51 protein-coding genes, 3 pseudogenes and 1 riboswitch (2 of these 55 only partly in view) are annotated in these 56,348 nt (G+C 62.1%); of the genes and pseudogenes, 20 read left to right on the top strand and 34 right to left on the bottom strand.

The genetic code is table 11. The annotated features are described in order from the left end of the window. The 6 genes and pseudogenes from MUN79_RS03695 to metH form a co-directional block, all read right to left on the bottom strand. A protein-coding gene (locus MUN79_RS03695; protein WP_244676445.1) for an N-acetylmuramoyl-L-alanine amidase crosses the window boundary here: on the bottom strand, window positions 1-1,423 show its 5' portion. It extends 104 nt beyond the left edge of the window; only the first 1,423 of its 1,527 coding nucleotides appear in the window; it begins with the start codon at window positions 1,421-1,423; its stop codon lies beyond the left edge, outside the window. A 57-nt stretch (window positions 1,424-1,480) separates the two neighbouring features. Continuing rightward, a complete protein-coding gene (locus MUN79_RS03690; RefSeq protein ID WP_244676444.1) occupies window positions 1,481-2,014 on the bottom strand; it encodes a hypothetical protein in 534 nt (177 codons plus the stop codon). Between the two features lie 53 nt (window positions 2,015-2,067). Continuing rightward, a complete protein-coding gene (locus MUN79_RS03685) occupies window positions 2,068-2,556 on the bottom strand; it encodes an energy transducer TonB (RefSeq protein WP_244676443.1) in 489 nt (162 codons plus the stop codon). 308 nt (window positions 2,557-2,864) lie between these two features. Then, entirely contained in the window at window positions 2,865-3,416 is a 552-nt protein-coding gene (locus MUN79_RS03680) for a tetratricopeptide repeat protein (protein WP_244676442.1), read from the bottom strand. Window positions 3,417-3,477: 61 nt separating this feature from the next. Further along, window positions 3,478-4,434: a methylenetetrahydrofolate reductase [NAD(P)H] gene (gene metF / locus MUN79_RS03675; RefSeq protein WP_244676441.1), complete on the bottom strand. Its 957-nt coding sequence runs from the start codon at window positions 4,432-4,434 to the stop codon at window positions 3,478-3,480. Between the two features lie 193 nt (window positions 4,435-4,627). Continuing rightward, window positions 4,628-8,346 (bottom strand): annotated as a pseudogene (gene metH / locus MUN79_RS03670) (methionine synthase). 71 nt (window positions 8,347-8,417) lie between these two features. Continuing rightward, a riboswitch (SAM riboswitch) is annotated at window positions 8,418-8,527 on the bottom strand. A 117-nt stretch (window positions 8,528-8,644) separates the two neighbouring features. Here metH and MUN79_RS03665 point away from each other — a divergent pair. Further along, window positions 8,645-10,378, top strand: a complete 1,734-nt coding sequence (locus tag MUN79_RS03665) for a PA14 domain-containing protein (protein ID WP_244676440.1) — start codon at window positions 8,645-8,647, stop codon at window positions 10,376-10,378. A gap of 57 nt (window positions 10,379-10,435) precedes the next feature. Here MUN79_RS03665 and MUN79_RS03660 read toward each other — a convergent pair whose 3' ends face one another. Beyond that, on the bottom strand, window positions 10,436-10,777 hold the full coding sequence (locus tag MUN79_RS03660) for a hypothetical protein (RefSeq protein ID WP_244676439.1): 342 nt from the start codon (window positions 10,775-10,777) through the stop codon (window positions 10,436-10,438). Between the two features lie 182 nt (window positions 10,778-10,959). Between MUN79_RS03660 and MUN79_RS03655 the strand changes: the two genes are divergently transcribed. Continuing rightward, window positions 10,960-12,078 carry an alkene reductase gene (locus MUN79_RS03655; RefSeq protein ID WP_244676438.1) on the top strand — a complete coding sequence of 373 codons (1,119 nt, stop codon included), beginning with the start codon at window positions 10,960-10,962 and terminating at the stop codon, window positions 12,076-12,078. A gap of 81 nt (window positions 12,079-12,159) precedes the next feature. Here MUN79_RS03655 and MUN79_RS03650 read toward each other — a convergent pair whose 3' ends face one another. Beyond that, the gene (locus tag MUN79_RS03650; RefSeq protein WP_244676437.1) at window positions 12,160-13,449 is read right to left on the bottom strand and encodes a hypothetical protein; all 1,290 of its coding nucleotides are present in this window, start codon (window positions 13,447-13,449) and stop codon (window positions 12,160-12,162) included. Then, window positions 13,446-13,850 carry a hypothetical protein gene (locus tag MUN79_RS03645; RefSeq protein WP_244676436.1) on the bottom strand — a complete coding sequence of 135 codons (405 nt, stop codon included), beginning with the start codon at window positions 13,848-13,850 and terminating at the stop codon, window positions 13,446-13,448. The genes MUN79_RS03650 and MUN79_RS03645 overlap by 4 nt, the downstream gene beginning before the upstream one ends. Window positions 13,851-14,113: 263 nt before the next feature. On the opposite strand from MUN79_RS03645, the gene MUN79_RS03640 reads away from it, so the two are divergent. After that, complete coding sequence (locus MUN79_RS03640; RefSeq protein WP_244676435.1) at window positions 14,114-14,953, top strand: SDR family oxidoreductase; 840 nt, start codon at window positions 14,114-14,116, stop codon at window positions 14,951-14,953. A gap of 112 nt (window positions 14,954-15,065) precedes the next feature. On the opposite strand, the gene MUN79_RS03635 is transcribed toward MUN79_RS03640, so the two are convergent. Continuing rightward, the gene (locus MUN79_RS03635) at window positions 15,066-19,055 is read right to left on the bottom strand and encodes a T9SS type A sorting domain-containing protein (RefSeq protein WP_244676434.1); all 3,990 of its coding nucleotides are present in this window, start codon (window positions 19,053-19,055) and stop codon (window positions 15,066-15,068) included. Window positions 19,056-19,318: 263 nt separating this feature from the next. Between MUN79_RS03635 and MUN79_RS03630 the strand changes: the two genes are divergently transcribed. The 4 genes from MUN79_RS03630 to MUN79_RS03615 all read left to right on the top strand — a co-directional run bounded on the left by MUN79_RS03630 (window position 19,319) and on the right by MUN79_RS03615 (window position 23,333). Next, the gene (locus MUN79_RS03630; protein WP_244676433.1) at window positions 19,319-19,693 is read left to right on the top strand and encodes a hypothetical protein; all 375 of its coding nucleotides are present in this window, start codon (window positions 19,319-19,321) and stop codon (window positions 19,691-19,693) included. Further along, complete coding sequence (locus MUN79_RS03625; protein ID WP_244676432.1) at window positions 19,636-19,935, top strand: gluconate 2-dehydrogenase subunit 3 family protein; 300 nt, start codon at window positions 19,636-19,638, stop codon at window positions 19,933-19,935. The genes MUN79_RS03630 and MUN79_RS03625 overlap by 58 nt, the downstream gene beginning before the upstream one ends. A gap of 108 nt (window positions 19,936-20,043) precedes the next feature. Then, window positions 20,044-21,720 carry a GMC family oxidoreductase gene (locus MUN79_RS03620; RefSeq protein WP_244676431.1) on the top strand — a complete coding sequence of 559 codons (1,677 nt, stop codon included), beginning with the start codon at window positions 20,044-20,046 and terminating at the stop codon, window positions 21,718-21,720. A 275-nt stretch (window positions 21,721-21,995) separates the two neighbouring features. Further along, window positions 21,996-23,333, top strand: a complete 1,338-nt coding sequence (locus tag MUN79_RS03615; protein ID WP_244676430.1) for a family 1 glycosylhydrolase — start codon at window positions 21,996-21,998, stop codon at window positions 23,331-23,333. A gap of 268 nt (window positions 23,334-23,601) precedes the next feature. On the opposite strand, the gene MUN79_RS03610 is transcribed toward MUN79_RS03615, so the two are convergent. From MUN79_RS03610 to MUN79_RS03590, 5 genes are all read right to left on the bottom strand, one after another. Continuing rightward, window positions 23,602-25,113 (bottom strand): catalase, encoded by a 1,512-nt coding sequence (locus MUN79_RS03610; RefSeq protein WP_244676429.1) that lies wholly within the window; start codon window positions 25,111-25,113, stop codon window positions 23,602-23,604. A gap of 201 nt (window positions 25,114-25,314) precedes the next feature. Continuing rightward, a complete protein-coding gene (locus MUN79_RS03605) occupies window positions 25,315-26,253 on the bottom strand; it encodes an SdiA-regulated domain-containing protein (protein WP_244676428.1) in 939 nt (312 codons plus the stop codon). 49 nt (window positions 26,254-26,302) lie between these two features. Further along, the gene (locus MUN79_RS03600) at window positions 26,303-26,572 is read right to left on the bottom strand and encodes a hypothetical protein (RefSeq protein ID WP_244676427.1); all 270 of its coding nucleotides are present in this window, start codon (window positions 26,570-26,572) and stop codon (window positions 26,303-26,305) included. 119 nt (window positions 26,573-26,691) lie between these two features. Next, a complete protein-coding gene (locus MUN79_RS03595) occupies window positions 26,692-28,104 on the bottom strand; it encodes an ATP-binding protein (protein ID WP_244676426.1) in 1,413 nt (470 codons plus the stop codon). A gap of 190 nt (window positions 28,105-28,294) precedes the next feature. Beyond that, window positions 28,295-28,972 (bottom strand): response regulator transcription factor, encoded by a 678-nt coding sequence (locus MUN79_RS03590; protein WP_244676425.1) that lies wholly within the window; start codon window positions 28,970-28,972, stop codon window positions 28,295-28,297. 108 nt (window positions 28,973-29,080) lie between these two features. Here MUN79_RS03590 and MUN79_RS03585 point away from each other — a divergent pair, with 108 nt between their 5' ends. The 5 genes from MUN79_RS03585 (at window position 29,081) to MUN79_RS03565 (ending at window position 34,221) form a co-directional block, all read left to right on the top strand. After that, the gene (locus MUN79_RS03585) at window positions 29,081-30,013 is read left to right on the top strand and encodes a hydrogen peroxide-inducible genes activator (protein WP_244676424.1); all 933 of its coding nucleotides are present in this window, start codon (window positions 29,081-29,083) and stop codon (window positions 30,011-30,013) included. Between the two features lie 62 nt (window positions 30,014-30,075). Then, window positions 30,076-30,855 carry an alpha/beta fold hydrolase gene (locus MUN79_RS03580; protein ID WP_244676423.1) on the top strand — a complete coding sequence of 260 codons (780 nt, stop codon included), beginning with the start codon at window positions 30,076-30,078 and terminating at the stop codon, window positions 30,853-30,855. 405 nt (window positions 30,856-31,260) lie between these two features. Next, complete coding sequence (locus MUN79_RS03575) at window positions 31,261-31,635, top strand: early set domain-containing protein (RefSeq protein WP_244676422.1); 375 nt, start codon at window positions 31,261-31,263, stop codon at window positions 31,633-31,635. Next, a complete protein-coding gene (gene pulA, locus MUN79_RS03570) occupies window positions 31,593-33,269 on the top strand; it encodes a type I pullulanase (protein ID WP_244676421.1) in 1,677 nt (558 codons plus the stop codon). Before MUN79_RS03575 ends, pulA begins: the two co-directional genes overlap by 43 nt. A 100-nt stretch (window positions 33,270-33,369) precedes the next feature. Beyond that, window positions 33,370-34,221: an MIP/aquaporin family protein gene (locus MUN79_RS03565; protein ID WP_244676420.1), complete on the top strand. Its 852-nt coding sequence runs from the start codon at window positions 33,370-33,372 to the stop codon at window positions 34,219-34,221. Between the two features lie 233 nt (window positions 34,222-34,454). Here MUN79_RS03565 and MUN79_RS03560 read toward each other — a convergent pair whose 3' ends face one another. The 5 genes from MUN79_RS03560 to MUN79_RS03540 form a co-directional block, all read right to left on the bottom strand. Continuing rightward, window positions 34,455-35,039, bottom strand: a complete 585-nt coding sequence (locus MUN79_RS03560; protein WP_244676419.1) for a hypothetical protein — start codon at window positions 35,037-35,039, stop codon at window positions 34,455-34,457. Window positions 35,040-35,092: 53 nt separating this feature from the next. Next, on the bottom strand, window positions 35,093-36,790 hold the full coding sequence (locus MUN79_RS03555) for a patatin-like phospholipase family protein (protein ID WP_244676418.1): 1,698 nt from the start codon (window positions 36,788-36,790) through the stop codon (window positions 35,093-35,095). Between the two features lie 436 nt (window positions 36,791-37,226). Continuing rightward, a complete protein-coding gene (locus tag MUN79_RS03550; protein ID WP_244676417.1) occupies window positions 37,227-38,372 on the bottom strand; it encodes an SDR family oxidoreductase in 1,146 nt (381 codons plus the stop codon). Between the two features lie 96 nt (window positions 38,373-38,468). Next, window positions 38,469-38,726, bottom strand: a complete 258-nt coding sequence (locus tag MUN79_RS03545; protein WP_244676416.1) for a hypothetical protein — start codon at window positions 38,724-38,726, stop codon at window positions 38,469-38,471. 19 nt (window positions 38,727-38,745) lie between these two features. Then, entirely contained in the window at window positions 38,746-38,961 is a 216-nt protein-coding gene (locus tag MUN79_RS03540) for a hypothetical protein (RefSeq protein ID WP_244676415.1), read from the bottom strand. A gap of 280 nt (window positions 38,962-39,241) precedes the next feature. Between MUN79_RS03540 and MUN79_RS03535 the strand changes: the two genes are divergently transcribed. From MUN79_RS03535 to MUN79_RS03510, 6 genes are all read left to right on the top strand, one after another. Further along, window positions 39,242-40,090 (top strand): helix-turn-helix domain-containing protein, encoded by an 849-nt coding sequence (locus MUN79_RS03535; protein ID WP_244676414.1) that lies wholly within the window; start codon window positions 39,242-39,244, stop codon window positions 40,088-40,090. 127 nt (window positions 40,091-40,217) lie between these two features. After that, window positions 40,218-40,955 carry an SDR family oxidoreductase gene (locus MUN79_RS03530; protein WP_244676413.1) on the top strand — a complete coding sequence of 246 codons (738 nt, stop codon included), beginning with the start codon at window positions 40,218-40,220 and terminating at the stop codon, window positions 40,953-40,955. A 109-nt stretch (window positions 40,956-41,064) separates the two neighbouring features. Next, window positions 41,065-41,202 carry a hypothetical protein gene (locus MUN79_RS03525; RefSeq protein ID WP_244676412.1) on the top strand — a complete coding sequence of 46 codons (138 nt, stop codon included), beginning with the start codon at window positions 41,065-41,067 and terminating at the stop codon, window positions 41,200-41,202. A gap of 8 nt (window positions 41,203-41,210) precedes the next feature. Then, window positions 41,211-41,936 (top strand): aldo/keto reductase, encoded by a 726-nt coding sequence (locus MUN79_RS03520; protein WP_244676411.1) that lies wholly within the window; start codon window positions 41,211-41,213, stop codon window positions 41,934-41,936. Between the two features lie 165 nt (window positions 41,937-42,101). Beyond that, window positions 42,102-42,995, top strand: a complete 894-nt coding sequence (locus MUN79_RS03515; RefSeq protein WP_244676410.1) for a helix-turn-helix domain-containing protein — start codon at window positions 42,102-42,104, stop codon at window positions 42,993-42,995. A gap of 76 nt (window positions 42,996-43,071) precedes the next feature. Continuing rightward, window positions 43,072-43,815, top strand: a complete 744-nt coding sequence (locus MUN79_RS03510) for an SDR family oxidoreductase (protein ID WP_244676409.1) — start codon at window positions 43,072-43,074, stop codon at window positions 43,813-43,815. Window positions 43,816-43,894: 79 nt separating this feature from the next. Here the strand turns inward: MUN79_RS03510 and MUN79_RS03505 are convergent, their stop codons facing one another. The 12 genes and pseudogenes from MUN79_RS03505 to MUN79_RS03450 all read right to left on the bottom strand — a co-directional run bounded on the left by MUN79_RS03505 (window position 43,895) and on the right by MUN79_RS03450 (window position 51,119). Next, window positions 43,895-44,461, bottom strand: a complete 567-nt coding sequence (locus MUN79_RS03505) for a hypothetical protein (RefSeq protein ID WP_244676408.1) — start codon at window positions 44,459-44,461, stop codon at window positions 43,895-43,897. Between the two features lie 8 nt (window positions 44,462-44,469). Beyond that, window positions 44,470-44,664 carry a hypothetical protein gene (locus MUN79_RS03500; RefSeq protein WP_244676407.1) on the bottom strand — a complete coding sequence of 65 codons (195 nt, stop codon included), beginning with the start codon at window positions 44,662-44,664 and terminating at the stop codon, window positions 44,470-44,472. Then, the gene (locus tag MUN79_RS03495; protein ID WP_244676406.1) at window positions 44,640-45,797 is read right to left on the bottom strand and encodes a sensor histidine kinase; all 1,158 of its coding nucleotides are present in this window, start codon (window positions 45,795-45,797) and stop codon (window positions 44,640-44,642) included. The genes MUN79_RS03500 and MUN79_RS03495 overlap by 25 nt, the downstream gene beginning before the upstream one ends. A gap of 5 nt (window positions 45,798-45,802) precedes the next feature. Continuing rightward, window positions 45,803-46,342 (bottom strand): response regulator transcription factor, encoded by a 540-nt coding sequence (locus tag MUN79_RS03490; protein WP_244678271.1) that lies wholly within the window; start codon window positions 46,340-46,342, stop codon window positions 45,803-45,805. Then, window positions 46,342-46,497 (bottom strand): response regulator, encoded by a 156-nt coding sequence (locus tag MUN79_RS03485; protein ID WP_244676405.1) that lies wholly within the window; start codon window positions 46,495-46,497, stop codon window positions 46,342-46,344. The genes MUN79_RS03490 and MUN79_RS03485 overlap by 1 nt, the downstream gene beginning before the upstream one ends. 74 nt (window positions 46,498-46,571) lie before the next feature. Continuing rightward, window positions 46,572-46,832, bottom strand: coding sequence for an OB-fold nucleic acid binding domain-containing protein (locus tag MUN79_RS03480; protein WP_244676404.1), 261 nt, complete (start codon window positions 46,830-46,832; stop codon window positions 46,572-46,574). A 5-nt stretch (window positions 46,833-46,837) separates the two neighbouring features. Further along, the gene (locus tag MUN79_RS03475; protein ID WP_244676403.1) at window positions 46,838-47,317 is read right to left on the bottom strand and encodes a hypothetical protein; all 480 of its coding nucleotides are present in this window, start codon (window positions 47,315-47,317) and stop codon (window positions 46,838-46,840) included. A gap of 125 nt (window positions 47,318-47,442) precedes the next feature. Then, window positions 47,443-47,813: pseudogene (locus tag MUN79_RS03470) on the bottom strand (DMT family protein). A gap of 90 nt (window positions 47,814-47,903) precedes the next feature. Further along, window positions 47,904-48,281, bottom strand: coding sequence for a hypothetical protein (locus MUN79_RS03465; protein WP_244676402.1), 378 nt, complete (start codon window positions 48,279-48,281; stop codon window positions 47,904-47,906). 228 nt (window positions 48,282-48,509) lie between these two features. After that, window positions 48,510-49,076 (bottom strand): hypothetical protein, encoded by a 567-nt coding sequence (locus MUN79_RS03460; protein WP_244676401.1) that lies wholly within the window; start codon window positions 49,074-49,076, stop codon window positions 48,510-48,512. A gap of 212 nt (window positions 49,077-49,288) precedes the next feature. Beyond that, window positions 49,289-50,275, bottom strand: coding sequence for a hypothetical protein (locus MUN79_RS03455; protein ID WP_244676400.1), 987 nt, complete (start codon window positions 50,273-50,275; stop codon window positions 49,289-49,291). 19 nt (window positions 50,276-50,294) lie between these two features. Next, window positions 50,295-51,119: an ArnT family glycosyltransferase gene (locus MUN79_RS03450; protein WP_244676399.1), complete on the bottom strand. Its 825-nt coding sequence runs from the start codon at window positions 51,117-51,119 to the stop codon at window positions 50,295-50,297. Between the two features lie 250 nt (window positions 51,120-51,369). Between MUN79_RS03450 and MUN79_RS03445 the strand changes: the two are divergent. Both MUN79_RS03445 and MUN79_RS03440 read left to right on the top strand, forming a co-directional pair. Beyond that, a pseudogene (locus tag MUN79_RS03445) lies at window positions 51,370-52,404 on the top strand (NAD-dependent epimerase/dehydratase family protein); the annotation flags it as partial. Window positions 52,405-52,484: 80 nt separating this feature from the next. Next, the gene (locus MUN79_RS03440) at window positions 52,485-53,027 is read left to right on the top strand and encodes a hypothetical protein (RefSeq protein WP_244676398.1); all 543 of its coding nucleotides are present in this window, start codon (window positions 52,485-52,487) and stop codon (window positions 53,025-53,027) included. 76 nt (window positions 53,028-53,103) lie between these two features. Here MUN79_RS03440 and MUN79_RS03435 read toward each other — a convergent pair whose 3' ends face one another. Both MUN79_RS03435 and MUN79_RS03430 read right to left on the bottom strand, forming a co-directional pair. Beyond that, entirely contained in the window at window positions 53,104-55,944 is a 2,841-nt protein-coding gene (locus MUN79_RS03435) for a S9 family peptidase (RefSeq protein WP_244676397.1), read from the bottom strand. A gap of 98 nt (window positions 55,945-56,042) precedes the next feature. Continuing rightward, window positions 56,043-56,348, bottom strand: partial view of a zinc dependent phospholipase C family protein gene (locus MUN79_RS03430; protein WP_244676396.1) — the 3' portion only. 672 nt of this gene lie beyond the right edge of the window; the window shows 306 of its 978 coding nt (coding positions 673-978); its start codon lies beyond the right edge, outside the window; it ends in the stop codon at window positions 56,043-56,045.

The following is a 56,348-nucleotide window of genomic DNA, read 5'->3' as shown; positions in this document are numbered from 1 at the left end:
GCTGAAAAGCGGGGTCCACGAGGCGCTTTTCGTCGTCGGGGTTCGACACAAAGGCCGTTTCAATCAAGGCGTTGGGGTACTCGGTAGGGCCATTCAGGTTGAAGTTGAAGCTGCCCACGTTGCCGAAGCCCTTGAGCCCGGTTTTGAGCACCTCATTGTAAATGGCCAGGGCCAGCGGCCGGTAGGCCACGTAGCGGTAGTACGTGCTGGTGCCCTGCACGGCCGCGCTGCCCGAGGAATTAACGTGGATGCTGAGCAGCAAATCGGGGTTGAGTTGGCGCATGCGCAGCACCCGGGAGCCGTTTTCCACCGACACATCGGCCTCCCGGGTCATCAGCACTTTGGCGCCGGCTTTTTCCAACTCCAGGCGCAGCTTCTGGGCAATGGCCAAAGTCAGCACTTTCTCCTGATTGCCGCTGGGCGAAGTGGCGCCCACATTGCTGCCGCCGTGGCCCGCGTCGAGGCCGATGGTCAGCCCCTTGAGCGTGAGCTTGGCCGGTGGCCGCTTCACCCGGATGCGCAGCGTGGTGCCGCGGTACTCAATGCCGTAACCCCAGGCCTGGGCGTGCTGCAAGGGCAGTACCAGCCGAAACACGTCGGGCTGGGGCTGCTCGTAGTACACGTCGCCCAGCTCCCGGATGCCGCCGCGCTGGGTTATCCAGTTGGTATTGGAAGTAGCCCCGAAAATATCCACCACGAGGCGGGTCGGGTTGGTCAGCAGTTGGGAGCGGTAGGGCAGGCGGGTTTCCAGCGGCACCTGCACGTAGTCGTAGAGCGAGTCGCCGGATACGCTGCAGGAGCCCGTGAGCGAGGCGGGCACGAAGCCACCGGGCGGCAGCAGGCGTACCACATCCTGGGGCACCCAGGCCTGCTGGTTTTCGGCCAGGCGCACCCGGTACTGGTTGCCTACCATACCTGTGAGGTGCAGCACCACGGCCGAGTCGAGGTAGCCGAACTTAGCTCCGCCGAGCCGGTCTTCGCCCAGGCCGTAGTTGAGGTAGGCCAAAGCGCCTTTGGTCAGGGCTAGCTGGGGCGTATTCGGGCTTAAAAACCGCACTTTGGTTCGGCTGAAAGCCGCCGCCAGTGCCACCGTGTCGTTGCGCATGACCTGAAACAGAATGGGCCGGTTCTGGAGCGTGTCGCCGGGCTGCACCACGTACGTGCCCTGGTAAATTCCGCGTTGGCCTTTCACGAGGGAAGGAGCCAACTCCGTCATGGGCAGGTTCTTGAAAAAAGTCACGCGCTGGCCGGGCCGACCTTTGAGCCGCACCTGCAGCCGGTCGCCGGGGCCGAGCCACTGGTTGACGGCCGGCACGGTTTCGGCGGTTTCAATCAGGGCCTGAGCTGGGGCCGGGCTCCAGCTGCCGAGCAGCAACAGCACAAGCAGCCAGAGGCGGCCGGGGCCGGAAAAGAAGCTAGTCATACAAAAACGCAAAAAAGCCCCGCCGAAACGGGGCTTTTACGGGCAAATACGGCGGCGTTAGTTTTTAACGGCCTGTCCAATGTCTTTCACGTCCCGGCTGGTTTCCAGGGCCGTAAACTCGGCTTGCAGGGCGCGAATGTGCACCTCGTCGCGGCCCTTTACGTCCAGCCGGATAGCCTTGAGCTGCTCGTTCAGGCGCTTGTAGATGCTGGTGGCGTAGTCCCAGTCGCGCTGGCTCCACTGGCGGCGCTGGGCGCGCGTCTGGCGGAGCAGCTGCACGTAGGCCGGCTCAATGGTAGCGGGAGTCAGGCTTTCAACGTCGGAATAAGACCCCAGCAACTGTTGGGTAAACGTTGCCGTGGCCGCCGCGTCAAGCGGCTGCCGATTACGAATCCGGGCGGCCGAGTCGTAGCGGGCCGCGCGCCGACCCGCGTTGCGGAGCTTGTCGGCGGCGCGGTCGGCCAGCGTATCCAGCTTACGGGCTTCGTCGCGCACGATTTCCTGCCGCTCGCGCGGGGTCGTGTCGCAGGCGGAAAGCGTCAGCAGGCCCAGCAGGGCCGCAGTCAGAGAAGAGTGGCGGAATGGTATCATGCAGTACTGTACGTAACCGGCGCGCGCAGGATTAGCGGCCGGCTACGGTCGAGCTACTGCGCTACCGTCTGCAGCTTAAAGGTGAAGGGCAGCTCATACACCACGGGTACCGCCCGGCTGCCCTTGCGAGCCGGAATCCACTGGTTGGGAATGGTGCGGCACACGCGCATAGCTTCCTCGTCGCAGCCACCGCCCACGCTCATCAGCACCTTGTGGTTGGAGGCCCTGCCCAGGGTGTCAATAGCAAAGGAAATCAAGACTTTACCCTGCAGCTTGCGGTCCTGCGCTACCGGCGGGTAGACAATCTTGGTGGTGTACGTCGCCAGGATTGGGTCGCCGCCGATAAACAGCGGGGGCTGATCCACGCGGCTGCGCGTCCACTGCCCGGGCTGCAGCTCCACGTCGTAGGGAACATCTTCGATGGGGCGGAAAAAAACCAGCTTATTGGTCGTGTGGTCGTACTTCTGCACAATCACCTGCCGACCGTCGCGGGTGTAGGCGTAGTATTCCCAAACGCCTACTTTATTTCCTTTTTCAACCATTCCGCTTTCAAACTCAGTTTTGCGGAGACGTTGGGACCAGCCCACTGTCGGCAATGCACAGGCCAACAGTACAACGAGTACAGTTTTTTTCATAGACGGGTGGGAAATGCTTCAACAAAACTAGCAGCAGCCAACCGGGGGGACTCGGTTTATACTGAATGCTTGAATAGTCCTATTGAAAGCTAGTTGTTACAGTAGGGTAAAATGAGTCGGAAAGTGGTAGGCAGGTTGTTAATCAAAGTAAAGAAGCCAAAAAGGCAACTATTCCGCTCTTTTTGAAAAAGGCGGAAGCTCAGTAAAGTTAAAAATTAATATAGAGTTGCGCAAGAATAAGTTGGCCTATAAATCCTCCTCGAGCTGGTCGCGCAGGTCGTGCAGTCGAGCTTGCAGGCCCGGCAGGTTAGGGCATAGTGCTTCCACGCGCCGCAAGGCCCGCAAAGCGGCCCGGTAGTCGCCCAGGGTTTGCAGAATCGTGGCCCAGCCCGACAGGGCCCCAAAGTGCCGGGGCTCCCGCTGCAGGGTTTGGGCAATATCGAGCAGGGAAGCCCGGTACTCGCCCGCAGGAAATAGGCCGTGGCGCGCTTGTTCCAGGCCTCGGCAAACTCGGGCTGCTCCTCGATAATAGCGGTGAATACCCGAATGGCGGCCGTATAGTCGCCGGCGGCCAGGGCCCGCAGGCCCGCTTCCAACTCCTTGTCCAGGCGCTGGTCGCCGGTCATCAACCACAGCTGCCAGATGCCGTTTTGCAGGGCCTCAATTTCGGTGGGCGTGGTGGCGTGGCGCAGTCGGGCAAACAGGTCGTCGAGGGAGTCCAAAGGCGAAATGGTGAAATGGTGAAGTGGTGAGTTGTCGTTCAACATACGCACAGCGGCGCAACTAGAACAGCAAACTCCCCATTTCACAAGTTCACCATTTCACCACTTAAAACAGAGCCGAGGCCACCCGCCGGATAGATTCCGACTTGCCCATGGAGTAGTAGTGCAGGCAGGGCACGCCGTGGGCCATGAGCTCCTTGCTTTGGTTGATGCACCACTCGATGCCGATTTGGCGGGCCGCTTCGTTGTCGGCGGCGTGGTGTACGGCCTCAGCCAGCTCCTCCGGGATGTTGAGGTAGAAGGAGCGGGGCAGCATCGTGAGCTGGCTCTTGGTCGTCAGGGGCTTGAGGCCGGGGATGATGGGCACCGTGATACCCGCCGCCCGACACTTCTTCTCGAAGTTGAAGTACTGCTCGTTGTCGAAAAACATCTGGGTCACGATGTAGTCGGCGCCGCGGTCCACTTTGTGCTTGAGGTAGCGCAGGTCGGCCCCGTAGTTGGGAGCCTCAAAGTGCTTTTCGGGGTAGCCGGCCGTGCCGATGCAGAAGTTGGTAGCCCAGGTGTCGTCCTGCTCCTCGTCAAGGTATTCGCCCTTGTTGAGGTTGGAAACCTGCCCAATCAGGTCGCAGGCGTAGGCGTGGCCGTCGGGTTCGGGCTTAAAGTGGCCTTCGCTCTTGATTGGGTCGCCGCGCAGGGCCAGCACGTTGTCGATGCCCAAGAAGTGCAGGTCAATCAGCGCGTTTTCGGTTTCCTCCTTCGAGAAGCCCCCGCAGATGAGGTGGGGCACGGTGTCCACGTCGAAGCGGTTTTTGATGGCCGCGCAGATGCCCACGGTACCGGGCCGGCGGCGCACGGTTTTCTTTTCCAGTAGGCCGTTGGGGTGCTGCCGGTACACATACTCCTCCCGGTGGTAGGTCACGTCGATAAACGGCGGCTTGAACTCCAGCAGGGGCTCAATGTTGGAAAACAGCGTCTGAATATTCTCGCCCTTGCGGGGCGGCAGCACTTCGAAGGAAAACAGCGTTTTGCCGTCGGCGCGGGACAGGTGTTCGGTTACTTTCATAGTGAGCTTCAGCTAGTGGCTGAAGAGGCGTTGTCATGGTAATGGCGGCTCGTTTTCCTGAAGGGAAGACAGAACGAAGTCGTTGCCTTGCTGAGCTTGTCGAAGCATTTCTACTGCGGGAATAACTAAATACTGTGGCGGTAGAGATGCTTCGACAAGCTCAGCATGACGTTCTTTTTTATCTAGTTAGCCCTTACAAAGCCGTGACGGGCACGGCGGTATTATCGTAGTTCAGGTTGGGTGACAACCACCGTTCCAGCTCGGCTACCGGCATGTGTTTGCGCTGAGCAATGTCCTCCACCTGGTCTCGCCCGATTTTGCCCAGACCGAAGTAGCGGGAGTCGGGGTGGGCGTAATACAAGCCACTGACGGAGGAAGCAGGGTACATGGCTAGGTTTTCGGTGAGCTTAATGCCGGTTTGCTGGTCGGCGTCGAGCAGGCTGAATAGGGTGATTTTCTCAGTGTGGTCGGGGCAGCCGGGGTAGCCGGGGCAGGCCGCACGCCGCGGTATTTCTCCTGAATCAGCTCTTCCTTGGTCAGCTTCTCATCGGCCGAGTAGCCCCAGAACTCCTCCCGCACCCGCTGGTGCAGGCGCTCGGCAAAGGCCTCGGCCAGGCGGTCGGCCAGGGCCTTGATCATGATGCTGGAATAGTCGTCGTGGTCGGCCTCAAACTGCTCAATCAGCTTTTCAATGCCCAAACCGGCCGTGACGGCAAAGCCGCCGATGTAATCCTGCCGGCCGGAGTCTTTGGGCGCCAGAAAGTCGGAGAAGGCCAGGTTGGGAATGCCGGGACCTTTCTCGCCTTGCTGGCGCAGGGTAAAGAACTCGGTGAGCAGCTCCTGCCGGTCCTCGTTGGCATATACCTCAATGGTGTCGGAGCCGACTGTGTTGGCGGGCCAGAAGCCCACCACGGCCCGGGCCGTGAGCAGGTTTTCGTTGATGACTTTTTGCAGCAGCACTTGGGCATCGGCGAAGAGCTTGGTAGCAGCTTCTCCTAGATTTTCGTCCTCCAGAATGCGCGGGTAGCGGCCCTTTAGCTCCCAGGTGTGGAAGAAGGGCGTCCAGTCGATGTACTCGGCCAGCTCGGCCAGCGGGTAATTGTCGAGGACTTTGGTACCCAGGAAGGTCGGCTTGGTAATGGGGGCCGCGTCCCAGTCGGCCTGGAAGCCGTTGGCCCGGGCCGCCTCGATGGGCAGGTAGTTTTTCTCGCGCTGCCGGCTGGCGTAGTCATTACGCAGGGTCGTGTACTCGTCGTGCACGGCGCGGGCGTAGGTTTCGTGGCTGGAGCCGAGCAGGCTGGCGGCCACGCCCACCGAGCGGGACGCGTCGTGTACGTGCACCACGGGGCCGGAGTAGTTGGGCGCAATCTTGACGGCCGCGTGCAGGCGGGAGGTGGTAGCGCCGCCGATGAGCAGCGGGGTCTTGAGGCCGCGCTTTTCCATTTCCTGGGCCACGTACACCATTTCATCCAGGGAAGGCGTAATCAGGCCGCTGAGGCCGATAACGTCGACCTCCTGCTTCACGGCTTCGTCCAGAATCTTTTCCAGGGGCACCATCACGCCCAGGTCCACGATGTCGAAGTTGTTGCAGGCCAAGACTACGCCCACGATGTTCTTGCCGATGTCGTGCACGTCGCCTTTCACGGTGGCCAGCAGGATTTTACCCGCCGTTTGCCGCTCTGAACCCTGCTTATCGGCCAGCAGGTAGGGCTCCAGGTAGGCCACGGCCTTCTTCATCACCCGGGCTGATTTTACCACCTGGGGCAAGAACATTTTGCCGGCCCCAAACAGGTCACCCACCACGTTCATGCCGGCCATCAGCGGGCCTTCAATAACTTCCAGCGGGCGGCCCACCTGCTGGCGTACCTCCTCGGTGTCCTGGTCGATAAACTCGGTAATGCCTTTCACCAAAGCGTGTTGCAGCCGCTCGGCTACCGGCAGGCTGCGCCAGGCATCGGCCACTACTTCGGCCTTGTCTTTCTGTTTTACCGTGTCGGCAAAGTCGACGAGGCGCTCGGTGGCGTCGGGGCGGCGGTTGAGCAGCACGTCTTCCACCAGCTCCAGCAAGTCTTTCGGAATCTCGTCGTAGACGCCCAGCTGGCTGGGGTTGACGATGCCCATATCCAGACCGGCCCGGATGGCGTGGTAAAGGAAGGCCGAGTGCATGGCCTCGCGCACCACGTCGTTGCCGCGGAAGCTGAAGCTGATGTTCGACACGCCCCCGGAAGTCAGGGCGCCGGGCAGGTTCTGCTTGATCCAACGAATGGCCTCGATGAAGTCCAGCGCGTAATTGCGGTGTTCCTCCATGCCGGTGCCCACGGTCAGGATGTTGGGGTCGAAAATGATGTCCTGGGCCGGGAAACCGACTTCGTTGACCAGAATATCGTAGCTGCGCTTACAGATTTCGATGCGCTTCTCGAAGGAGTCGGCCTGGCCGTTTTCGTCGAAGGCCATGACCACCATGGCCGCCCCGTAGGCGCGCACGGTGCGGGCCCGCTCCTTAAATACTTCCTCGCCTTCCTTGAGCGAAATCGAGTTGACGATGCTCTTGCCCTGCACGCACTTGAGGCCGGCTTCGAGCACGCTCCACTTCGAGGAGTCAATCATGACCGGCACCCGGGAAATGTCGGGCTCGGAGGCAATCAGGTTCAGGAACGTCGTCATGGCCTGCTCCGAGTCGAGCATGCCTTCGTCCATGTTCACGTCGAGGACCTGGGCGCCGCCTTCCACCTGGTCGCGGGCCACTTGCAGGGCCTGCTCGTAGGCGCCGGTGCGGATGAGGCGGGCAAAGGCGCGGGAGCCGGTCACGTTGCACCGCTCGCCCACGTTCACAAACAGCGAATCGGGGTAGATGCCGAAGGGCTCCAGACCGGCCAGGCGGGTGGCCTTGGGCACCTGGGGCAGCTTGCGGGGCTGGTATTTCTCGGCCAGCTTGGCCAGCTCGGCAATGTGCTGGGGCGTGGTGCCGCAGCAGCCGCCGGCCACCGTGACAATGCCGTCCTTAAGGTAGTTTTCCACCACGGCCGCAAATTCCTGGGCCGACTCGTCGTAGCCGCCGAAGGCATTGGGCAGGCCCGCGTTGGGGTAGGCCGAGATATGCACGTCGGCAATGCGGCTCAGCTCTTTCACGTACACCTGCAGCTGGTCGGCGCCCAGGGCGCAGTTCAGGCCCACGCTCAGCAAGGGCAAGTGGCTGATAGAGTTCCAGAAAGCCTCCACCGTCTGGCCCGACAGCGTCCGGCCCGAAGCGTCGGTGATGGTGCCCGAAATCATGACGGGCACGACCTTGCCGCCCTCGTCGAAGAACTTCTGCACCGCATACAGGGCCGCTTTGGCGTTGAGCGTGTCGAAGATGGTTTCAATCAGCAGCGTATCGGAGCCGCCTTCCACCAGCCCGCGCACCTGCTCCAAGTAGGCAGTAGCCAGCTCGTCGAAGGTTACGGCGCGGAAACCGGGCCGGTTCACGTCGGGCGACAACGAAGCCGTGCGGTTGGTGGGCCCAATGGCGCCGGCCACGAAGCGGGGCTTGTCGGGGTTCTGCGCCGTAAATTCGTCGGCTACTTCCTTGGCTATGCGCGCCGACTCGAAGTTGAGCTCATACACGATATGCTCCAGCCCGTAGTCGGCCTGGGCAATGGTGGTGCCGCTGAACGTGTTGGTTTCCACCATGTCGGCCCCGGCGGCGAAGTAGTCGGCGTGAATACCCCGGATGATGTCGGGACGGGTCAGGCTAAGCAAGTCATTGTTGCCGCGCAGAGGCTTGGGGTGGTCCGCAAAGCGGGTCCCGCGGAAGTCGGCCTCGTCCAGCGTGTGGCGCTGAATCATGGTGCCCATGGCGCCATCGAGCACGAGGATGCGCTGCTGCAGAATGTCGTAAAGCGGGGAATCGGGGCGAGACGTCGTCGGTTGCATATCGGCTCTTCTAAGGAAACTAGCGGCGAAAAAGTGCCTATCCAGAAAGAGCCGCGTGGGGGCGCGTCCTGCACTTATCTTCTCCCGGAGCCGGAGCTACGGAATGGGAGTTGGCACCTTGTTTTATTTCAGGTTGCCAAGACGTCGTCGGGCCCAGTCCCTCGGTCTTTCTGGATAAGTAACAAAGCGAAGATAAGGCAGGAAATTCCGGAATCCAATTTTACCCGGCCCTCCAGCGTTGCCTAAGAGCCTTACCTGCCTTTATTGGGGTCATAATCCTGCTTTATCTACCGTTGCTATGCGTCTACCTCTACTGAGCCGAGTTTTCGCTGCCCTTCTACTGCTGCTGCCCGGCCGGGCCCTGCCTGCCCAGACTCCAGCCCGCCCCACCGAGCACGGCCTGCGCGGGCAGTATTACGAGGGCAAGAACTTCGAAAAGCTGGTACTGACCCGCACCGATGCTGCCATTGACTTCGACTGGAGCCGGCGGCAAAACGGCCCCGGCCAGCCCGTCAGATACGCTGTGTCGCCCGGCCCGGGCGTGCCCGGAACGTGGTTTTCGGTGCGCTGGACGGGCTTTTTGTATGCCCCCAAAACGGGCGTGTACACGTTTCAAATGGCTACCGACGACGGTATGCGCGTCTGGATTGGGGGCCGGCCGCTATTAAACTCCTGGGCCGACCAGCCCACCAAGCGCGACAGTGCCACTATGAAGCTTACGGCCGGCCGCTACTACTCCGTGCGGGTCGAGTATTACCAGGTAGAGCGCGTCACAAAGGCCTTGCTGGCCTGGCGGCTGCCGGGCTCTACGGCGGAGCCGAAGCCGATTCCAACCAGCAACTTGTACCTGACCCTGCCCGTTACGGCCCAGCCTTTTGTAACCCCGAAAGCAGCGGCAGCCGGTGGTACCATTCATATTGTATCGGCCCCGCCGGGCAAAAAAGCTGCTCCGACAACCTCTACGGCCGTTAAGCCCAGCCGGGGCGTGACCGTGGCCGGCAAGGTGCCCGGTGGCATCGGGCTGCAGGCTACCTACTATGCCGGCTCGGTGCGGGGCGCGGCGGTGCATAGTCGGGTGGAGCCGGTGGTAAACGTGACCTGGCGCGGCGCAGCCCCCGCCCCCGGCGCACCCGGCGCGGGCTTCTCGGTGCGCTGGACGGGCTATGTCTACGCCCCCGAATCAGGAATCTACGTGCTGCATACCGAGTGGGACGACGCTACCGACGTGCGCTTTGCCGGCGACGACGTGCTAACCATGGAAAAGTACGAGCCGGAATACTTCGGCTCCCGCAAGCCCCCGATTCCGGTGGACATGGTCTACCAGTTGGAGGCGGGGTATTTTTACCGGATTGACCTGGCCTACAAGAATGTGCAGGGCGTTTCGCGGGCGGTTTTGTCGTGGGCGCGGCCCGCGGCGCTGGGCCACCCCACCACGCTGGAAGCCGCTTTTGCCGCCAGGGACCGGACTGGTACGACGGTAATTCCCAAGCAGTTTCTGTATCCGGAGCTGCCCCGGCCGCTGCCGGAGCCTGTGGTGGTAGCCCTTAAGCCCACGAAAGTGCCAGCAGCCGGGCCTAAGCCAAGGGTGGCCGCAGCCCGGCCGGCCCGGTCGGTAGTGGCGGTTCCCAAGCCGGTGGTAGTTCGGGTAGCGGAGCCGGTCGTAGAGCTGCCCGACCTGAGCGCCTTGAGCAAAGGAGCGGCCGTGACCTTGTCCAACCTGTATTTCACCCAGAGCACGGCCACGCTGCTGCCTACTTCCCGCCCGGCGCTGAATGCCCTGGCCAAAAAGCTTCGTGAGCAGCCCGGGTTGCAGCTCGAAATAGCCGGCCATACCGACAACGTGGGCGAGCCGGCCAAAAACCTGCGTCTCTCCGAGCAACGGGCCCAGGTGGTGCGGCGCTACCTCGTGCAACAGGGCATCGATTCGGTGCGGCTCACGGCCCGGGGCTACGGCGGCACCCGCCCCGTGGCCGACAACCGCGACCCGCAGCAACGGCCCCGCAACCGGCGCGTGGAAATCGTGGTCCGGTAGGCAGCTTTTTGTTGCTCAGATGTTGAAAATCACCTAGACGGTATGCGGGTAGAAAATCTACCGGGCTGCTTTGGGCTGCTCGGCGAGCTGAAAGCCGCTGGCCGTCTTCTCTACCTTATAGGAGCGGTTGGCGCATTTCAGATAGGTAGTTTGCCCTGTCAGCGGCACGCGGCTGTTTGGGGTCAGAAAGGCGCCTCTGCGGTAAGTCACAAAAAGCGTGTCCCCGACTTGCTGGTGCCTGACAATCTTAATTGGCAGGGGCGAGCTGAGGGAAGAAAGCATGATTTGCCCGTCTTCCTGTTGGTAGATCAAGGCAGAATCCTCCGTTGAGGGCGAAATCTTGGAGGACAGGCAGCTGGTCAGAGCCAACGCGCAGAGGGCGGACAAGTACATTTTCATCTGCTCCAACTTAGGCAAATGCCTGGTAGAAGCCTAGCTCGGTTCTATTTGCGGCGTCCGGTTCCGGCGGCTCCACGAAAATGGCTAGTGGAAAACATTTGTGTAGCTACATGGGTTTGGAAGCGTCAACCGGCCGGCCACTGTTGCCAGCCCACTTATCCCGACGTTATTCCTCTTAGATCATGAGCCAAGCTTCCAACCTGTTTACGCCCTTCCAAATGGGCGCGCTGACCTTGCCCAACCGCCTGGTAATGGCGCCCATGACCCGCAGCCGGGCCAACAACGAAGGCAACGTGCCCACCGAATCGACGGTGAAATACTACGAGCAGCGCGCCTCGGCGGGCCTGATTATCAGTGAAGGCTCCCAGGTTTCGCCCCAGGGCGTGGGCTACGTCTTCACGCCTGGTATCTACTCCGAAGCCCAGGTAGCGGGCTGGCGCAACGTAACCGACGCGGTGCACGCCGCCGGCGGCCGGATTTTCATCCAGCTCTGGCACGTAGGCCGCATTTCCCACCCCGATTTCCATAATGGTGAGCTGCCCGTGGCTCCGTCGGCCGTGCAGCCCACCGGCGTGCAGGCCTACACTATCAACGGCATGCAGGAAATTCCCGCGCCCCGGGCCCTGGAAACAGCCGAGGTGAAAGCCGTAGTGGAGGACTTCCGCAAGGCTGCTGCCAACGCCAAAGCTGCCGGCTTCGACGGCGTGGAAATCCACGGCGCCAACGGTTATCTGGTCGACCAGTTTATTCAGGACGGCTCCAACCAGCGCACCGACGAGTACGGCAGCAGCGTCGAAAACCGGGCCCGCTTTGCCCTGGAAGTAGTGCAGGCCGCTGCCGAGGTTTTCGGTGCCGACCGGGTGGGCATCCGCTTGTCGCCCACCGGCACCATGGGCGGCATTAACGACGCGGACCGGGTGAAAACCTTCAGCTACGTGGCCGAGCAACTCAACAAGCTGGGTTTGGCTTACCTGCACGTCATTGAGGCCCTGCCCGGCCACCCCATGGCCCCGCAGCCCGGCCAGGAGTTGGTAGCAGCCCACCTGCGCAAAATCTTCACCGGCCCCTTCATCCTGAACGGCGGCTACACCCAGGAAACGGCCGAGGCGGCACTGGCTAACAACGAGGCCGACCTAATTGCCTTCGGCGTGCCCTTCATTGCCAACCCCGACCTGGTGGAGCGTTTCGAGCAGGGTGCGGCCCTGAACATGCCCGACCAGGCCACCTTCTATGGCGGCGACGACAAAGGCTACATCGATTATCCGGCCCTGGCCGAAGCTCCGGCGGGTCTGGCCCAGTAGCCTTCCCGAATAGCATGCATTTCGCAAAAAGCCCGCCTGCACCACGCAGGCGGGCTTTTTTTGTGGCTTCAAGACCAACTGCTAGTAGTCCGTAGGCCGGATTTCCAGAGTCAGAATCTGGGCGCCCAGGGTGGGCAGGCCCAGCTGCGGCCGGGCCCGGTGCCGCCGCAGAAACTCGACCACGGCCGGGCTGGGCGCGGTTGCAGAGTTCAGGTCGAACAGCATGAGCACGGGCCGGCTAGTACGCAGCGGCCGGTGGGCCAGCAGCGAATCGGCGTCCAGAATGATGTGGCCAGCCAGACGGGCCGCTATTTCCACGCGCTTGTTGTAGTAGTTGCGCCCAAACAGCACCGGCTGCCCAGCTCCGGCGGTGTGCAGCAGCGAATCGAGCCGGCGCACGTCCTCGGGTTGGCCGGGCACCTTGTCAATCGAAAAAGCGGGCTGCTGCCACACTAGCTGGGCCGTGCGCCGGTCGCGGGTGACGAGCGACAACAGCAGCGAACCTCCCAACAGCCCCAAACCCAACACGCGCAAGGCCACCGGAAGCCGGGGCGGCCGGGCCAGCACGAGCACCAGCACCAGAGCCGAAATGCTCAGGAAAGCCGGCAGGAAATACCGTGTGTCGGCCACGTAGGTCCAGTAAGCACCCGGAAACCAGCCCACTAGCGCGGCGGGGTAGCGCAGGGAAAACGCCACCAGCAAACCCGTGCACAGCAGTGCCGTACCCAGCGCCAGCCCATGAAACAGCAGGCGGCGCGTGGGCCACCACCGGCCCCGGTGCCGGGCGGCCCGCCACTCCCGCCCCAGCCCGACCAACAGCAGCCCGGCTACCAGACCAGAAACCAACACCACGGCCACCGCCCGAACCAGCTGGCCCCGCGGAATCCGGCTGAAGTCCAGCTCGTTGGAAAAAAAGCTGTGGTAGAAAACCGGGTCGAACAGCCGCAGGTGGTGCCAGTAGAGGCCTAGAGTAGCCCGGGAGCTGGGTTCGGTGGCCAGCTGGGTGTAAAACTGCGTGAGGTAGTAGGCGTCGCCGGCCACCCGGGCCTGGTAGAACACCAGGCTGCTCACCAGCAGCGTAAGCAGCAGTAGGGCTGCCAGAGCCGGTCGGCGCAGCACGGGCCGCCACCGCCAACCGAACAAGAGCAAGGTCAGCGGCAGAAAAAATGCCAGCGGGTAGTAGGCAAACCGCATCAGGCAGGCCGCAAAGCCCAGCCCGCTCATGGCCAGAGCCGCCCCGTACCCCGCTGCCTGCCGCCGGGCCGCCGCCGGGCGGGTAAGTAAATGGAACAGCAGCGCCAGGCCGCCGGAGTAAAAAGCCAGGGCCAGCAAATCGGTGCCGAACAGCAAATGAAATGGGGCGTTGCTCAAGCCCAGAACAGGAAAAAGGCGGCCGGCGCCCAGGGTACCAGGCTGTTACGCAAGGGCTTAAGCAAATGCCACCACGCCAGCAGCAACCCCAGCAGTCCGGCCCAGTGCATAATCTGGGTAGCCAGCAGCACACTCGGCGAAAGGCGGAGCAGCAGGGCCATCAGCCAGGCGTAGCCGGGCGGCCATAGGTTCAGGGGCTCGAAAATGGGTTGGGCCAGGTCCTGCCAGTTGACGCGGGCCAAGCTTACCCCGCGGCCCCGCAGCAGATTCACGGCGCTTTCCGTTTGGGTCTGCATGTCGCGGGTAAGCTGGGGCATGGCCAGCTCGTGGGCCCAGCGCAACAGCACGGCCAGGCCAAAGGCGAGGCGGTTGAGAAACGACCAGGAAGCTTTCTGGGTCATGGTCAGGCCAAGGAAAAGGAGAAAGGCCGGGTAAACAGGCCCGCCGCTAGCCCGGCAAAAGTATCCGGATTCGCCGGGGCCTGCAACCGGGCAGGTTTGGGGCGGGGCCGCAACTCGACCATTCGGCTGGTTATACGTACGCTTTACCTCCAACCTCTTATGCTACGCTCTATGCCCGCCAAAAAAGCATCGACCACCACCAAAGCTCCCGCCCCGAAGAAAACTGCTGCCCCAAGCCCGAGAAGCGGCCCACGGCCAAGGATATGAAGGCCGAGAAGCTGCCGTATCCGGCCAAGCAGGCCGATATGAAAATGCAGCCCGACACGGACTTTGCTAACTACAAAGCCGCCGGTAAGCTCGACGGGAAAATTGCCCTTATTACCGGGGCCGACTCCGGCATTGGGCGGGCCGTGGCTATTGCCTTTGCTCTGGAAGGCGCCGATGTGGCCGTGCTCTACAACGAAAACGACGGGGACGCCGAGGAAACCAAGCGGCAGGTGGAAAAGCGCCAGCGCCGCTGCATCCTGCTCAAGCTCGACGTGCGCGACCCGGAGCAGTGCCGGCAGGCCGTGCGCCGCACCCGTGCCGAGCTGGGCGGCCTCAATATTCTGGTCAACAACGCCGCCTTCCAGCTGGCCCAGGAGAAGTTTGAGGACATTCCCGAGGAGCAGATTCGCCGCACCTTCGATACCAACATCCTGGGTTACATCTGGATGGCCCAGTCGGCGCTGCCCCACCTGCAGGCTGGCGACTGTATCATCAACACCGGCAGCATCGTGGGTCTGACCGGCAACCCACTGCTGGTGGACTATACGGCTTCCAAATCGGCCATTCACGCTTTTACCAAGAGCCTGGCCACCCACCTGGGTGAGCGGAATATCCGGGTCAACTGCGTGGTGCCCGGCCCGGTCTGGACGCCCAACATTCCGGCCACCATGCCGGCCGAGGAAATCGAGAAGTTCGGTTACGAAGTAGCCCTGCAGCGTCCCGGTCAGCCCGAGGAAATAGCGCCGGCCTACGTACTGCTGGCTTCACAAGACGGCTCCTTTATGACCGGCAGCCTCGTGCACGTCACCGGTGGCAAGCTTTCCAGCGACCAGTAAAACCCACTGCCAGAACCTCATTCCGGATGCAGTTAGCCTGAGCCGTGACGAAAAAAAGAAAGCGCCGCCTCCAGCCTGGAAGCGGCGCTTTCTTTTTAAAGCTTACCGGCAGTTACTCTACCACGATGCGGCGGCCGGTGGTCTGACCTTCGGTGGTGAGGCGCAGCAGGTAAATACCCTGGGCCAGGCCCTGCAAGTTGAGTGGATGCTGGGTAGCGGGAGCCTGGTGGCGCACCTGCTGGCGTAGCACGGAGCGGCCCAGGGCGTCGAGCAGCTCGGCCGAAATCGTGCGGGCGGGGCCTTCCACCCGCAGCGTCACTTCGCCGTGAGCGGGGTTAGGAAAACACGAAATGCTCAGGTCGCGCAGGGCCGCTACGGTGGCGTCGGGGCCCACGATGGTGAGGCGCACGGTGGTAGCCGGGCTCACGCAGGCATTCAGGGAGTCAACTACATAGTAAGTATAGGTGCCCAGCGTGGTGCGGCCCGTGGCGTAGCTAGGGCCGGCAAACAGCCGCTGGGTTAGGGCGGCATCGGCGTACCATACGGCCGTGCCCCCGGGGGCCGTGGTAGCCGTCAGGTTCGGAATGGTCTGGTTTTGCACGCCAAACTTGCTGGGTGCCGTGGGAGCCACGCGGGCCGTAGCCGTAAACTCGTCGGCGCCGATATCGGGCGTGCTGGCGTTGCGCGGGTCGTTGTCGATATCCACTGCTACCCCGGCTACGGGCCGGGCTTTGCCGTCGAGGTTGCAGTTGGCATCCGTCACTAGGCGCAGGTCGTTGGCTGTCGTCAGGCGGAACACCGGGTTGGCCAGCAGGCTGCCGGCGTCCTGGGCCGTGGCCGAGCGTAAGGCCGCCAGCGTGGTGTGCTCCGTGCCGTTGAGGTAAGCCAGCTTGGCCGTGGCGCCCTGCACCGAGTAGGCGTTGTTGTCAATCAGGGTGAACGGTGAGGCGGTGCCGGCCGAATACAGGGCGTAGGTTTTGCCGCCGCTGGGCGTGGCCGTCTGCTGGTTGACCAGGATGTTGTTGACCAGGGTCACGTCGCTCACGCCCGTGGCAATGGTTACGGCCCCGGTGATGGGCGTGCTGCCCTCGGCCACGTTGCCGGTAAGGCGAATCGTGTTGAAGCCCAGCTTGTAACCGCCGCCCGAAGCCAGGTATACCCCCTGGGGCGTGAAGGCCACGCCGTCGTCGCCGGAGCTCAGAATGCCCGATATCATGTTGTTTGCCAACACGATATTGGCCGCCGCGCCCGTAGCCGAAAGCCGGATGCCGTAAGCCCCGTAGCTGTCGGAAGCGCCGGTACCGGTGTGCACGATGTCCCGAATCTGGTTGGAGGCAATGACGCCATCGGCCGACGTGGTGCCCACCACGATGCCGGCCACCGCAGGACTCGTAGCCCGCGTGACGCCGGCAATAGTATTGCCATTGAGCACAAAGCCCTGCGTAGCCGTTATGACAATACCGCTGGTACCAATCTTGTCGGCGGCCGTGCTGCTGCCGATGGTGTTGTTGGCCGCCGTGAAGTTCACGCAGCTGGCCTGGGCCTGAATGCCGGTGCCGGTACGGGTGATGGTGCAACCGCGCACGGTGCCATTGGTAGCCCCGCTGAAGGCCACCCCATAGGCCGTAGCCGAGCTGCTGCCCTGAATGCTGAGTCCGCGCAGCGTTACGTCGCGGCCCGTCACGAAGATGCCCCCGCTGCTGGAAGTCGTGCCGGCGTTGGTCAGCGCAAGGCTGCCGCTGTTGGCGCCGCCGGTGCTTCCTTCAATAGTTACGTTGCTGGCATCCACGATGAAGAGCGGAGTGGAGGTGTTGGCCGTCAGCGTCACGGCGCGGTTTGGGGCCGGGCGGATGGTAACCGAATTGGTAGCGCTGCTGCCGGTGTTGGCGCTCAACGTCAACGGGTAGGTTTCGGTGGGGTAAGCAGCATCCTGCAGCACCAACGTCAAAGCCCCGCCCAGCTCATTGGAGTTCAAATCGGCCACGGCCGCCGTCAGCGTGGCATAATCGGCGGTGGCGGCGGTTCCCACGGTTTTGATGCCGCTGAGCAGGCCGAGCACCTTGTAGACGCTGGGCTTGGTGGGGGCGCTGGTAATGCTGGCCACCGAGGTAGCGGCAAAACCGGCCCCGGGCGTGGCACTCACGTTGGGCGTGGCCGCCAGGTCCTGGGCCGTTACGAAGTACTGAATTGAGTCGCCGACTACGGGGGCGCTGCGCAGCTTGGCCACGTCGAGCAGGAAGATGTAGCTGACGGAGGCCGCGGAGGCCGGGGCTACCCATTTCCAGCCGTTGCCGGTGGCGTCATTGGGCTCGGTAAAGACGTTGGCATCGGTTTTCTTCTTGTAGTAGAGCCGCGGAATCAGGGCTCCCGTAGCCACGCCGCTCGGGTCGGAAATTGTCACGGTCAGGCTGCGGTTGCCGGTGCTGGCCGTGTTGGGCAGGCGCTGGTAGGCAATGCTGGGGCCCGATACATCGACGCCCTGGAACGTGCCTTCGTCGGCGCCCAGGTCGGGTGTAGCCACGGTGCGGGCGGCGTTGTCGATATCCGTGGGCACGGGCAGGGGAGAACTGGCCAGGCTCATGCCGCTGCTTTCCGCCTGCGTGGCCGCGCCGGCCTGCAGGTGCGGGTCGGTGAGCGGGTTCACGAAAGGTACGTTCTCGGTCACGGCGCTCTGGTCAGCTGGGGCGGCGCGCTGCTTGTACTGGGCCAGGGTCTGGTCGACGGCGGGCGTGGTGGCTACACCGTAGAAAATCGGCTTTTCGGCCGAAGGCGTACCGGCGTACAACAGGTTGTTGTTGGAAGCCGCGGCCAGGTTGGTCAGCACAGCCGTGCTCTTAAAGAAGGCCGCGGCCACCCCGCCTCCGCCGCTGGGCAAGGTTATCAGGTTGACAAAGATGTTGTTGCGCAAGTCAACCGAGGGGCTGCCCGAAATATAGAAAGCCCCGCTTTTGTTGGTGGCCGCAGTAGGCGCGCCGGTCAGCACCACTGTGTTGTGGTAGCAGTAGTTGGTGGTGCCGCCCCGAAAGCTCAATGCCCGCACCGAGGTGCCGGCCGTGCTGGCCAGGGCCCGGATGTCGTAGACGAAGTTGTTGTAGACGTTGTTGGTGGTGCCGGCCGTAATGTCCATGCCCGAGGCAAAGCCCGTGGCGCCGGTGGCGGCAATGTCGTAGGTGTAGTTGCGGTAGATGCTGTGCAACGTGCCGCTGTTCACGTAGATGCCCTGGGCCGCGCCCGAGCTGTTGGTGGCCGTCAGGGCGTGCACGCGGTTGTCGGCAATATCGACGGTGTTGCCGGTGCCCGTCGAGTAGATGCCGTAGACCGAGCTGGTGCCCGTTAGGCCCGCCACCTCCGTGCCCGACACCTTGGCCCCGGTCTGGCTGCGCAGATAGATGCCGTACACAATGCCCGTGGGCAGATTGGCGGCCCCGGCCCCGATGGTCAGCACCCGGCTGGCGGCCCCACCCACCAGCATCCCGATTTCGTTGCCGTTGTCGTAGTTGGTGCTGCCCGCGTCGAAGTTGTAGCCGTAGAAGCAGTCCTGGATGGTGTTCGAGAGAAACCGGTTCAGGTTGTTGTTGCCGTCCTGCAAGAACACCCCGGAGGTTTTGGTGGGGTTGGCCCGGTTCAGGTCCACGGTGCTGTTGAGCACCAGGTTATTGGTAGCGCCGTTTTTCAGCCAGAAGCCGTATTCCAGCTGCTGGGCCGCCGTGGTGTTGGCCGCCGCGTCCGTCACGTCGATGCCGTTGATGGTCACAAAGTCGGCCCCGTCTAGCGTGAGGCCGGCGTCGGTGGTGCCGCTGCCCGTGCCCTGCAGCCGGGGGTTGGCGCCGGTGCCTTCTTTGAGGAAGATGATGCGGCCCGTGGCCGAGCCGCTGACGGTAATAGCCGGAGCAATTTCGGGGAAGACGACTCCGCTTTTCACCTCAAACAGCACCCCGTCGGCACCTACGCCGGCGGCGTTCAGGGTGGTAATGGCGGCGGTGAAGGTGGAGTAGTTATTGGGACCCGTACCGGCCGGGTCAATGGTTTTGGTGCCGCTCAGCTGAGCGGCGGCCGGGTGGGCCAGCCCCAGGGCCAGCAGTGAGTAAAAAAGGTGCTTCATACGCAATAGGGGAGGTGCAACAGGTAGGAGTAATTCCTGTTCAAGGTAGACAAAACCCGGCTCAATGTTGCATCTACGCTATATAGGCCAGCCTCGGCTCCGACGGCTGCGTAGGGGTAAATCAGCTGGGCCCGCTTCGGGTAACGTGCTGATTATTTTAGAAATGCGCGGGACAAAACCCGGCCGGCCTGGTTTATCAGGCACGTTGAAGCTCAACGGCCATAACCTTCCACGTGCTTAGCTCGTCAGTAACGTAATCTTTTATGGCTTCCCTTCCCGATATGGCCTCCTCTCCTTACCCCGCGGGTTCCGTGCGCGCCTTGCTGGCCACCGACCTCGTAACCGAAGCCACCCGCACGGCCCTGCAGGCCCGCCTCGACGCGCCCGACTACAAGCCCCAATTCTTTGACGCCGACACCTACGAGCTGTTGCGCTGCATAGCCGCCCGCCTGCTGCCGCAACCCGACCGGGAAGCGCCCATCGAGCTGGCTTCCATCATCGACCAGCGCCTGCTGGCCGGGCATTCCGACGGCTGGCGCTACGACGTGCTGCCCCCGACCGTGAAGCCTACCGCCTGGGTTTGGGCGGTATCCGGGAAAGTGCCCGGGTTATGTTCGGGGCCCCGTTTGAGCAGCTGACCGGCTTGCAGCAGGATGCCGTACTGCAAGCCGTGCAAAACGAAACCGCGCCGGGCCCGATCTGGGATACGCTGTCGGCCAACCGCTTCTTCGAGGAGCTGCTGGCCGAAATGACCGAAAACTACTACGCCCATCCCCTGGCCCATGAAGAAATCGGCTATGCTGGCATGGCCGACGTGCCCGGCTGGTCGAAAATTGGCCTCAACGAGAAAGAAGACCGGGAACCGGAAGAGGTAAGCTAGTGAGATGGTGAACTGGTGAGTTGTCGTGCTGACCGCACTACCTACACCATTCAAACGGCACCATTCGAACAGAAAACTCACTATTTCACCACCTCACCATTTCACCTTATGCCCGACGAAGAAACCCTGGAAGAAGGCGTGCTGAACCCGGTGAAGCCGGAAATTCAGGACCCGCTGCTGCAAAGCCTGCTGGCCGATACGCCGCTGGTCGAAACGCCCATCGTGCCCGAGCCGGCGCCCCTTGAAATTCCGCTGCCCGCCCAAACCGTGGACTGCATCGTCATCGGGACCGGGGCCGGCGGGGCGCCGCTGCTGGCCCGCCTGGCCATGGCCGGCCTGAAGGTGGTGGCCCTGGAGGCCGGTCCCTGGCACGACCCAAAAAAGGACTTTGCCACCGACGAAAAAGCCCAGGAGTTTCTATTCTGGAACGATGAGCGGCTTTCGGCCGGCCACGACCCGGTAGCCTTCGGCAAAAACAACTCCGGCACCGGCGTCGGCGGCTCCACGCTGCACTACACGGCCTATACCCCGCGCCCCCAGCCCGAAGATCTGCACCTGCACCGCGACTTCGGCGTGGGTCAGGACTGGCCGTTTGGGTACGAGGAACTGGAGCCGTATTTCGAGGAACTGGAGCAGTTTTTAGGCATTTCGGGCCCCACGCCCTATCCCTGGGGCCCGGCCCGGCGCAAGGGCTACCCGCTGGCTCCGCTGCCGCTCAATGGGGCCGCCCAACTCATGCAGCGCGGCTGCGAAGCGTTGGGCATCCAAACGTCGCCGGCGGCCAATGCGGCGTTGTCGGCGCGCTACTACCAGGAGGGTGTGGGCTGGCGCGAGGCCTGTACCAACCGCGGCTTCTGTCAGGCTGGTTGCAGCACCGGAGCCAAGGCCAGCATGGACGTAACCTTTCTGCCCCTGGCTGCCGCCCACGGCGCCGACATCCGGCCCAATTGCTACGTCACCGAGATTGAGCGGGACAGCACGGGCAAAATCACCGGGGTTATCTACCAGCAAAACGGGCAAGAGCAGCGCCTGCGCTGCCGCCACCTGTTCTTGTGCGCCGGGGCCGTCGAAACGCCGCGGCTCTTGCTGCTCAATGAGCTGGCCCTGAGCAGCGGGCACGTGGGGCGCAACTTCATGGCCCACCCCGGCGTGCAGGTGTTCGGCACGTTTGCTGAGGAAGTCCGGCCCTTCAAAGGCATTCCCGGCTCGTTGATTTCCCAGGATACCTTCCGGCCCAAAGACGCGGATTTTGCCGGTGGATACTTGTTGCAAAGCATTGGCATTATGCCAGTTACTTTTGCCGGGCAAGTGGCCCGGGGCCGCAAGCTGTGGGGGGGGGCGCTGCGGCAGTATATGCAGCAGTACAACCACATTGCCGGCATCAACATCCTGGGCGACTGTCTGCCCCACGCCGACAACTTTCTGGAGCTGGCCGAGGAAAAGGACGCCCGTGGCCTGCCCAAGCCCCGGCTGCACTTCACCAACCACGACAATGAAATCCGGATGAGTGCCCACGCCGAAAAGCTGATGCGGCAGATCTGGGAAGCGGCCGGCGCCACCGATATCTGGGCCTTTCCCCGCTCGGCCCACGTCATCGGCACGGCCCGCATGGGCCTCTCGGGCGACGACGCGGTGGTAGACGCCAACGGCAAGGCTTTCGACGTGCCCAACCTCTACATCTGCGACAACTCGGTGTTTCCCAGTGCCCTGAGTGTCAATCCGGCCCTGACCATCATGGCCCTGGCCCTGCGCACCGCCGATAAATTCCTGGAAAACCAGAAGTAGGCCGAACATTAATTCCCCTTCTGCCTTTAAACTAAAGAGTGCCCGAGCCGGGGTAGTTCAGTTGTTGTTTGGCAGAATGTCCTACTGCCGAACGTCATGTCGACCATTCTGCGCTTCAAGCAGAGAAGAGACATCTCGCGTGCTGATGTTGCCAATCTAATCAGGTTACCGCTGCACGCGAGATTCCTCGGCCAGCTCGGAATGACGTGCGACTGGACTGATAAATTAGGTTCTTATCCGCGGGCCGCGAAGTAAATCTGGCGTTATAAAATCGTATGGCGAAAGACTTTTTAAAGCATATCAAGGACCGGTTCGGGGAAGGCAACTACGCCGGCGACGAATACGGCGGGGCCGGGGGACGTGACGGCAGCGGCCTGCCCACGGGGGAGCCCGGCAACTTCATGTTTGCCACCGGCATCGAGTGCTCGTACCCCACCATCGACAACGGCAAAACCCGCCGCGACCTGCTGGCCGAGTGCGGACACTACGAGCGGTGGAAAGAGGATTTGGCGCTGGTGAAAGACATGGGCCTGAAGGTGTTGCGCTACGGCCTCCCGTACTACAGCATTCACCTGGGGCCGGGCAAGTACGACTGGGAGTTTGCCGACCAGGTAATGGCCGAAATGCAGCGCCTGGAAATCACCCCGATTCTGGACCTGCTGCACTTTGGCCTGCCTGACTGGATTGGCACCTTCCAGAACCCGGAGCTGCCTGTGCACTTTGCCGAGTATGCCCAGGCCGTGGCCCGCCGCTACCCCTGGGTGCGCTATTACACGCCCATCAACGAGATTTTCGTGACGGCCCGCATGAGCGCCAAGGATGGCATCTGGAACGAGCAGCTGCGCTCCGACCGGGCCTTCGTGACGGCCATGAAGCACATTGTGGCCGCCAGCATCATGGCCAACCAGCAGATTGCCCAGGCCCGCCCCGACTGCATCATCGTGCAAAGTGAGTCGGCCGAGTACATCCACGAGTTGCGCGCCACGCCCTGTGCCCGCATCAAGCTGGAAAACAAGCTGCGCTTCCTGTCCCTGGATTTGCTCTACGCCCGCCACCCTGATGCCGATGTGCTCAACTACTTGTACGACAACGGGATGACCCGGCAGGAATACGACTGGTTTATGGCCGGGGAGCCGCCGGGCTACCAGGTGATGGGTAACGATTACTACGGCCGCAACGAGCGAATCATCCTGCCCAACGGCGAGGAATGCACCAGCATGGACGTGCTGGGCTGGTACAACATCACCCACGAGTACTACCTGCGCTACCGCAAGCCGGTGATGCACACCGAAACCAACGTCTTCAACGCCCACGACGCGCCCACCTGGCTTTGGAAGCAGTGGGTCAACATTCTGCGGATGCGCGAGGAAGGCATTCCGGTGCTGGGCTTCACCTGGTATTCTCTCATTGATCAGGTCGACTGGGATATCGGCCTGAGCCAGAAAATCGGCAAAGTCAACGCTTGTGGCCTCTATGACCTCGACCGAAATCCACGTAAAGTCTCGGAAGCCTACCGCCAGCTCTTGCAGGAGTACGGCCAGATTACCATCGTGCCCCACGGCGAAATGTTCCAAGTCACCAAGCAGCCGGCCACGCTGAAAGTAGAGGTGTAAACCTCCTAGTAATGGCAAAGAGGCGACGCCTTCCAACTTGTCATTGCGAGCGAAGCGCGGCAATCCGTCCTCTGTGAAGGTAGTCCCGTCCTTTTACCAGAAAGCCCCTGACTACACGCGGTAGTCAGGGGCTTTTCACTTCAGGAAGCTCGGCACATTTCAGAGGACGGATTGCCGCGGCTGCGCCTCGCAATGACACGAAAAACCAAAGAGCCGGCCTCCTTGCGGGGGCCGGCTCTTTGTGCAGAAAAAGGTGTGCGAGTTTTATTTAAACCGCAGCGGCGGCTACATGTTGCGTGGGCATTTCCACATCAACTCCCAAGCCCTTGGCAATGGCCATGCCCAGACGGATGTCGGCGCGGAACCAGTGGCAGAGCTGACGCTGCACGATGAGGTCCTTCTTCGGGCCGCTGATGCCACTCATCGAGCCCACGATGTTATCGATGAGGTTGCGTTGGGCCTGGGCGTCGAGCAGGCGAAACAGGTTGCCGGGCTGGGTGTAGTGGTCGTTGTCGCCGGGGCCTTCGTTGCGGTCATAGCGGTCGGCATAAAGGCCGTCGAGCTGCTCGGCGGGTTCCCCTACAGTCTTGTCTTCCACCGGGCCGTCGAAGGAGTTGGGGAAGTAGTTGGGGCCGGGGCCGCCGTTGTTGCCGAGGGCCATCTGGCCGTCGCGCTGGTAGTTGCTGAAGCCGTAGGGGCAGGCATTTACGGGCAGGTGCTCGTAGTTGGCCCCCAGGCGGTAGCGCTGGGCATCGGGGTAGCCCAGCAGGCGGCCCTGCAGCATTTTATCGGGCGAGTAGCCGATGCCATCCACCACGTGAGCGGGGGCAAAGGCGGCCTGTTCGACGTGGGCGTGGTAGTTGACGGGTACTTCGTTGAGCTCCATCACGCCCACTTCCTGGAGCGGAAACTCGCCCTGGGGCCACACCTTCGTCAAATCGAAGGGGTTCCAGCGGAAGGTGCGGGCCTGCTCCTGGGTCATGGTCTGGATGAACATCTTCCAGCGGGGGAAATTGCCGTTGTCGATGGCCGCTACCAAATCGTGCTGGGCAAAGTCGGCGTCCTGGGCCTTCATCTGGGCCGAGTCGTCGCTGCTGAAATTCTTCACGCCCTGCTCGGTGCGGAAGTGGAATTTCACCCATACCCGCTCGTTCTGGGCATTAATCAGCGAGAAGGTGTGGGAGCCGTAGCCGTGCATGTGGCGGTAGCCGTAGGGCGTGCCCCGGTCCGACATCAGAATCGTGACCTGGTGCAGGCTTTCGGGGTTTAGACTCCAGAAGTCCCACATCATTGTGGGGCTCTTCAGATTGGAGCGGGCTTCGCGCTTCTGGGTGTGGATAAAGTCGGGAAACTTCACCGGGTCTTTCACGAAGAACACGGGCGTGTTATTGCCCACCAGGTCCCAGTTGCCGTCTTCGGTGTAGAATTTCAGGGCGAAGCCGCGGGGGTCCCGCTCGGTGTCGGCCGAACCTTTCTCGCCGCCCACGGTGCTGAAGCGGGCAAACATGCGGCACTCGTTGCCGACTTTGCTGAAGAGCTTGGCCCGGGTCAGGTGGGTGATGTCGTGGGTCACGGTGAAGGTGCCGTAGGCCCCGGAGCCCTTGGCGTGCACCACGCGCTCCGGAATCCGCTCCCGGTTGAAGTGAGCCAGCTTTTCGTGCAGGAAGTAGTCTTGCAGCAGCAATGGGCCCCGGGCCCCGGCCGATACCGAGTTCTGGTTGTCGAAAATCGGGCGGCCCGCCGCCGTGGTCAGCTTCTTGGGTTGAGTAGATTCTTCCATTGGAAAAGAAATGCAGAAAAAGGTTGGAGGTCGAAGCGCCGGGCTGAACTGGCGCTGGACAAAGGTTGAGCTTGCTGCTGTATAATGAAAATTGATAATGTTGATAGTAGTATAGAGTGTGGTAATAGTAAAAACGTAAAGCCCTGTGCCGCCCTGCCGTAGCAGCGCAGCACAGGGCTGGTTCTGAATGAGAAAAGTACTCTAGCGAGCCTGCACCCGAAACAAGTGAATCATAGCCTGGTCGGCATCCTTGGCTTCGGTGGCTACATACAAGTCGCCGTTGGGGGCAAAAGCCAACCCTTCGGCCTGGGGAAACAAGTCGGCGGGCAAAGGCTGGGCCGCCAGGAGCTGGCCGTTTTGGTCGAGCTCCACGATGCCGTTTTGCTTGGCCGACAACACAAATACGTGCTGGGTAACCGGGTGCACGGCCACGGCCGAGGGCGAGAAGCTCTTACCGCTACTCTTCTTTTTACCCTTCTTGCCCGACTTTTCTGCCTCGGCCGCGGGGCTGGAGTTCCGAATGGCGTCTACATCCAGCACGTACGCGGGTTTGGCTTCGGCCTTGAAAGTGCCGGGTTGCAGACGGTAAATGGCCCGTTGGCTGTAGGAAAGTCCGGCACCCGGCTCGGCTTTGCAGGCCACCAGCAAAGTTTTGGAGGCCGCGTCGTAGGTCAGGCCCTCGGTTTCGTTGGCAAAGCTCAGCCCGGTTTCAAACTCCTCGGTTTTGCCACCAGCGTAGCGAAACAGCTTCCCGTCGCTGCGCATGATAAACCAGTCGGAGCCCACGCGGGCCAGGTCTTCGTAGTCGCCGCTGCCGCCGAAGGGAATGACCCGATCGACTTTCTTGGTGCTGAGGTTGTACTCGTAGAGGTTGCCGGTTTCGTCTTCGACACCGGTAATATGGGTGGTGCCGGCCAGGGCAATGCCCGACAGCTCGGCTAGCTCAGCAGGCATAGGGTAGGTAGCCGCCGGGCGGGAAAAGTCGTAGGCCATGGCCGCCGTGGGGGCCGGCCCGGTAGTGCGCTGGCCGACCGTCTGCACCGGCAAATCCTCTGAAGCAGAGGCCAGATGGGCTGAGTCGGTAGCGGGAGAGCTACACGAGGCTGACAGGGCGAGCAAAGAAAAAAGCAGGTTTCTCATGGGAATACGGGCAGGGAAATGAATACGGAAAAAGGAACGGGCTGGTTAATTATTGGCTGACCGCCTGGTGGTTGGCCGCAGAGGCGCGGTGACCCCGGCAGTCGGCCAGTTCCCGGCGGGTTTCGCGCAGCTCTTCGCTCAGGGCTACCCAGGAAGCATCATCTTCCTCGTTCGTGTCGTCGTCATCGTCGTTGGCCGGGTTGCTGACCAGCCGGGTGGGGGAGGCCGGCGGCGGAGCTGGTGCGGCCGGCGGACGGCCCAGCAGCAGGTACAGGTTGAGGCCGAAAGACAAAAGCAGCACGGCCAGCCAGGCCAGCACTGGGGAGAAGCATGAGTGGTTGGTTTCATCGGGTGCTTGCGTAAGTTCTCTGCAAAGGACCAGCCCCGACATTAACGTGGTCTGACTACCACATTAAAATAACCTGAACGCGCGGCGGCTTATGCGGCCGGCAGCAGCAGCGTAACCGTGGTGCCCTGACCCGGGCGGGAGCTGAACAGCAACTGGCCGGCGTGCACCTGAATAATTTTCTGGGTAATGGCCAAGCCCAGGCCGTAGCCGGGTTTGTCAAGCCCGTTCGGGCCCCGGTAGAGCGGTTCCAGCACCCGGGCAGCTTCCTCGGGCGGCAGGCCCGCGCCGGTATCGGCCACGGTGAGCTGCAGCGTGCGGGGCGACTGGTAGCTGAGCTGCACGCGCACGGCCTGGTCGGAGTATTTGCAGGCGTTGTCGAGCAGGTTGAGCACGGCCGTTTGCAGCAGCTGCCCGTTGCCACGCGTCCCGAATACTTCCTCCACCGCCTCGGGCCAGGTGCCGAAATCAACCTGGATGCTGCGGCCGGGGTAGCGCAGCTTGCAGGCATCCACGGCCTGCAGCACCACGTCGTCGAGCGACACGGCCGCGCGGGCAAAGGACGTGTCGTCGGCTTTGGCCAGGGTCAGCAGGCCGTTGGTCAGGTCAATGACTTTCTGGATTTCTTCCACCGCCGAGTCGATGCTGCGCTTGGCGGCGGGCAGGTCAGTGTCGTAGGCCGAGGCCGTTTCCAGGGTGCCCAGCACGTTGGCCAGCGGGGTGCGCAGCTCGTGGGAGGCGTGGGCCACAAAGCTTTTCTGGTTTTCAAACGCCTGCTCTAATCCGCTGAGCATCTGGTTGAAGGTCATGGCCAGCTGGGCAATTTCGTCCTGCCGGTTGCCCTCATCCACCCGCCGCTTCAGGTCCGACGCGGTAATGCCCTTCACCTCGGCCACCATGCGCTGCAGGGGCCGCAGGGAACGGTCGGCAAACAGCCAGGCTGCCCCGATGATGAGCACCAGCGCCCCGAGGTTGCCCCAGAGCAGGATAGACGTCAGCGTATCGAACTCCCGGCCGCCGAACTGGTCGCGCCCGGCCACAAACACCAGGTATTCCCGCTTTTTGTACCGGTACAGGATGCCCAGGGTCTCGACCTTTCCTTCCCGGAAGCGGGCCGGCTTCTTACGGGTAATCTGACTGAAATACTCCGCGTCGCGGGCCGAGGCCGGCTCGTCTTCCTGGGCCAGGTGAAACACGAGCTGCCGCTGCGCGTCGTAAATGCTGATCCGCTCGTTGTGCATGGTCAGCAAATCCTTCTTGCGGAAGCTGCGCAGCACTCCGGGGTCCAGGCTGAGCCGCCGAATGAGCAGGTTGGCCGTTTGCTCGGCCTTGCCTTCCAGCCGGTGGTAAAACCGCAATTCCCGGGCCCGGGCACTGTAGTAATAGATAAACCCCGTCAGGCACAGCTGAATGGCAAACACCAGCGCCATAAACCGCAGAATAAGCTTGTTGCGAATCAGCATGGGGTGAAATGGCGAGGTGGTGAGTGGCAAGGTGACGTTCAAATAAGCGTGTCATTGCGAGGCGCAGCCGTGGCAATCCGTCCTCTGAAATGTGCTGCGTATTCTAAAGAGACAAGCTCTAATCGTCGCTAATGGCAAAGGGCTTTCTGGAGAAAGGTCGGGACTACCTGCGTAGAGGACGGATTGCTTCGCGCTGCTTGCAATGACAGCAGATTTGAACGCAACAACTATCCTACTCCTCCCGCATCACGTAGCCCATGCCGACTACGGTGTGGATGAGCTTGGGCTCGTGTCCTTTGTCGAGCTTGCGGCGCAGGTGGCTGATATACACGTCAATGACGTTGGTGTTGGTGTCGAAATCCAGCTCCCAGACTTTCTCGGTGATGTCGATGCGGGACACGATTTTGCCCCGGTTCAGTAGTAGGTGTTCCAGCAGGGAGTATTCCTTGGCCGTCAGGTCGATGCGCTGCCCGGCGCGGGTCACGGTTTTGCTTTCCAGGTTGAGCTCCAGGTCGGCCATGCGCAGGATGCGCTTCACGCCGGCTTCCGTGGCATTGCGCTTGGTCAGGGCCCGGGCTCGCAGCAGCAGCTCCTGAAACTTGAAGGGTTTAACCAAATAGTCGTCGGCCCCGGCCTCAAAGCCCAGGGTTTTGTCTTCCAGACTGTCGAGGGCCGTGAGCATGAGCACCGGCACGCGGGCATTGTCGGCCCGAATCAGCCGGCAGAGCGCAAAGCCGTTGATGTGGGGCAGGTTCACGTCGAGCACAATCAGGTCGTAGCTGTTTTGCCGGAACAAGGACAGGCCCATTTGCCCGTCGAAGGCCACATCCAGCTCGTAGCCCTCGTTCTGAAAGCCTTTCTGAATAAACGAGGCCAGCTTGGGCTCATCCTCAACCAGGAGTAGTTTCATGCGCAGCGCGAAATGTAAGTACCGGAGTTACGGCTGCGTTGGCGGCTAGTTGTATAAGAGGCGTTGATGGAACGAAGCTCATCTATAACTGGCGGCTATATTTGCGGCATGACCGTGCAGCAGCTGGAATACCTCGTCGCCCTCGATACCCACCGGCAGTTCGTGCTGGCCGCCGAGAAGTGCTTTGTTACCCAGCCCACGCTGAGCATGCAGCTCCAGAAGCTAGAAGAGGAGCTGGGTGTGCTGCTGTTCGACCGGACCAGCAAGGGCGTGCGGCCTACGGCCGTAGGAGCCAAAGTAGTGCAGCAGGCCCGGCAGGTGCTGCGCGAGGTGCAGCAGCTGCAGGAAGTAGTGCAGCTCGAAAAAGGCGACGTGGTGGGGGAGCTGCGCCTGGGCGTGATTCCGACGCTGGCGCCCTACCTCGTGCCCCTGTTTCTGGTGGAGCTGGCCGAGCGGTATCCGCAGCTGCGCCTGCACGTGGAGGAACTGCAGTCGGCCCAGATTATGGAGCGCCTCAAAGGCCACACCCTCGACGTGGGCCTGCTCGTGACCCCGCTCGACGACCGGGCCCTGCGCGAAATTCCGGTGCTGGAAGAGCCGTTTCTGGGCTACGTGGCCGAAGGCCACCCGCTGTACAATAAGGAGTTGCTGGAGCCCGCCGACCTGGATGCCGACGGCCTCTGGCTTTTGCAGCAGGGCCACTGCTTCCGCCACCAGGTGCTAAACCTGTGCAACCCGCCGGCCCCGGCCACGCCCCGACCCTACACCTACGAAAGCGGCTCGATTGAAACCCTGAAGCAGCTGGTGAGCCGCACCAACGGTTACACATTGGTGCCCGAGCTGTCGGTGCTGGAGGAAGTGGGCCGCAACCCAATGGTGAAGCGCTTCGCCGCGCCCGAGCCGGTACGGGAGGTGAGCCTGGTAGTGCACCACGGCTTTGTGCGCCTGCTGCTGCTCTCTACCCTGCGCGACGTAATCCTGGCCAAGCTGCCCGCCCGGCTGCAGGTGGGGCAGGCCGGACAAAAGATTCGGTGGAAGTAACTTAATCCGTACGCCACACAGCGGGGCTTTGCGTACGTCAGGGAAAGTAACTGTTCTGCTTCATGCCCCAACCTATCGACTTACCCACTCTGGAAGCCGGCACCGGCTCATTGACCTTTGTTTTTCTGCATTACTGGGCTGGCAGCGGCCGGGAGTGGCAGCTTGTGCTCGATGAGCTAAGCCCGGATTTTCACTGCCTGGCCCCCGACTTGCGCGGCTTCGGGCAGGCTCCCGCCCCGACGCTGGGCTACGCCGTGGAAGACTACGCGGCCGATGTGCTGGCCCTCATCGAGCGGCGCGGACTTACCAACTTTGTGCTGGTCGGGCATTCCATGGGGGCCAAAATGGCCATGTTTGTGGCTTCGGAGCAGCCGCCCGGCTTACGCGGCCTGGTGCTGCTGGCTCCTTCGCCGCCCACCATCGAGCCCATGACCGATGAGTACCGGGCCGCTTCGCTTAAAGAATTTGGCCGGCCCGCCGCCGCCGCGGCCACGTTTGCCCGGATAGTGGTGCGCCCGGTGGACGAGCAGGTACAAGCTGCCATTATCGAAGACAACCTGCGGACTTCCCACCCGGCCTGGGACGCGTGGCTGCGCTACGGCAGCCGGGAGAATATTGCCGCCCGCCTCTGCCTGGTTCAGGTGCCCTGCCTTATCATCACTGGCAGCGCCGACCCGATTATGTCGCCCTCGGTACACGGGCTGGAAACGCTGCCCTACCTGCCCGATAATACGCCCCTGGAAATCCTGGGTGGCGTGGGTCACCTGCCGCCCCTGGAGGCCCCGCAGGATGTGGCCCGCCTGCTGCGGGAGTTTGTGGCCAAGCACGGGTTAGCGCACTAAACGCTCTTTTCTATAGCCGTTGCGGCAGAGAATTGGAGGCTGTTTTATCAGGTAAACAGACTTTTAAATAATAACCAAGAGTTTACCAAGCTTCAATCTAGGGAAGGTAATCAGATGGTTGATTACACGACACTGTGTTTACCAATGCGTGCGTAAGCTTTGGTAAACTAGATAAGGTAATGATGTAATCTGTTTACCTAATAACATGTCTGGCAATCAGTTGATTGCAACGTATTGGTAGCGCTAAGAAAGCAGCTTTGACTATTCGCTGGCGTAAATATGCTTCGCTTCTCCAGCTTCTTCCAAAGAAATTATCAGTTGAGTTTATCCGGCTGAGCCTGCTGGAGGAACGGCGGGTGGCTGGGAGCAGGGAATTCCTGCCCGCTTTTGAGCAACTTTGTTTCTATGAAGTTTCTGCTGTTTCTAAGCCTGCTCTTTGTGGCCACTGCCTGCGCCTTGTCCAATAAAACCAGCTCCAAAATCCCCGACTTTGCCGCCTACCCGACTTACCCCGGCTCCGACCTGGGCCTGACCTTTGTGCGGGGGCAGGCCCGGCTACGGGTGTGGGCTCCCACGGCCGAGGCCCTGCTGCTCAAGCTCTACGCGGAAGGCACGGGCGGTGAGGCGGTGGCTTCGTACGCCATGGAAAAGTCGACGGGCGGAACCTGGGTGTACCAGCTGCCGGCCCAGCCGCCGGGCCGCTTCTACGTGGTGCAGGCCACCATCGGGGCCAGCTCATGGCCGAAGTGCCCGACCCCTACGTGCACGCCGTGGGACTGAACGGTCTGCGCGGCGCCCTGCTCGACCCGGCCACCGTGAGCCCACCGGCCTGGCCCGACGACCGGCGCCCTGAGCTCAAGCAGACAACCGACATCGTCATCGGTGAGGCCCACGTGCGGGATTTGTCTATGCACCCACAGTCGGGCATCGAGCACAAGGGCAAGTTTCTGGGTTTGACCGAAACCGGCACCGCCGGTCCGCAGGGCGTGAGCACCGGGCTGCAGCACTTGCAGGACCTGGGCATTACGCACCTGCACCTGCTGCCCACCAACGATTTTGCCTCGGTGGATGAAAGCAAGCTGGAGGAAAACCACTACAACTGGGGCTACGACCCGCTGCACTACTCCGTGCCCGAGGGCTCCTACGCCACCAACCCGGCCGACCCCGCCGCCCGCATCCGGGAGTTCAAGCAGCTGGTCCAAACCCTGCACCGCCACGACCTGCGCCTCGTGCTCGACGTGGTCTACAACCACACTGCCAACGCTGCCCGCAGCTCCTTCGACCAGCTCGTGCCCGGCTACTACTACCGCCAGAAGCCCGACGGCTCCTACTCCGACGCCACTGCCTGCGGCAACGAGGTGGCCTCCGAGCGGCCCATGGTGCGCAAGCTCATCGTGGAGTCGGTGGCGTACTGGGCCCGGGAATACCACGTCGACGGCTTCCGCTTCGACCTCATGGGCGTGCTCGACTTGCGCACGATGCGGGCCGTGCGGGTGGCACTGGACGAAATTGACCACAGCATCTTTATCTACGGGGAAGGCTGGACGGCCGGCGCCAGCCCGCTGCCCGAAACCGAGCGGGCCGTGAAAGCCAACGTGCCCAAGCTGGACCGGATTGCGGCCTTCGGCGACGAGCTACGCGATGCGGTGAAGGGCCACTATGCCCGCCAGAACGAGGCTGGGTTTGCCAGCGGGCAGCTGGGCCTGGAGGAAAGCGTGAAGTTTGGCATCGTGGCCGCCACCCAGCACCCTCAGCTCGACTACAGCAAGGTGAACTACTCCAAGGCGCCCTGGGCCAACGAGCCCAGCCAGGCCATCAACTACGTGGCCTGCCACGACGACCGGGTGCTCTGGGACAAGCTCACGGTAGCCAACCCCGGCGCCTCGGAAGAAGAGCTGATCAAAATGGACGTGCTCAGCAACACCATCGTGTTTACCAGCCAGGGCATTCCGTTTCTGCCCGTCGGCGACGAATTTCTGCGCACCAAGGGCGGCTCCCACAACTCCTACAACCAGCCCGACAACGTGAACCAGCTCGACTGGACTCGCAAGGCGCAGTACCCGGGCGTGTACGAGTTTTACCGCAAGCTCATTGGCCTGCGCCGCACCCACCCGGCCTTCCGCCTGCCTACCCGGGAGCTGGTCCAGAATCACCTGGCTTTTTTGCCTGCCATGCCCGCCAACACTCTGGGCTACCAGCTGCAAAGTCACGCCGGCGGCGACGAGTGGGGCCGCATCACGGTGCTGTTCAACGGTAACAAGACGGCCGCTGCGGTGCCGCTACCTGCCGGGGCGTATACCATCGTGCTGCGGGGGCAGGAAATCAACCAGAAAGGGCTGGGCAAGCTGACGGTGGAAGCCGACCAGCCCCTGAGTCTGCCCGCTTCCTCGGCCCTGATTCTGGTGCAGCCTTAGCTTGGTGCTGGCTCATTGTTCGTAACCGAAGTGAGGCCGGGCCAGTTAGTAAAGCCGAGCTGTCTACCGATGGCTCGGCTTTGCTTTACTTCAACCAGGAATGACCTTTTTCTTTGAAATGCGCCGCGCCTGGAGCCGGCACTGGCCGTACTACGCGGCCGAGGCGGCGGGCATCGGCTTTTTTATGCTTTGCGGCACGCTGCTTACCATCCTGTTTGAGCACCCGGCTTCCCCGGTGTATCAGGCCCTGGCCGACCAGGATTTGCTGCGCCGGGCCGGTATTGGGCTGGGTATGGGCCTGGTTATCGTGGTGCTGGTGTATAATCCGTGGGGCAAGAAGTCGGGAGCCCACATCAACCCGGCCGTGACCATTGCCTTCTGGCAGCTGGGCAAAATCCGGCGGGCCGACGCTTTGTGGTACATGCTGGCCCAGCTGGCCGGCGGCCTGCTGATGGGGCAGCTGCTCAAGCTGACGCTGGGCGCCACCTTCGCGCACCCGGCCGTCGATTATCTGGTAACCGAGCCCAAGAAGCACGGGCAGCTAGTGGCTTTCGGCGCGGAGTTCGTCATTTCCTTTATCCTGATGGTGGTCATGCTGCTGGCCCTGCACCACGAGCGGCTAAAAAAGTCGACCGGCTGGCTGATTGGCGCACTGCTACTGCTGTATATCACCTTCGAAAGCCCGCTGTCGAGTATGAGCCTCAACCCGGCCCGCACCCTGGGCAGCGCCGTGGCCGCCCAGAGCTACACCGGTCTGTGGCTCTACTGGGTGGCTCCCATAGCGGCCATGCTGCTGGCTACCGTCTTTTTCAACAAGGTTTACAAAGGCCAGAATCTTGCCTGCGCCATCCTGGCCGGCTGCGAGGCCGCCCCGACAGCCCCACGCCACCACCCCCCACGCTACCGAGCCACCAGTGTACCCGCAGGAGGTGGCGAAGTAGTGAAATGGTGAAGAGGTGAAATGGTGAGTAGTGAGTTAAAAACTCGTGTCATGGCGAGGAACGAAGCAATCCGTCCTCTGAAATGTGCTGCGCCTCTTAAAGTGAAAAGCCCTTTCTCGTAAGCAACGGAAAAGGGCTTTCTGGTAAAAGAGCAGGTCGTACTGCGCAGAGGACGGATGGCCGCGCTTCGCTCGCCATGACACGAGATTTTAACTCACTACTCACCATCTCACTATTTCACCACCTAATCTAACGACCGGTCGCGGAAGAGGACGTAGCCGATGTGGGCAAACACGCCGAATTTGTTGTCGGCGTCGTCGTAGTGAATGAATTGCAGGGAGGCCGGGCCCACGGGGGTTTGATACACGAAGCCGGTCATGGCCGTGAGGTAGGGCCGGCTAACGGTATTGCCGCGCTCAGCCAGCAGGGTGTTGCCTTCCTGCCGCTCCCACTGCCGCACCAGCACGTGCCCGTAGATTTCGGTACGCCACTCCACCGGGCCTAGCACGGCGCGGGTGTAGCGCAGGCCCACGGCCGCGTAGGCCGTGCCCCGGTAACGGTCCAGGAACAAGGTGCGGGAATCGGGCAGGGGCAGGAAAACCGGGGCTGAGGTGAGCGAAGCCCGATAGGTAGCAAACGGGCCCTGGGTAGTAGCCACAGCATCAAAGATATAGCCCCAGGCATTCACCTTGCGCCCCACCGAATCGACTTTGTTGAAAGTGAAGTACTGCTCGATAAACAGGCTGCCCTTCAGGAAATTATGAGTACGGCTGCGCTCGGTCAGGTCGCCGGCGGTGGTGCCGGGCGTGTACTTCTCCTGCGCCGACACGGCCCGCACGCTGAAGTCGGCGCGGCGGCCACTGACGGCGTACTGCCGGCGGTTCAGGGAGTTGCGCTCGAAGCGGCCGGCGGCGGTAAGGCCCTGCAGGCGGTCCAGGTCGAGGCTGGCGTTGGAGCTAATTTCGTCGGTATTGGCGTACTGGTCACGGTTCGTGAACAGGCCCCGCTCAGGGTATAGCGGCTGCGGTAGTTGGGGCTGAAGCCAATCTGCAGCTCGGTTTTGAAGTCGCGCTGGCTGAGCTGGGTGTTCTGGGCCGTGGAGCCCAGCAGGCCGCCGGTATCCTGGTAGTTGAAGTTGTTGAAGGTTACCGTGGGCTCGAAATACAGCGGAATCCGGCCCGGAATACTGATGCGGAACGAGCCCCGGGCCCCGTTGTAGAAGCGCCCGATGGTGGCATCGGCCCGCACGGTGTAGAGGTAGCGGTTCAGGTAGCGGTAGGCCCCGCCGATGTAGAAGTTGTTCATCGAGCGGGTCGAGAGCATCACGCCCAGGTCGGCGGTGAGGTTGCTGTTCTGGCGCGCATCAATGCCGAGCACGTAGCCTTCCTGCTTCTGGTCGTAGCGGATGCGGGGATACACGTTGTTGAAGAAGTCGTTGTTGACCAGGCGGTAGTAACCTTCCTCGATGTCGCCGGGAGAGTAGCTGGTGCCGTTGCGCACGAAGAAGCGCCGTACGAAATCCTGCTGCTGCCGGGGCAGGCCCTGCACGGTTATCTGCTTGAAGTCGGGGCGGGGCGCCTTGTCCTGGAAAGCCCGGCGGCGCTGCTGCAGCGCCAGGGTATCTTCGCGCCGCTGCACCCGCTTGAGCATGAGCTCCATCTTCTTGTCGGCGGCCTGCTCGCCAAGCTGCACCAGCTGCCGCACCTTGTTGAAGTCGGCGGCCGTGATGCCGTCCAGGTCGGGCTGAATGAAAATACCGTTTTTGCCCACCGAAGTCGTATCGGCCACGTTGGAGCCCAGGAAAATCAGGGTGCTGGTCAGCAGCTGGTCGTCTTTCTCCTTGGGGTACTTGTTGAAGGCCACGTCGCCTACGTTCACCCCGATGATGATATCGGGCTTAAACTCGTCGCGCATTACGCCGGTGGGGAAGTTGTCCACCACAGCCCCGTCGAAGAGGTAGCGGCCGTCGGCCTGGCGGATGGGGCGGAAAGCCAGCGGAAACGCCATAGAGTTGCGTACCGCATCCGACAGGGAACCGCTGCGCTGCACCACTTTCTCCCGGGTAAAGACTTCGGAAGCCACGGCCCGGTAGGGGACCAGTAGGTTGTTGAAGTCGTAGTTGGAAATGGCGCCGGCCGGAGCCAGCATGGTGGCCAGCACGTAGTTAAGCGTCACGTCGTCGACGAGCTTGGGCGTCACTCGGGTTTTCAGGGTCGAATCCACGGCCAGACGCAGGTGCAGGGCGGCGGGGGTGGGGTCCACGTCGTAGTAGTTGTAGACCTTGCCTTCGAGCGGCGTGCCCGACACCCAGTTCTGAAACTCGGGCTTGAGCACGATTTCCTCGATTTCCTTGGGCGAGTAGCCCGCCGCGTAGAGGGCGCCCACGATGGCGCCCATGCTGGTGCCCACGATGTAGTCGATGGGCACCCGGTTTTTCTCCAGCTGCTTGAGTACGCCCACGTGGGCCAGGCCCTTGGCGCCGCCGCCGCTGAGCACCAGGCCCACTTTCTGGGCCGAAACGGGAGATATAGAAAGGGCCGAAACCAGCAAAAGCAGGAGCCAGCAGTATAGGTTGCGCATAGGTTTGGGAATGTAAACGGCCCCGGGCTCGGGTGCGGCTTTCCCTACGCATTCAGATAAGCCGAGTTGCCTCAGATATAGCCAGGCAGGTATATTCCCTGGGAACAGTGCCAAGCTGAACAGGGTACGCCTTGGTTGGGCAGTAAAGCCAGCGTAAAAATTGGGTTCCTGCCAAGGCTGAATGCGGCGGGGAAAGCCGGGAGCAGACCAATAGCACGCAACAGCAGTTTAGGCTGGATAATTCCGGCCGCGGGGGCTCCAGAGAATATACAGCCGCTGCTGCTCTATACGCAGAACAGCCCACCCGAACCCCCACAGTGGCAGGAGTTCAAGCGGGCTGTTATGACCCGAAATGAAAAGGGGGCACGCCGGATGTATTCCTTAGCTTGATGCCCTTCTTTTAAGCAGGCAGGTTTCGAGCTTCTGCCGGCCCAGCTTACTCGGCCGCCGGATGGTTGCCGGATACTGCGGTAGCCAAGGCGTCGGAAACGACATCGGCGGGCACGGCCTGCTGCACGGTGGCCACGGTTTGGGCTACCGGTTCGTTCGTGGCTGCCGTGGCGGCGGGCAGCAGCTTCTGGGGCTCTTTTTTGCGGTTCAGAAAGGCGGTAGCCAGCAGATATGTCGCGCTAATGGCGGCGGCCCCGGCCGTTACCTGGGCCGCGCGCTTCAGGCCCGACGACTTGCCTTCCTGGCCCGGCTTATCTTTCCAGCCCCCGCTGATGGTCGTTAGCTCCCGGTCCGGCACGTAGAGGTTGCCCGAGGTGGGCGCCTGGGGCTCATCCTGGAAGTGCTGACTGTCAATCATCTTGTGAAACTGCTTGTCGAACATGTCCGGGGCCAGGGCGCGCCAGGCGCGGTTCATGCGGGCCATGTTGCCCACAATTACCTCTTTCTTGGGGTGGCGGGTAAGCTTGGTAATGGCTTTGGCTACTTCCTCGGCCCGCACCACGGGCTTGGGAGCCTGGGCGGCCCGCCCCATGTAGTTGGCCGCATGGTTGAAGATGGGCGTGTCGATAACGGCGGGCAGCACCGTGCAGACGTGGATATCGGGCTGGTTGGCCAGCTCCTGAGCCAAGCTCAAGCTCAGCCCCCGAATCCCGAACTTGCTGATGGAGTAGGGCACGGCGAAAGGCTGCCCGGTAAGAGCCACCATGGAAGCCACATTAATCAGGATGCCTTCCCCGCGGGCCTTGAAGTGGGGCAGCACGGCCCGCGTGCCGTGAATGGTGCCCATCAGGTTTACTTCCAGCAGGCGGTGAATGTCGGCGGTGGGAATGTCCTCGAAGCGGCCCAGCGTATTCACCGCGGCGTTGTTGATCCACACGTCAATCCGGTCGAATGCGTACAGGGCCTGGCGGGCCAGCTGGTTGACCTGCTGCTCCACGGCCACGTCGATGTCGACGGCCAGGGCGTGGCCGCCTACCTGCTCGCACTCTTCGGCCAGCTCCTGCAGGGCCTCGGCGTCGCGGGCGGCCAGCACTACCGTGTCGCCGCGCTTGGCCAGCATCAGGGCCGTGGCCCGGCCTATGCCGCTGGAGGCTCCGGTAATAACGACTACTCTTTTGTTTACTGAATTCATGGCTGTATACACGAAAAAGGAAGTATCGGGTGTTGACTGGCCGGCAAGGAATTCCGGCGTTATTCGGGTTGGTTTAGAACGTTGAGGGTGAAAAACCTAGGCCTTTTCACCCACCGTCCAGCCCTTGCGCGGCACGGGCGTTTGGTCGGGCCCGGGAATAAGCCGGTCGGTGAGGGCGCCGGTGGTAAAAGCGTAGATGGCCTTGTGGACCAAGTCAATAGCCTGCTCGTCGCGGGGCCAGGTCCAGGGCAGAGCGCCCACGCCGGTGGCGTTTTCCAGGGTCTGGTCGTTGAGTAGGCGCAGGTTCAGAAACAGAAACGAGCCTACGGGTCCCCGCACGCCGCGCTGGGCCATCAGGGCCCGGGCCGCCCCATTAGAATGCCCTGCCCCAGTGCATGGTCCAGTTCAGGGCCAGGCGCTCCTCGTCGGGCTTGTGGGGCAGGCCCAGCAGGCGCTCCAGGGTATGGGCGGGCACGTAGGAGTCGGGGCGCTTTGTGAAGACCTGCTCCAGCTTTTCGGCCAGGGTCATGGCTGCTACACCAGCCGCGCCGGCGGCCAGGCCATAGAGTAGGGTCTTGCCAGTCGTCATTTTCATAAAGGCTGCGTTAGGGGAGAAGTAGCTAGTCTTTACGGGAGTTAAGGCGCGGATTTATACCGGTTTACGCGCTGAAAACACGCATTCGAAGGGGACAACTACGCAGGAAGTGAACAGTAGCCTCACGACTTGCCCGCGAAGCGCCGGACCCAGAACCCAGGCAGTCGGTACATCCGTTGCCGATTTGAATTGCTTACTTTGGGCCATGGCCGTACCCGCATCTTTCCTAGAGCTTCCTCCGTCTGATCCCAGCGTTGCCCAACCCATAGGGGCTTTGCCGCCCATCGTGGCCTCGGGCCGCATCAATGTGTATGAGCGGCAGCAGTTCAGCACCCGCAAACTCACCTTCGGCCGGCGCGACTACTACAAGATTTCCCTGCTCACCGGCACGAGCCGCTACAACTACGCCACCCGCGGCGTGCTCATCGACCGGCCCGCGCTGGTGTTTTCCAATCCGCTGATTCCTTACTCCTGGGAACCGGTTTCGGCTGAGCAGGGCGGCTACCTGTGCATGTTTACCGAGGAGTTTCTCATCATCAACGACCGAGCAGCCAGCCTGCAGGAGTCGCCGCTGTTCCGGCTGGGCTCCGACCCGGTGTATTTGGTTAACGAAACCCAGTACGCCGACTTAAGCTACCTGTTTGCCAAGATGTTGCAGGAACTTAGCTCAGGCTACCTCTACCAGCAGGAAGTGGTGCGCAACTACCTGAACCTCATCATTCACGAGGCGCTGAAGCTCCAGCCTCAGGCCACCTACTACCAGCACCCCAACGCCGCTACCCGCATTGTGACGCTGTTTCAGGGGCTGCTGGAGCGGCAGTTTCCCATCGACTCGCCCGCTCATGGGCTGCAGCTGCGCACCCCCGGCGACTTTGCCCGTCAGCTCTCGGTGCACGTCAACCACCTGAACCGGGCCGTGCGCGACCTGACCGGTAAGACCACCTCCGAGCACATTGCCGAGCGGATGATGACCGAGGCCAAGGCTCTGCTGCAACACACGAGTTGGAGCACCGCCGAAATTGCTTACGGGCTGGGCTTTGCCTACCCCACTCATTTCAACAACTTCTTTAAAAAGCAGACGGGTACTACCCCACGGCCTTGCGCACGTTGCTGGGCGGGGTAGCTGCCTCACCCACGCTGGGGTAGAGGTGTTTGAATTTCGTACACATCCGTTTGAATCCGGTTAGGAGCCCGGCGGGCTCCGGGGGACTTTTGTGCTGTTCATTCACCGCATCAGCAACCCCTTCTGTATGAAATACGCTCTTATCACCGGCGCCAACAAAAGCATTGGCTTCGAAACCGCCCGCCAGCTCCTGCAACAGGGCTACTACGTGTTTCTGGGCAGCCGTGACCCGCAGAAAGGTGAGCAAGCCGTGGCCCAGTTGCACGCCGAAGGCCTGCCAAATGTGGAGCCTGTTCAGTTGGAAGTAACCGATGGTGCCTCGGTAAGTGCTGCCCGGGAGGCCGTGGGCCAGAAAACGGCGGTACTCGACGTGCTCATCAACAACGCCGGCCTCAGCGGGGCCCTGCCCCAGCCCGCCGCGACTACCGAGGTGGCCGTTTTCAAAGAGGTCTACGACACCAACGTATTTGGCGTGGTGCAAGTGACGCAGGCTTTCCTGGATCTGCTGCGGCAGTCGGCCGAGCCGCGGATTGTCAACGTAACCTCGGGCCTGGGTTCCCTGACCCTGCACACCGACCCGACCTGGAAGTATTACCCCGTGAAGGTGGCCGCCTACAACTCGTCTAAGGCCGCCCTGAACATGTACACCATTACGCTGGCCTACGAGCTGCGCGAGACGGCCTTCAAAGTCAACGCCGTGGACCCGGGCTACACCGCCACCGATTTCAACCACCACAGCGGCCCCGGTACGGTGCCCGATGCGGCGGCCCGCGTGGTAAAAGCCGCCCTGCTAGCGCAGAATGGCCCCACCGGCCAGTTTTTCAGCGACGACAACGCGCCCAATACGGGCATCAGCCCCTGGTAAGTGCTGGCTTCGCTCAAGCCTTATTCGGCTATAGCCGGCCCGGGCTGTTGATCCAGGAAAGTATATCCGCCCCGTAAACGTCTAGGTACTCATCACTCTAACCAACACCATGCATTCTTCCCTCATTATTGCGCCTAACTCGGCCCGGCCGCTTACCGTCAACCGCCTGGGCTACGGCACCATGCGCCTCACCGGCCCGGCATCTGGGGTGAGCCCGCCGACCGGCCCCAGGCCCTGGAAATCCTGAAAACCGCCGTGGCCAGTGGCGTCAACTTCATCGACACGGCCGACTACTACGGCGAGGACGTCACCAACCGCCTCATTGCCGAGGCCCTGTGTCCGTACGCCGACGACCTGGTAATCTGCACCAAAGTGGGCGGCGCCCGCCGGCCCGATAAAAGCTGGATACCCTTCAACACGCCCGAAAACCTACGCACCAGCATCGAAAACAACCTGCGCACCCTGCGGCAGGAGCAGATTCAGCTGGTGCACTTCCGGGTGATGCCGGGCGCCGACGTGCCCTTTGCCGAGTCGATGGGGGCCATGTACGAAATGCAGCGCGAGGGCAAAATCCTGCACGTGGGCATCAGCAACGTGAACCCCGAAGAGCTGACCGCCGCCTTGCAGATGGGCGACGTGGCCAGCGTGGAAAACATGTACGGCTATGCCCAGCGCACCACCCTGAACGACGGGCACGGCGAAACCCGGGGCGGCGAGGTGCTGCCTTTGTGCGAGCAGCACGGCATTCCCTTCGTGCCGTTCTTCTCCCTGGTCCACGGCCTGCCCAACGGCGGCAACAAGCTAGCTGAGCTGGCCCGGCAGCGCGGCGTAATGGAGGCCCAGCTGAACATTGCCTGGCTCTTGCACAAGTCGCCGCTGCTGCTCCCGATTCCGGGCACTTCGTCGCTGGTGCACCTGCGCGAAAACCTGGCCGCCGCCGATATCCAGCTCAGCGCCGAGGACATGGCGTATTTGGGATAAAGTAGTGGCAAGCTGAGCAGTAGCGCTACCGCCACGCGTTGCCTTGCCGGAATTAAGCGAAGCCCTACCCAGCGGCCAGCGGCAAACCAGCCGCTGGCCGCTGCTGCGTAAAAGCCTGCCCGGCCGCGGCCCCGGGGTTGTAGCCACAAACCGATAAATTTGGGTATGCCTACGCTTCTTCTCGACCAGCCAGTGCCCGTGTATTCCCTGACGCCGCAGGGTACGCCCGGCAGCGGCTTGTTTCAGCTGCTGCGGCCGGAAGGCCAGCAGCCGTCTTTTCGGTCCAATATGCTGCTGCCCCACCGCAAGGATTATTACCATCTGGTGTTTGTGCAGCGGGGCGGCAGTCGGCACTGGGTGGATATGACGCCCTACGTGCTCAAGGAAAACACATTCTACTTCTCGGGCCCCGGCCAGCTGCAGGTCAAGGAGAAGCTTGCGCCGCTCTGGGGCGTCAGCCTGGCTTTCACCCGCGAGTTTCTGGCCTTGCAGCAAAACGCGGCCCTGGCCCAGCTGCCGCTGCTCCAGAACCCGCGCAACGGGCACGAACTGCTGCTCACGCCGGCCGATGTAGCTTTTGTGGAAGATACCCTGGCCCGGCTCGAAGCTGAATACCACCGCCCCGGCCAGTGGCAGCAGCCCATGCTCACGGCCTACCTGACTGTGCTGCTCACCTACCTGAGTCGGCTGTATACCGAGCAGTTTCCGAGCACCGAGCCCTCGGCCGACCAGCTGCTGGTGCAGAAATTCCGAGCCCGGATTGAGGAAGGCTTTCGGGAGCGGCACGAGGTGGGCGCTTATGCGGCCCTGCTCCACATTTCGGCCGGGCACCTGAGCGAGTTGGTGAAGGCCCAGAGCGGCAAGCCCGCCATTGCCCACATTCAGGAACGCCTGGTGCTCGAAGCCCGGCGCCTGCTGTTTCACTCCGAACAGTCGGTCAAGGAAATTGCCTTCGACCTGGGCTTTGCCGATGCTTCCTACTTCAGTCGCTTCTTTAAGCGCGAAACCGGCCTGACCCCGGCCGAGTACCGCAGCAGCAGCCGGGAAATGTACCCGTGATGCCGCGGAATGTGCCGTAGCCGCACCCCGGGGCCCCGATACTTTTGTGCTGTTCCAACAAAGCAACCCCCTTCCCATGAAGACAGCACTGATTACGGGCGCCAACAAAAGCATCGGCCTGGAAGCCGCCCGGCTCTTATTACACCACGACTACTATGTGTATTTGGGCAGCCGCAACCTGGAAAATGGCCAGCAGGCCGTGGCCCAACTGCACGCCGAAGGCCTGCCGAATGTGGAGCCCGTGCAGCTCGACGTGGCCGACCCCGCCTCGGTAAAAGCTGCCCGGGAAACCGTGGGCCGCAAGACCCCGGTGCTCGACGTGCTTATCAACAATGCTGGCATCAACGGCGGGATGCCCCAGTCGGCCCTTGACTCCGACATCAGTCAGTTTCAGCGGGTGTTCGATACCAATTTCTTCGGCGTAATATCCGTCACCCAGACCTTCCTCGACCTGCTGCGGCAGTCGGCTGAGCCCCGCATTGTGAACGTCAGCTCGGCCCAGGGCTCCCTCACCCTGCACAGCGACCCGGCGCATGGGTATAAGTATTACGCCCACAAAGCGGCCGTGTACCACTCCTCAAAGTCGGCCCTGAACATGTACACCATCAACCTGGCCTACGAGCTACGCGACACACCCTTCAAAGTAAATGCCGTCGACCCAGGCTTTGTCGCCACTGATTTCAACGGCTACCGCGGCACCGGCACCGTGCAGGAAGCCGGGGCCCGGGTCGTGAAATACGCCCTGCTAGGCCCCAACGGCCCCACCGGCCGGTTTGTCAGCGAGGAATACAACCCCGCTACCGGCGAGATTCCCTGGTAGAAGCCATCCTGCCCTGCGGCAAAACAGCAAGAGGCTGAAGCTCCCGTAGCTTCAGCCTCTTGCTGTTTTGCAGTACCCTTTACGCCAGGAACCAGAGCCGCCATCCTTCCCAATACCGGATGTAGTGCTTGCTGAACGATGCAAACTGGGTTGTCGGCGGCAAGCCCAACTCTTTGGCAGCAGCGTTATACCTAGTGCTGTCGGTGAAAGCCTGGTATTGCTTGGTGCTTAAATGGTAGGTAAAGCACGAACCGTCGTTCATTTTTGCACATAACACGTCGTTGGCAACCTGATAGGAGGCAACCCCGGCAATTTGTTCGGACTGGTCGTTTATCGAAACGGGTTCAAAATAGGCTGTACTCCCGTTTATTTCCTCCATTGCTAAACCGTGGCCCAAAGGAATTCGCGCATGATCCGCTGAGCCGTGGTCACCCCAGGAGGTATTTGCAACGAAGAAGAGAACCATAGAGGCAACCGCGGCACTGCTCCACCAAAACAGCTTACGGTTGGAGCTATATTTCGCCACCCGTGAATCTGGGGCATAGCGCGCCCAAAGTCTAGCCAAGACGAGAAGTACAGTGGCATAAACAGCCGCCTGTATCGAGGCTTTCAGTAGCGTAACTATTAGGTAGCCTAAATCCAGCATAGGAGTAATCAAGTAGTGCCGGGAGAAGCAAACTGCACCCGGGCCTCAAAAACGTTGTTTTTCTCGCTCAGCAGCAGCCGAGCCCCGTGCAGTTCCGCAATGCGGCTGCTCAGCCACAAGCCCAGGCCGGCTCCGTCACTGAGCACGTCGGCCTGGTAGTAGGCCGAGGTCAGCCGGCTCAGGTCGCCCAGGGAATGAAGCAAGGGGTTGCGGACGGCGGCAAACAAAGCCCCGGAAGCATACTCCTGGCCCACAATGACCTGCACGGCCGCCCCCGGCGGGCATGGCGCAGGGCGTTTTCCAGCAGGTTCAGGAGCACTGTCGTCAGCTTGTCAGCATCGGCCAATATCTGATAGGAAGCTACTTGTTCGTCGAAGAGCAGCTCCAGCGGGCGGCCCGCGGCCCGGAAGCGGGGCAGGAGCCGGTCGGTGGAGGCCAGCACCAGCTCGTCGAGTGGTACGGGGAGCAAATGCAGGGGCAGGGCCTCGGCTCCGAGGCGGCTGACCAGCAAGAAGTCATCAACCAAGCGGCTCAGGCGCCGGATTTCTTCGAGCTGCCCGCTCAGCTGCTGCTGGTTGGTGGCGGGCAGGGCGGGGTCGAGCAGGGTTACGGCCAGGCCGGTGTGCAGGGTAGCCAGCGGGGTGCGTAGCTCGTGGGCGGCAGCGGCCAGAAAGTTGTCCTGCAGCTGGGCTCCTTCGCTTAGGCGCCGCAGCATGGCGTTCAGAGTTTCGGCCAGCTCCTGCATTTCGTCGTGGGTAGTGGGTACGGGCAGAGGTGCGGCGTCCCGGGCCGTGGCTACTTCCCGCGCCGCCTGAGCCATGCGCCGCAACGGCCGCAACGCTACTTTGCCCAGCCCCAGGGCCAGCACCACGGCCAGCAGCAGACTGCCCAGGGCCGTGAGCAGCAGGCCCTGCCGCACCTGGGCCAGCTCGGTGCGCAGGGCCGTATCGGGGTGGGCCAGCCACAGCTCTAGGTGGTCGTCGGGGCGCAGAATTACGGTGCGCTGCACCCGTACCCGCCGCCAGCCTGGCGCCGTGGTGCCCGGCCAGCCCGCCGAACGGAATATTTCCAGCGGCGGGTAGCCCGGGGCCACGTAGCACACCAAAATTCGCTCGTCGAGCTGGTCGGGTAAGGGTACTACGGGCCGGCCGTTGCCAATTTCGGTCCGGTTCAGCAGCAGCGTGGCGCGGGCCTGCAGGCGGGCATCGTCGGCGCGGCTGAGTACCTGGCGAAGGTGCACGTACTGATAGCCGCCGGCCAGCCCGGTAGTGAGCACCACCACCAGGGCCAGGGCCAGAAACAGGCTGGTGCGCAAAGAAAGCGGGCGGCGCAGCATAGGCATTACACCGCCGCCGTTGGGCCGCCCACCAGCCGGTAGCCGTGCCCGACCACGGTTTCGAGCAGGGGTGGCCGGTCGGGGAAGGCGCGGTCCAGCTTGCGGCGCAGTTGGGAAACGTGCACCTCAATGACATTGGAGCCCATGTCGAAGTCTACGTCCCAGACCTTTTCGGCAATGCGGGTTTTGGTGACGACGCGCCCGGCATTGCGCAGCAGCAGATCGAGCAGGGCAAACTCCCGGTTGGTGAGCGTGAGCGGCTGCCCGGCCCGGGTCACGGAGCGGTGAATGGGGTCCAGCTCCAGGTCGGCGAGGCGAAGCACGGCGGCTTCGGTGCTGCCGCGCTTGCGCTCCACAGCCCGCAGCCGGGCCAGCAGCTCATCAAACTCAAAGGGCTTGCGCAGGTAGTCCACAGCTCCGGCGTCGAGCCCCCGGATGACGTGGGCAGTATCCGATAAAGCACTCAGGATGATGACCGGCACGCCGTCGAGCCCGAACTCGCGCAGGTTGCGCAGCACCTCGAAGCCGTTCTGGCCGGGCAGCATCAAGTCGAGCAGGATAACGTCGTAGCTGGCCGTGGCAGCGCGCTCCAGACCTTCGGGCCGGTAGCGGCCACGTCGGCCACGTGGCCGGCCTGCACCAGGCCTTGTTGCACAAAGCCGGCCAGGCGGGCCTCATCTTCAATGAGCAGAATTCGCATGGGCAGCGAAGCTAAGCAAATGGCCCGTAAAGCCCGGCGGAAGCTGTCCGGCCGGGCTTTACGGGTGCCTGAGGCTAGTTGATAAGAAACTGCACGTTGTTCACGGTCAGGGTCTGGGCGTGAATGCGGCGCAGCTTATCGGCCGCCACGGCTCCCCAGTGCAGCTCAATGGGCAGGCCGGTAGCCTGCACGGTAGCGCCGGGCTTGAGCTTGTCGGCCAGCTGCACGCCCACGTGGGGCGGCACGGTCAGCAGGGTTTGGTCGGTCAGCAGAATGGCGCGCAGGTGGCCTTGCCGGTCGTTGCGCAGCTCCTTGATGCGGCCTTCCACCGACACCGGCTTTAGCTTGCTCGGCGGCGGCAAAGGCGGGGCGGGCGGGGCAGGCGGCTGAGCCATCGGCGGCTCGGCCGGTACCGGAGCAGGGGCCGGTGGGGCGGGGGCGGCGGAGGCGGCAGGGTCATAACCAGCGTCTTTTTGCCGACCCTAATGCTCACCAGCTCCAGGCGTTGGGCTCCCTGCTGGCTTTGGTGCTCAGCTGTTTTGAACGTGATGCTCTGTTCGGGCTTGGCCAGGTTCATCAGGGACTTGGCCATGTCGGGCAGGAAGTGCACCGAGTCCTGGGAGCCGCCGGCCTGGTAGATGAAGCCGTCGTAGAGCCCCTCGGGGTTGGCCGTGTAGCGCAGCAGGGTGCCCGAGCGTTCCTGCGTGGCCAGGGTGGACAGAGGCGGGGACGGCGGGCGGCGGAGCTTCTGGGCCTGGGCTTCGGGCAGCTGCAAGGCCAGCAGCAGGAGCAGCGGTAAGAGGTGGGCGGGTTTGCGCATACGCTAGAGAAGCTAACAACTGGGCTTGTTCCCAGTCGACGCTTCAAAGGTGGCCGGCGCGCCTAACGACGGGCTGAAGCTCACATTAATTTTTCTTCAGGTGCCTTAAGCGGTTCTTCTGCTCCTTACCACTTCTTGAAAATAACGTACACCGCCGCCACCAGCAGCCCGAAGCCTACCAGGTGGTTCCAGCCCAGCTTGTCGGTTTTGAACACGTACACGGCGCATAGCGTGAACACCGTCAGGGACACGACTTCCTGAATGACTTTGAGCTGAAACAGGCTGAAGGGGCCGCCGTTTTCCTCGAAGCCGAGGCGGTTGGCGGGCACCTGAAACACGTACTCGAAAAAGGCCAGCCCCAGCTGATGAAGATGACGCCCACCAGCCCCAGGCCGTGCAGCCAGGTAATCTTCTTGAACTGCAGGTGCCCGTACCAGGCAAAGGTCATGAACAGGTTGGAGATGGTAAGCAGCAGGATGGTGTAAAAGCCTTTCATGGGGCAGACGAATAGATAAACAGGCTGACATACGCTACCGGAGCACCTTGGGTAGCAGGACTTGTTTTGCCAACCGCGCAGGCCGGGATCTTACCCCAGCATAAAGCCGATGCGGGGAACAATGAAGAGCAGAAACGCTACCAAGAAGCCCAGACCGGCCAGCAGCATGATGTTTAGAACCCGGAGCGTAGCGTATTGCCCACCCCGTTGAGGAAAGGCCCGTTTGAGCAGGCGGAAGTTGTAGAAGGCTGCTACCACTAGGCCAACAATCAAAACCAGTACCCCCCACGTCCAGATAGTGCTTACCTGAGCTGTAAAATCCCATTCCTCGGCCGTCAATTCCCGGATTCCCGAGTTAGGTATCAGCACTTGTAACAGCAGCATAAATAACCGGTACTGCATAAAGGCTACCCCAAATAAGACCCACAATAGTAGCAGGCGCAACTTGGCGTGAGTTGGAAGAGTCATGGGCGCAAGGGTAGGGCTAAAGTGCGTAAGCGGCTCACCCAGTTCAGGAAATAAGGCTGGACTGAAATTGGCCTGGCCCGGCCAAAGCCCGCAACCGGCTGGCAATAGTAAGCAGCCGGGAGCAGAAAAGCGGGACCGGAGGGCAAGATAACGGGCCGGGTGCACATGCCACGGCCGGCAACCGGAGACTCTTCCCCAGTTGCCGGCCGTGGCATGTGCACCCGAATATTAGCCCCGCGACCCGAACCGGTAGAGCAACCCGGCGGCCAGATTGGGGTTAGCCTTGTGCATGCGGTTGGGGCTAACTATCTGACGGTTTAGCACTGCCTCAGCTGTTAGCTCCAAGCCTTTCCACACGGTGTAGCGCGCTCCGCCGCCCAGGGTCATGCATAAGCTGTTGGAAGTGGTGGTCGTCTCCGACGTCTGGCTCGAGGCAGTGCCGATGGGAGTAATTCGCTGGCGCAGAGCTACGTGTACCAGGCTGCCGCCGCCCAGCACGTCGAACTGCAGGCGTCGCTCAGCTCGCTTCGTGAGGGTATAGCGAGCCAGCACAGGTACTACCAGCGTGCGTTGACGTACCCGGCTCGCCATATCTCCGCCATCCACCAGCCGGCCATACTCGTCGACTGTGTAGAGGTAAAAGTTACGGGCCCGCACATCCGTGTCGAGGGCCGCTCCGGCCTGCACGCCCAAGCGCGGCAGTACCTGCCAGCCTAGCGTCGGGGTTAGGGTAGCCACGTTGGTAGCAGACCCGTAGCGCTCCGGATAGCCTCCGAAGGAACCCTGCAGACTCACATAAAAACGGGGTTTGGGGGTAGACGACTGAGCCGGCGCCAACAGGGGCAAAGCAGGCCAAGGCTGATGCAAAAGGTACGATAGGGTAGCATAGAGGAAATGAAGTGAAAAGACAATAAGCGTAAGCCGTTGACCCGGCGGGGAAGACAATAAGCGGCCTTCGCGCTACCAGAGTGCCAAAACGCCCTGCCTGTAATTCTATTGTGAAGCCGTTATATAGTTAAGCTGTAATAAGCTCCTAGAGCAACTACTGTGGCGTGCTTCTCCTCTGCCCGACTGCTAGAAGCCATGAAGCTACCTGGGCTGACATTCTCTGCCTCATTGCTGCCGCCCATCGGCTGCCACCAGCTTGCCCACGAAAAACAGTCCTTCCTCTTTCTTGCGGCCCAGATAAAAGCTGTCGGTATAGGCCAGTCGCACACGGCCCTGCCAGGCGGGAGGAAGGCGGCGGGCAGGGGAGAAGCTGCCACTATTACCACCGGCAAGGGCGGCAGTTGGTCGGCAGGGCCAGTCCAGAGGGGTACGGCCCGGCCTGCGGCCCACACCTGCTCGATGGGCAGCCCGTCGAGAGCCAGCCAGGGAAGGTTTTGCCAGACGGGAGCCGCGGCCACCTGCGGCAAGCGGCGCAGGCCCGGCTCGTTGCGACGGTGCAACAGCGCGGCATACGCGGGCAGCACCAGCCCTAGCAGGGCACTCATACTCAGGAGGGAAGCGGCCATAAGCGGCCTGGGCAGTTGCCGCCACCCCGCCCAGCCGGCCAGACCCGCCAGCGCGACAAAGACCAGGGCCGTGAGCACCAGAGCCGGGGAGGTAAGAGTATAGCCAGGCAGCCGGGCCGCGCCTACCAGCACCGGCAGGGCCCCGCAGGCCAGCGCTAGGATTCCCGCCCAGCCGCGCAACAGCCACTGGTCGGGGCGCGGTCGGGAGCCGGGGGCCGCAAACTGCACTTCCCAATACCGCAGCAAGCCGGTGAGCAGCAGGGCCAGCGGCGGCAGTAGCGGCAGCATGTACCGCTCTTTCTTTTCGGGCACCACACTCAGCAGCCCCAGCGCCACCAGCAGCCAGGCCAGCCCAAAGGCGTAGGGCACAAACTGGCTGGCCCGGCGCCGCGCGAAGGGCCATACCAGCGCGGCCAGGGCCGCCACCGTCCAGACTCCGCTGAACACCGCAAAATTGAAGTAGTACCACGGGGGCTGCACGTGCCGCTCCCCCAGGAAGCTACTTCTGTGGAAGCCGTAGCCAAGGCCGCAGCAGGCACGTGCAGCCCCACATACACGGGCCACGCGCCCCTATTGCCAGCGCCACGCCCGTTGCAGCCAGCGCCTCGGGCCAGTGCAGCCGCAGCCGCTCCAGGCCGCCGGGCTGCCAGCGGGATGCGTAGGCGGCCACGAACGGCAACACCACGGCGTACAGGCTTACCGGACCTTTGCTCAGCACCACGGCACCCAGCAATACTCCGCCTCCCAGAAAGCTGGCATAGGCCGGGCCCGGACGGTTCCAGCCCCGGGTAAGCAGCCACAGGCTCCCAACGGCCAAACTTGTCGAAAAGATGTCCCACTGCCCTTCGCGCCCCACCGTGATGATGAGCAGACTGCTGCCCAGCACCAGGGTCGCCAGCCAGGCCGTGCGGCCCGGGGCCTGAGCTTCGGCCGGGGCGTTGCGCGTCAGTTCCCGGGCCAGGCCCCAGAAAAACAGCACCAGCAGCAGGGTCATGCCCGCGGCGGGCAGGCGGAGCAGGCCCGGGTCGGTGGTGCCCGGGCTCAGGCGCAGCACGGCTGCCACGGCCCAGGTGGGCAGGGGCGGCTTGGCCAAGCGCAGTTCCCCGTTCATAGTGGGCAGCAGCCAGGAGCCCCCGGCGGCCATTTCACGGGCCGCTACAAAGTTGCGGGCCTCCATCAAAGTGACTTCCAATGCCCCCAGATGGGCGAAGAAGTTGACGCCGCCCACCGCCAGCACCGTCAGCAGGCGCACCCACCAGCGGGCAAACAAGGGGAAGGAGAGGGGGCGTGCATGCTGAAACCCTGACAGAATGATGGAATACAAAGCCGGCCAGTAGCTTATCTGAACAGTACCAAAGCCTTCGAGCTTCTTTGGGCGGTCCTGGGCCGGGGCGAGGCAGGCGGCCTGGCAAATCATGCTTAGCCAATCCGGCGGTCGGCTTTTGCCAAATAAAAACTAAACTGCGTACCGTGAATATAGGCGGCTGGTTTTAGGCGGGTTGCGCCTCGGCCTTAGCTCGCTGCCTTTAAAACCACAGCGGCGCTGACTGGTTATAAAAACAAATCGGCGTAAGATGCCGCATCTTTACCCGGGCGCTTTACCGCTGCCCTCGTTCCGGCCGCGGGAGCACCTCGCTGCTGGTTTAGCTTCCGAATTCTTCCGCCTAGCCCGGCTTTTATTCTTTACCTCTACCAGCTTGCCACTATCTACTGTTCTTGTTACAGGCTGCGCCGGCTTCATTGGCTCCCACTTGTGCGAACGGCTTCTGCACGACGGCTACCGCGTGGTGGGCGTCGACAACTTTGACCCGTTCTATCCGCGCGCGGTCAAGGAGCAGAACCTGGCAGCTTTTGCCGGTCACCCGCACTTCTCGTTCTACGAGGCCGACTTGCGCCAGGGGCCAGGGGCTCTGCCGGCCGTGCAAGCCGATGTGGTAGTGCACCTAGCCGCCAAAGCCGGCGTGGGGCCCTCGGTGCAGGAGCCAGCCGCCTACCTGGAATGCAACGTGATGGGCACGATGCACCTGCTCGAATGGATGCGGCAGCAGGGCATCGGCAAGCTGTTTTTTGCTTCGTCGTCGTCGGTCTACGGCAATGCTTCTGAGAAGCCTTTCCGGGAGGATCTGAACACGCTGGCTACCTGCATTTCGCCCTACGCAGCCAGTAAGCTGGCTGGGGAGGAGCTGGTGCACACCTACCACCACCTCTACCGGCTCGACGCGCTGAATGCCCGCTTCTTTACCGTGTACGGCCCCGGCAGCGCCCCGATTTAGCTATTCACAAGTTCGTGCGCCTGCTGCGGGCCGGGAAGCCCATTCCAGTGTTCGGCACCGGCAGCACCGCCCGCGACTATACCTTCGTGGCCGATACGGTGGATGGTATTGCCCGCGGGGTGCGCTACTTGCTCAACCACACCGGCGTGTTCGAAACCGTGAACCTGGGCAACAGCCGGCCGGTGCCTTTGCTCCAGCTTATCGAGGCCGTGGGGCAGGCCGTGGGCATCGAGCCCGAGCTGCGCTTTGAGCCCCTGCAGGCCGGCGACGTCGACATCACCTTTGCCGACATCCGCAAGGCCCAAGCCCTGCTCGGCTACTCGCCCCAGACCACCCTGACCGAGGGCCTGCGCCAGTTCGTGGCCTGGTTGCCCGTGGTGGAGGTTGTGTAGCCGCTTCTCATGACGAACCGGTAGATGAAGTACCACTTGCGCGGGTATTGCCACTATTTCTGGACCGGGGTTATTTCCTTAACGCTGGCTGGCTGCGGCAAGGATTCTTACCATGCTGCTAAGGCAAGGATGAGAACCCCAATGCCCAGCCACAGCAAGCACTTTCGGAATGCACCGCGGCAGGAGTATGTTGTGCTGGATGATGCCTGTAGCTGCCGGCGGAAGCTGTTTCGGCAATTTGCGGCGCAGTACCGAGCTTTAATGCCGGGTCCGCCTTTCAAAAAACCATTTGTTTCGGCGCTGGATGTTCAGCCCTTGTTTGCTCCAGCGGGCTGTGATGGGCTGTACTACTTTTACCACACGCAGCTGCATAATGTCAAATGGCGCGGCAATCCGGTTTTCCCGCACCCGGTTTTTATTATCAGCGGGGATTCGCTCCACCTCCTGACAGCGGATACGCTACGCAACCAGCGGCTGCTGGAGTCCTTCCGAGGCCAGCCTTTGTATGACAGTCTAGTAAAGCGCCGCCCCATAATTTCCCAGGGTAAAGTCTTTGTGGAGCATTAGTACACCGACTTTACCAGAAGAATAAGGCCCGCTACGTCGAGGACGTAGCGGGCCTTATCAGCCTACTAGAACTGTATTACGGCGTCGTTTTCACCGCGCTGCTCGAGGTGGTTTCCAAGCCCCAGTTGCGGCCTTTTTCCACGGCGGGCACGCCGCGCTGCAGCCATACAGGGGCCGGGGCGCCTTTGAGGTAGTGGTCGAAGAACTGCAGCTCCCGCACCGAAATATCCTTGCGGTTTTCGCGCTTCACCAGGTTGTGGGCCTCGCCGTTGTACTGCAGCAGCCATACGGGCTTGCCCAGGCGGCGCAGGTCCGTAAACATTTCAATGCCCTGGTACCACGGCACGGCTCCGTCGGCGTCGTTGGACATAATCACCACCGGCGTCTGCACCTTAGGCAGATGGAATAGCGGGGAGTTTTGTATGTAGCGCTCCGTCTGGTCCCAGAGTGTGCCGCCGATGCGGCTCTGGGTGTGCTCGTACTGAAACTGCCGGCTCATGCCCGATTCCCAGCGGATGCCGCCGTAGGCCGAGGTCATGTTCACGACGGGTGCACCGGCCCAGGCCGCGGCGTACATGTTAGTCTGGGTGATGAGGTAGGCCACCTGGTAGCCTCCCCAGCTCTGGCCCTGCAGGCCAATGTGGGCCGCATCCACCCAGCTGTTCTTCTTCAGATCCTCCACGCCCGAGTTGATAAACTCCACCGCCGACGGGCCCGGCTCCCCGATGGTATAGCTGATGTCGGGGGTGAAAACCAGGTAGCCGTTGCTGGCAAACATGGCAATGTCGAGACGGGAAGGCGTGGGGGCCGGGGCCGTGTACTTGTAGAGGCCATCGGAAAGCTTTTCGTAGAAATACACTACCATCGGGTACTTCTTAGTGGGGTCGAAGTTCTCGGGCTTGTAGAGCACGCCGGTAGCCTTGTAGCCCTTGGGCGTGGTCCAGTGCACCAGGTCGGCTGTAAACCAGTTGTAGTCCTTCTGCTGGGCGTTGATGCTGCTGAGCTTGGTTTCCTTTTTCGGGTCCCGGCTCACGTACAGGTCGGGCGAGGTGCTCACGTTCGACTTGGTGTAGATAAACGTGTCACCTTTCTTGGCCTGCATCAGGTTGGAATAGCCGAAGGGCGCCATTACCAGGGCCTCCGGGGCTTTCAGGCTGCTGATGCTCTTGCGGGAGTAGCCCCACTGCTTGGTCGTCTCGTTCTGCACGAGCAGTAGCAACTCATCCTTGGGCTCGATAAACTTCTTTTTCTCGACCGGAATGGTGTAGCGGAAAATCTGCTTGGTGCTGCGGCCCACGCCGCCCGTGAAGTTCACGGCCACGCCGGTTTTGGGGTCTACTTTCCAGATGTCGTACCGGTCGTAGAGCAGCACGGCCGCGTCGTCCTTGGTCCAGGCGGCCAGGCCGTAGGGCTGCGGGTCATCGGGCGAGTCGTTTTCCTCGTCAGTAAACGACACATTGAGTTTGCCGGTCAGGTTCACAGTTTTGCGGCCGTCCACGGCGTAGGCAAACCAGTTCTTATTCGCGTAGTCGTACCACGTCACGTAGCGCCCGTCGGGCGACATCTGGAACCGGCTTTTGGCGGCCTTGGGGTTAATAGCCACGTGTTCCCCGCTCACCGTCGACACCAGGTAGGCCTGCTTGAGCGTGGTGCCTTCCCACTGCATCGACACCCGCTTGCCGGTATCCGTCACGGCCAGAATGTACTCGGCGTTGGTATTTTCGGGCAGGAAAGAGTCGCGCAGGTACTCGTTTTCCAGCTGTACAAACTTGCCGTCCTTTTTGGGGTAGATGACTGCCAAGTAGTTGCGCTGCAGGTCCTTTTTCAGCGTTTTGAGCTGCATGGGCTGCAGGTAGTCGTCCTTGTAGTTCCAGATGTCGAGCTTGGCCGTTTCGAAGTCGACAATGCTGGTATCCTGCGGAATTGGGTCGGGGGCCGTGCCGAAAAACAGCTTCTCGCCGTTTTTGCTGAAGCTCACCTTGCCAAAGCCGCTCGGCGACCAGCCCTTGGGCAGGGGCGTAGCGCTGGGCTTGAGGAGCACCCGGGCCGAGTCGGCGCCGAGGTCGGAGTAGTACAGGCTAAAGGGCTTAACCAGAGCTTTTTCGGGGTGCTTCTCGGCCGTAAAAGCCAGCTGCTTGCCGGCCTCGTCGAAGGCAATGTTCTTGTACACGCCCTTGCCCGCGCTGACCAGCTTGGCCGTGCCCGAGGCCACATCCAGCACGTACAGCCCCGATTTCACGTCCTTGTTGCCCTTGGGCGCCACCACCGCAAAGCCCACCTTGTTGCCGGGCTTGCTGATCTGGTAGTCCGTCACGTACTCAAACGTGCTGGTCTTGCCCGTCAGCAAATTCACCACCGTCAGCGGAGCGCCTTCCTTCTTGGCTTCCAGCAGCTGGTCGGTAAGCTTTTTGATGGTGTCGGTCGGGGCTTTCTTGGCCGCGTCCTTCACCGGCAGCCGCTCCCCCAGAAACGCCAGCACCGCCGCGTCTTCGGCCAGCTGAAACGACTTCACGTTGGGATACTTGCTGAGCTTGTTGCCGTTCAGGGTGTACACGCCCAAGGAGTCCTTGGGCATGTCGGCGGGCTTTTTCTTCTTGATTTTGGCCTGCCGCACCACCTGGTACTGGGGCCGGATGCTGAAGACGGCAAACTTGGAGTCGGCCGTGAACTGGGCCGAGTCGCCGCGGCTCACCTGGCGCAGGGTTTGGTTGGCGGCCGTCTTGAGGTAGAGCGTCCCGTCGCCCTGCTGGGGTTTCACCTGAAACAGCACGTACTTGCCGTCCTGGCTGATCTTCTGATTAGCAACGCTTTGCCACTGGTCGTACACCGAGTGGTCGAGCGGCTTTTTGGGAGTTTGCTGGGCAACGGCGGGCTGCAAGAAAGCCAGGCCGGCCAGCAGGGCAAACGGTTTATACATCAATGGAAAGTAAGCCCTGAAAAACCAGGGAGAAGTTGGGGTTCAGCAAAGGAAGGAAAAGCAAGGCGGTAGTTGCAGCCCGGCCGCCGGGGCTCTGGCTAATCCTCGTGCCCCGGAACAGCCGCTTCGGCCGGCGCGTTCTTCAGCTCCGCCGATTCTTTGGCCAGGCGCTGCTTCTCGGTTTCGGAAGTAGTACGGGGTAGCTTGCCCAGGTCGGGCTGCCCGGCATCTACCCAGCAGGTGTACCAGTAGCTGCTTACCAGCTTCACGGCCAGGCGCATCTGCCGTTCTACCTGCCCGTTGAGGCGCTGGTGGTATTCGTCGGTGAAGTCCCGCGAATAGACGCGCACGGTCTGGTTGCCCCGCTCTTCGAAGCCAAATTTACGGTCGTCGGCAAACTCGGT

Origin of the sequence: Hymenobacter cellulosilyticus (assembly GCF_022919215.1) — a bacterium.
Classification (GTDB): Bacteria; Bacteroidota; Bacteroidia; order Cytophagales; family Hymenobacteraceae; genus Hymenobacter; species Hymenobacter cellulosilyticus.
This window is presented reverse-complemented; position numbering and strand designations above follow the sequence as displayed.

Coding starts and splice junctions, on each gene's coding strand:
- MUN79_RS03655 (WP_244676438.1), top strand. CDS start 10,960: ATGAGCCAAGCTTCCAACCTGTTTACGCCCTTCCAAATGGGCGCGCTG.
- MUN79_RS03590 (WP_244676425.1), bottom strand. CDS start 28,972: ATGAAACTACTCCTGGTTGAGGATGAGCCCAAGCTGGCCTCGTTTATT.
- MUN79_RS03575 (WP_244676422.1), top strand. CDS start 31,261: ATGAAGTTTCTGCTGTTTCTAAGCCTGCTCTTTGTGGCCACTGCCTGC.
- MUN79_RS03510 (WP_244676409.1), top strand. CDS start 43,072: ATGAAGACAGCACTGATTACGGGCGCCAACAAAAGCATCGGCCTGGAA.
- MUN79_RS03630 (WP_244676433.1), top strand. CDS start 19,319: ATGGCTTCCCTTCCCGATATGGCCTCCTCTCCTTACCCCGCGGGTTCC.
- MUN79_RS03505 (WP_244676408.1), bottom strand. CDS start 44,461: ATGCTGGATTTAGGCTACCTAATAGTTACGCTACTGAAAGCCTCGATA.
- MUN79_RS03545 (WP_244676416.1), bottom strand. CDS start 38,726: ATGGCCCAGCGCGGCGTGCGGGGACCCGTAGGCTCGTTTCTGTTTCTG.
- MUN79_RS03620 (WP_244676431.1), top strand. CDS start 20,044: ATGCCCGACGAAGAAACCCTGGAAGAAGGCGTGCTGAACCCGGTGAAG.
- MUN79_RS03615 (WP_244676430.1), top strand. CDS start 21,996: ATGGCGAAAGACTTTTTAAAGCATATCAAGGACCGGTTCGGGGAAGGC.
- MUN79_RS03525 (WP_244676412.1), top strand. CDS start 41,065: ATGCATTCTTCCCTCATTATTGCGCCTAACTCGGCCCGGCCGCTTACC.
- MUN79_RS03640 (WP_244676435.1), top strand. CDS start 14,114: ATGAAGGCCGAGAAGCTGCCGTATCCGGCCAAGCAGGCCGATATGAAA.
- MUN79_RS03555 (WP_244676418.1), bottom strand. CDS start 36,790: ATGCGCAACCTATACTGCTGGCTCCTGCTTTTGCTGGTTTCGGCCCTT.
- MUN79_RS03495 (WP_244676406.1), bottom strand. CDS start 45,797: ATGCTGCGCCGCCCGCTTTCTTTGCGCACCAGCCTGTTTCTGGCCCTG.
- MUN79_RS03465 (WP_244676402.1), bottom strand. CDS start 48,281: ATGACTCTTCCAACTCACGCCAAGTTGCGCCTGCTACTATTGTGGGTC.
- MUN79_RS03580 (WP_244676423.1), top strand. CDS start 30,076: ATGCCCCAACCTATCGACTTACCCACTCTGGAAGCCGGCACCGGCTCA.
- MUN79_RS03645 (WP_244676436.1), bottom strand. CDS start 13,850: ATGACCCAGAAAGCTTCCTGGTCGTTTCTCAACCGCCTCGCCTTTGGC.
- MUN79_RS03490 (WP_244678271.1), bottom strand. CDS start 46,342: ATGCTGCCCGGCCAGAACGGCTTCGAGGTGCTGCGCAACCTGCGCGAG.
- pulA (WP_244676421.1), top strand. CDS start 31,593: ATGGCCGAAGTGCCCGACCCCTACGTGCACGCCGTGGGACTGAACGGT.
- MUN79_RS03485 (WP_244676405.1), bottom strand. CDS start 46,497: ATGCGAATTCTGCTCATTGAAGATGAGGCCCGCCTGGCCGGCTTTGTG.
- MUN79_RS03665 (WP_244676440.1), top strand. CDS start 8,645: ATGCGTCTACCTCTACTGAGCCGAGTTTTCGCTGCCCTTCTACTGCTG.
- MUN79_RS03690 (WP_244676444.1), bottom strand. CDS start 2,014: ATGATACCATTCCGCCACTCTTCTCTGACTGCGGCCCTGCTGGGCCTG.
- MUN79_RS03685 (WP_244676443.1), bottom strand. CDS start 2,556: ATGGTTGAAAAAGGAAATAAAGTAGGCGTTTGGGAATACTACGCCTAC.
- MUN79_RS03585 (WP_244676424.1), top strand. CDS start 29,081: ATGACCGTGCAGCAGCTGGAATACCTCGTCGCCCTCGATACCCACCGG.
- MUN79_RS03680 (WP_244676442.1), bottom strand. CDS start 3,416: ATGTTGAACGACAACTCACCACTTCACCATTTCACCATTTCGCCTTTG.
- MUN79_RS03440 (WP_244676398.1), top strand. CDS start 52,485: ATGAAGTACCACTTGCGCGGGTATTGCCACTATTTCTGGACCGGGGTT.
- metF (WP_244676441.1), bottom strand. CDS start 4,434: ATGAAAGTAACCGAACACCTGTCCCGCGCCGACGGCAAAACGCTGTTT.
- MUN79_RS03515 (WP_244676410.1), top strand. CDS start 42,102: ATGCCTACGCTTCTTCTCGACCAGCCAGTGCCCGTGTATTCCCTGACG.
- MUN79_RS03540 (WP_244676415.1), bottom strand. CDS start 38,961: ATGACGACTGGCAAGACCCTACTCTATGGCCTGGCCGCCGGCGCGGCT.
- MUN79_RS03610 (WP_244676429.1), bottom strand. CDS start 25,113: ATGGAAGAATCTACTCAACCCAAGAAGCTGACCACGGCGGCGGGCCGC.
- MUN79_RS03475 (WP_244676403.1), bottom strand. CDS start 47,317: ATGCGCAAACCCGCCCACCTCTTACCGCTGCTCCTGCTGCTGGCCTTG.
- MUN79_RS03435 (WP_244676397.1), bottom strand. CDS start 55,944: ATGTATAAACCGTTTGCCCTGCTGGCCGGCCTGGCTTTCTTGCAGCCC.
- MUN79_RS03605 (WP_244676428.1), bottom strand. CDS start 26,253: ATGAGAAACCTGCTTTTTTCTTTGCTCGCCCTGTCAGCCTCGTGTAGC.
- MUN79_RS03660 (WP_244676439.1), bottom strand. CDS start 10,777: ATGAAAATGTACTTGTCCGCCCTCTGCGCGTTGGCTCTGACCAGCTGC.
- MUN79_RS03635 (WP_244676434.1), bottom strand. CDS start 19,055: ATGAAGCACCTTTTTTACTCACTGCTGGCCCTGGGGCTGGCCCACCCG.
- MUN79_RS03550 (WP_244676417.1), bottom strand. CDS start 38,372: ATGAATTCAGTAAACAAAAGAGTAGTCGTTATTACCGGAGCCTCCAGC.
- MUN79_RS03565 (WP_244676420.1), top strand. CDS start 33,370: ATGACCTTTTTCTTTGAAATGCGCCGCGCCTGGAGCCGGCACTGGCCG.
- MUN79_RS03530 (WP_244676413.1), top strand. CDS start 40,218: ATGAAATACGCTCTTATCACCGGCGCCAACAAAAGCATTGGCTTCGAA.